This window comes from Sphingomonas echinoides ATCC 14820 (assembly GCF_000241465.1).
Classification (GTDB): domain Bacteria; phylum Pseudomonadota; class Alphaproteobacteria; order Sphingomonadales; family Sphingomonadaceae; genus Sphingomonas; species Sphingomonas echinoides.
In genome coordinates this window covers 2,732,649-2,778,033 of record NZ_JH584235.1, presented here as the reverse complement: position 1 = coordinate 2,778,033, position 45,385 = coordinate 2,732,649, and the positions used below count along the sequence as shown (strand labels likewise).

34 protein-coding genes are annotated in these 45,385 nt (G+C 64.9%); 16 read left to right on the top strand and 18 right to left on the bottom strand.

Annotation, left to right across the window (positions count from 1 at the left end):
- Window positions 1–717 precede the first annotated feature (717 nt).
- Both ON00_RS13070 and ON00_RS21055 read right to left on the bottom strand, forming a co-directional pair.
- A complete protein-coding gene (locus ON00_RS13070; RefSeq protein WP_010406426.1) occupies window positions 718–1,599 on the bottom strand; it encodes an AraC family transcriptional regulator in 882 nt (293 codons plus the stop codon).
- Between the two features lie 470 nt (window positions 1,600–2,069).
- Window positions 2,070–2,225 (bottom strand): hypothetical protein, encoded by a 156-nt coding sequence (locus ON00_RS21055; protein ID WP_010406425.1) that lies wholly within the window; start codon window positions 2,223–2,225, stop codon window positions 2,070–2,072.
- 624 nt (window positions 2,226–2,849) lie between these two features.
- Here ON00_RS21055 and rpsU point away from each other — a divergent pair.
- On the top strand, window positions 2,850–3,050 hold the full coding sequence (rpsU, locus tag ON00_RS13065; RefSeq protein ID WP_010406423.1) for a 30S ribosomal protein S21: 201 nt from the start codon (window positions 2,850–2,852) through the stop codon (window positions 3,048–3,050).
- A 415-nt stretch (window positions 3,051–3,465) separates the two neighbouring features.
- On the opposite strand, the gene ON00_RS13060 is transcribed toward rpsU, so the two are convergent.
- The 4 genes from ON00_RS13060 to ON00_RS13045 form a co-directional block, all read right to left on the bottom strand.
- Window positions 3,466–4,365, bottom strand: a complete 900-nt coding sequence (locus ON00_RS13060; RefSeq protein WP_010406420.1) for an ROK family protein — start codon at window positions 4,363–4,365, stop codon at window positions 3,466–3,468.
- 85 nt (window positions 4,366–4,450) lie between these two features.
- A complete protein-coding gene (locus ON00_RS13055; RefSeq protein WP_010406416.1) occupies window positions 4,451–5,728 on the bottom strand; it encodes an ROK family transcriptional regulator in 1,278 nt (425 codons plus the stop codon).
- A gap of 85 nt (window positions 5,729–5,813) precedes the next feature.
- Window positions 5,814–7,346 (bottom strand): tryptophan halogenase family protein, encoded by a 1,533-nt coding sequence (locus ON00_RS13050; protein WP_010406413.1) that lies wholly within the window; start codon window positions 7,344–7,346, stop codon window positions 5,814–5,816.
- Window positions 7,347–7,455: 109 nt separating this feature from the next.
- Window positions 7,456–10,629, bottom strand: coding sequence for a TonB-dependent receptor (locus ON00_RS13045; RefSeq protein WP_010406411.1), 3,174 nt, complete (start codon window positions 10,627–10,629; stop codon window positions 7,456–7,458).
- Between the two features lie 453 nt (window positions 10,630–11,082).
- Between ON00_RS13045 and ON00_RS13040 the strand changes: the two genes are divergently transcribed.
- From ON00_RS13040 to ON00_RS13025, 4 genes are read left to right on the top strand one after another with little or no spacing between them, the layout of a single operon-like run.
- On the top strand, window positions 11,083–14,493 hold the full coding sequence (locus ON00_RS13040) for a glycoside hydrolase family 2 (RefSeq protein WP_029622834.1): 3,411 nt from the start codon (window positions 11,083–11,085) through the stop codon (window positions 14,491–14,493).
- Window positions 14,490–15,812, top strand: coding sequence for a sugar porter family MFS transporter (locus tag ON00_RS13035; RefSeq protein ID WP_010406405.1), 1,323 nt, complete (start codon window positions 14,490–14,492; stop codon window positions 15,810–15,812). Before ON00_RS13040 ends, ON00_RS13035 begins: the two co-directional genes overlap by 4 nt.
- Window positions 15,812–16,564 (top strand): GDSL-type esterase/lipase family protein, encoded by a 753-nt coding sequence (locus ON00_RS13030; protein ID WP_010406404.1) that lies wholly within the window; start codon window positions 15,812–15,814, stop codon window positions 16,562–16,564. The genes ON00_RS13035 and ON00_RS13030 overlap by 1 nt, the downstream gene beginning before the upstream one ends.
- On the top strand, window positions 16,561–18,045 hold the full coding sequence (locus ON00_RS13025) for a carboxylesterase/lipase family protein (protein ID WP_029622832.1): 1,485 nt from the start codon (window positions 16,561–16,563) through the stop codon (window positions 18,043–18,045). The genes ON00_RS13030 and ON00_RS13025 overlap by 4 nt, the downstream gene beginning before the upstream one ends.
- Window positions 18,046–18,444: 399 nt before the next feature.
- Here the strand turns inward: ON00_RS13025 and ON00_RS13020 are convergent, their stop codons facing one another.
- Entirely contained in the window at window positions 18,445–19,008 is a 564-nt protein-coding gene (locus ON00_RS13020) for a rhodanese-like domain-containing protein (RefSeq protein WP_029622830.1), read from the bottom strand.
- Between the two features lie 78 nt (window positions 19,009–19,086).
- On the opposite strand from ON00_RS13020, the gene ON00_RS13015 reads away from it, so the two are divergent.
- Both ON00_RS13015 and ON00_RS13010 read left to right on the top strand, forming a co-directional pair.
- On the top strand, window positions 19,087–19,887 hold the full coding sequence (locus ON00_RS13015; RefSeq protein WP_010406398.1) for a quinoprotein dehydrogenase-associated SoxYZ-like carrier: 801 nt from the start codon (window positions 19,087–19,089) through the stop codon (window positions 19,885–19,887).
- Window positions 19,888–20,835 (top strand): quinoprotein relay system zinc metallohydrolase 1, encoded by a 948-nt coding sequence (locus ON00_RS13010; RefSeq protein ID WP_010406396.1) that lies wholly within the window; start codon window positions 19,888–19,890, stop codon window positions 20,833–20,835.
- Between the two features lie 102 nt (window positions 20,836–20,937).
- Here the strand turns inward: ON00_RS13010 and acs are convergent, their stop codons facing one another.
- The 4 genes from acs to ON00_RS12990 all read right to left on the bottom strand — a co-directional run bounded on the left by acs (window position 20,938) and on the right by ON00_RS12990 (window position 27,484).
- A complete protein-coding gene (acs, locus tag ON00_RS13005; RefSeq protein WP_425358374.1) occupies window positions 20,938–22,890 on the bottom strand; it encodes an acetate--CoA ligase in 1,953 nt (650 codons plus the stop codon).
- Window positions 22,887–24,899 carry a TonB-dependent receptor gene (locus ON00_RS13000; RefSeq protein ID WP_010406391.1) on the bottom strand — a complete coding sequence of 671 codons (2,013 nt, stop codon included), beginning with the start codon at window positions 24,897–24,899 and terminating at the stop codon, window positions 22,887–22,889. The genes acs and ON00_RS13000 overlap by 4 nt, the downstream gene beginning before the upstream one ends.
- An 81-nt stretch (window positions 24,900–24,980) precedes the next feature.
- Window positions 24,981–26,396, bottom strand: coding sequence for a porin (locus ON00_RS12995; RefSeq protein WP_010406389.1), 1,416 nt, complete (start codon window positions 26,394–26,396; stop codon window positions 24,981–24,983).
- Between the two features lie 122 nt (window positions 26,397–26,518).
- Window positions 26,519–27,484 carry a PQQ-dependent catabolism-associated beta-propeller protein gene (locus tag ON00_RS12990; RefSeq protein WP_029622827.1) on the bottom strand — a complete coding sequence of 322 codons (966 nt, stop codon included), beginning with the start codon at window positions 27,482–27,484 and terminating at the stop codon, window positions 26,519–26,521.
- Window positions 27,485–27,631: 147 nt separating this feature from the next.
- Here ON00_RS12990 and pedF point away from each other — a divergent pair, with 147 nt between their 5' ends.
- From pedF to ON00_RS12970, 4 genes are all read left to right on the top strand, one after another.
- Window positions 27,632–28,045 carry a cytochrome c-550 PedF gene (gene pedF, locus ON00_RS12985; RefSeq protein ID WP_050810993.1) on the top strand — a complete coding sequence of 138 codons (414 nt, stop codon included), beginning with the start codon at window positions 27,632–27,634 and terminating at the stop codon, window positions 28,043–28,045.
- Between the two features lie 66 nt (window positions 28,046–28,111).
- Entirely contained in the window at window positions 28,112–28,903 is a 792-nt protein-coding gene (locus tag ON00_RS12980) for a substrate-binding periplasmic protein (RefSeq protein ID WP_010406383.1), read from the top strand.
- A 168-nt stretch (window positions 28,904–29,071) separates the two neighbouring features.
- Entirely contained in the window at window positions 29,072–30,820 is a 1,749-nt protein-coding gene (locus tag ON00_RS12975; protein WP_040602088.1) for a methanol/ethanol family PQQ-dependent dehydrogenase, read from the top strand.
- Window positions 30,821–30,900: 80 nt separating this feature from the next.
- On the top strand, window positions 30,901–31,593 hold the full coding sequence (locus tag ON00_RS12970) for a response regulator (RefSeq protein ID WP_405053320.1): 693 nt from the start codon (window positions 30,901–30,903) through the stop codon (window positions 31,591–31,593).
- A 2-nt stretch (window positions 31,594–31,595) separates the two neighbouring features.
- On the opposite strand, the gene ON00_RS12965 is transcribed toward ON00_RS12970, so the two are convergent.
- The 4 genes from ON00_RS12965 to adh form a co-directional block, all read right to left on the bottom strand.
- Window positions 31,596–33,851 carry a hybrid sensor histidine kinase/response regulator gene (locus ON00_RS12965; RefSeq protein ID WP_010406376.1) on the bottom strand — a complete coding sequence of 752 codons (2,256 nt, stop codon included), beginning with the start codon at window positions 33,849–33,851 and terminating at the stop codon, window positions 31,596–31,598.
- Window positions 33,851–35,029 (bottom strand): FIST N-terminal domain-containing protein, encoded by a 1,179-nt coding sequence (locus tag ON00_RS12960; protein WP_010406373.1) that lies wholly within the window; start codon window positions 35,027–35,029, stop codon window positions 33,851–33,853. The genes ON00_RS12965 and ON00_RS12960 overlap by 1 nt, the downstream gene beginning before the upstream one ends.
- A 34-nt stretch (window positions 35,030–35,063) precedes the next feature.
- Window positions 35,064–35,411: a DUF779 domain-containing protein gene (locus ON00_RS12955; protein ID WP_050810992.1), complete on the bottom strand. Its 348-nt coding sequence runs from the start codon at window positions 35,409–35,411 to the stop codon at window positions 35,064–35,066.
- Window positions 35,412–35,547: 136 nt separating this feature from the next.
- On the bottom strand, window positions 35,548–37,068 hold the full coding sequence (gene adh, locus ON00_RS12950) for an aldehyde dehydrogenase (RefSeq protein WP_010406369.1): 1,521 nt from the start codon (window positions 37,066–37,068) through the stop codon (window positions 35,548–35,550).
- 196 nt (window positions 37,069–37,264) lie between these two features.
- Between adh and ON00_RS12945 the strand changes: the two genes are divergently transcribed.
- The 4 genes from ON00_RS12945 to ON00_RS12930 all read left to right on the top strand — a co-directional run bounded on the left by ON00_RS12945 (window position 37,265) and on the right by ON00_RS12930 (window position 41,314).
- A complete protein-coding gene (locus ON00_RS12945; protein ID WP_010406366.1) occupies window positions 37,265–37,744 on the top strand; it encodes a pseudoazurin in 480 nt (159 codons plus the stop codon).
- A 1-nt stretch (window position 37,745) separates the two neighbouring features.
- Window positions 37,746–38,045, top strand: a complete 300-nt coding sequence (locus ON00_RS12940) for an EthD family reductase (RefSeq protein WP_010406364.1) — start codon at window positions 37,746–37,748, stop codon at window positions 38,043–38,045.
- Between the two features lie 73 nt (window positions 38,046–38,118).
- Window positions 38,119–40,611, top strand: coding sequence for a TonB-dependent receptor (locus ON00_RS12935; protein ID WP_010406360.1), 2,493 nt, complete (start codon window positions 38,119–38,121; stop codon window positions 40,609–40,611).
- 85 nt (window positions 40,612–40,696) lie between these two features.
- Window positions 40,697–41,314, top strand: a complete 618-nt coding sequence (locus ON00_RS12930; RefSeq protein ID WP_010406357.1) for a cytochrome b — start codon at window positions 40,697–40,699, stop codon at window positions 41,312–41,314.
- Between the two features lie 347 nt (window positions 41,315–41,661).
- On the opposite strand, the gene ON00_RS12925 is transcribed toward ON00_RS12930, so the two are convergent.
- From ON00_RS12925 to ON00_RS12915, 3 genes are all read right to left on the bottom strand, one after another.
- Window positions 41,662–42,159, bottom strand: a complete 498-nt coding sequence (locus tag ON00_RS12925; protein ID WP_029622811.1) for a Ros/MucR family transcriptional regulator — start codon at window positions 42,157–42,159, stop codon at window positions 41,662–41,664.
- A 182-nt stretch (window positions 42,160–42,341) separates the two neighbouring features.
- Window positions 42,342–42,962, bottom strand: coding sequence for a type II toxin-antitoxin system HipA family toxin (locus ON00_RS12920; protein WP_010406353.1), 621 nt, complete (start codon window positions 42,960–42,962; stop codon window positions 42,342–42,344).
- Window positions 42,890–43,519 (bottom strand): helix-turn-helix transcriptional regulator, encoded by a 630-nt coding sequence (locus ON00_RS12915; RefSeq protein ID WP_029622810.1) that lies wholly within the window; start codon window positions 43,517–43,519, stop codon window positions 42,890–42,892. The genes ON00_RS12920 and ON00_RS12915 overlap by 73 nt, the downstream gene beginning before the upstream one ends.
- Before the next feature lie 462 nt (window positions 43,520–43,981).
- Between ON00_RS12915 and ON00_RS20910 the strand changes: the two genes are divergently transcribed.
- Window positions 43,982–45,385, top strand: a 1,404-nt coding sequence (locus ON00_RS20910) for a recombinase family protein (RefSeq protein WP_010406347.1), incomplete at its 3' end; no start/stop codon positions are given.

Sequence of the window (45,385 nt, the reverse complement as noted above, 5' to 3'; positions counted from 1 at the left end):
TCCGGGATCGCGACATTGACGTCTGTTTCGGCGCAGAGACAGAACAGCGTCGGCGTGGCAGCGAGGCTGCGGTCTCCGCGCAAGCCCAGATTCAGCGCGCGCTGCTCTGACGGCAGCCGTTCGCTCGGTGGCATGGTCATGCAGCCATTCCCAGCAGGCTTCGCGAAAATCTGACAAGGTCAACGGCTACGAGCTGACCTTGGGCTTCCGGTTCGACAGGTCGAATGCGATAACTCGATCACTTCTGACAACTCTGCCGACCCGCTAGCCGTGACCTCGCCATCGTGGTGCGCACCACGCAATACAGCGATGTTATCAAGGAAGTTGGTAAGCTCTACGCGCCTATTCGCCTCGCGCGCGAGTTCTGCATCGACGCCCAGCGTCCATTTGGCCGCCCTGTCATCAGGGTCGCCTTGTAGGGCGTCGACCACTAGATCGAACAGCGCTTTGGCACGCGTACGCCAGCGACACCCATGGCAGGTCCGGGCAAGAACGGCCATTCACGCTTGCAGGGGAACGGCTTGACTTGGTCGACACCCGTTGCGGCAGAGACGACCCAGTTGAGGCCATTCCGAGACCCTTCCAGCTCCGAGCTTACGACATCCATTCATTTTCCGCAGCGGCCGAGTTCGCGTTGAGATGACCGATTCGTCATCAACGCTTGTGAGACGAAACGCGAAAGCGGGTGGTGACGAAACTACCGAGATCGCACGTTCGTCACTTCAGCGGCAGATGAACCTCCGCCGCAGTGCCCTGCTCCGGCTCCGCCAGGAAAAAGCGCTGGCAGTAAATTGGAAAGTCCCTCATCTCTTCGCCGCTGGTGGGCAGCCAGTCGCGGTACAGGTACAGCGCGGCTGGCTCGAGATTGTGGGTGTCGCCGGTCACCCTCAGCACAGCGCAGCGTCCGCCTGGGATCTCGCCCGCCCTTACCGTCTCGTCGGCGGGATCGATACAGTGGTCCCCATCGACGCCAACGCACAGCTCCATACGATATTCGGCGGGGTTCGCCGGCCGCCGCTCGGTGTGCCAGATATTGAAGGTCGGATTGGTTTTGGGCGACATCCCGGCGGCTTTGCGCCAGGCGATAAATTTCTGAATGGTGACGTCGAGGATCTCGGGATCGCCCCGATGTTCGAAGATCGCGACGCGGGTCGGCCCCACTTCGCGGATGGTCACCTCATCGGGTGTGAAAGTCGTAGGCATGATTTTGCTCCTGGCTGAGTTGAGCGGCCCGAAGGCCCTAAGCCACGGCTCCCAGTCGGGACATTTTCGGAAACTCGACGGCGACTGCCGGAACCTCTGGCGAAACGCGCGGGCGAAGGCGTCGGGCGTCTCGTAGCCGGAGCCCAACGCGATATCGGTGACACTTTGACCCTCGCGATCCGCCAGCCGTTTTGAGGCGAGTCTGAGGCGGGCCAGCTGGACGTAACGATGCAGGGACACGCCGAAAGTCGCGTTGAACTGCCGGTGGAAATGGAATTTGGAAAAAGCCGCTACGCCGCTCACCGCGTCCAGGTCCAGATCGCCGTCCAGATGCCGGTCAATATGATCCAAAACTCTCTGCATCCGGGCATGGTATTGATTGCGCGCAGCCGTCATTTTCCTCATCCGCTGTGGTGACGCCGATATGGAGCATTCGTTTGTCGCGCGCTCGACCGATCTTGCGGTTTCACTCCTCCGGGCCCCTTAGGCTATAAAACGGCCAGTGTAGGGGTAGATACCTAAAAGTCTGAGCGTCGGGCCAGACCCCATACCCGGACGCTCGGAGTCGCGTTGGCGCTCCCTAACTTCTGCCATTTGTTCAGCTTCAGGTTTCGGCAAACGCGGCGTCATAGCTTCCGAAAAACGGGCTGCTTAGCTTCTCGGAAAGATCAAGAACGGGGAAGCACGGTGTTTACCGAATTCGTCACGAGTACGAGTAAAAATGGAAACCGATGACGCACGGCATCCGCCACGCTCGTCTCACAACTCGGTTTTAGCGTCGCCCTTCCGCAAAGTGATGCGTGTCAGTTCGGATGGGCGGCCAAGCCTGAGCGCATTGCCGTTGTTCACCTACAGCGTTACGCCATTCACGTGATAACGGCCGGAATGAAACCGGCGTTCGCGAGTGCGGCCAGTTGGTCCGGCCCCCGGATCATTCCACCATTCGTGTGGCCAGACGGCCGCTTAGCAACGCCGCGCGCGGCCGCATCGCGCGGGTTCTTCGGCTGATGGTCGAGCAGCATCACCGACGCTGACTATGTCTGAATGACTGAGGATAGGGATGCGCGATCCGACTGGCGGTGTTAGCCGCGGTCTGCCGAGCGAGCTCGTCCGCAGCGCGCGCCATGTCCTCCCACCGTTCCGCCGAACGTTCGAGCTGAAGGCGTCGCAGCGGAAGCGGTTCCTCCGCAGCTGCGGCTCGTTCCGTCGCCGCATTTCCGTGATAGGTCGACGCAACACTCACAATTCGTCTCTCCATCAAAACGTTCTTCGACGGCTATCGTGCCTATTGTGACTTCCCATATGCCAAACGTCTGGGACCGGGTCCATCCCGACCGGCTCCTGTCCGCCGACTCCCCAGCCCACTACCGCCAATGCGTAGGTTAGCTGGCGCCTTGAACCCCGCGAGCGAGCCTCTTCTCACATCATCGAGCCGCCCAAGAGCAGACGACGTATTTCCTCCCTGGTAGCCGTTCGCGGGCCCTGGCCGCCTCGATCGACGAAGGGTCGGAAACGGCTGCTCGGCACCCACTGAACGCTAGTCCGTTTTTTACCCATTCCAAAAAAGCCTGCGCCTTGGCTTATAGCTTCCTTCGACATACAGCGGTACACGTTCATGCCCGAACCGACATCTTGAAAAGGCTCGCATGCAGATCATCGTACGCGACAACAATGTCGATCAGGCCCTGCGCGTCTTGAAAAAGAAGCTTCAGCGCGAAGGAGTCTACCGCGAACTAAGGCTTCGCAAGCACTACGAGAAGCCGTCTGAGAAGCGCGCGCGCCAACACGCCGCTGCCATCCGCCGAGCTCGAAAGGCTGATCGCAAGCGCGCAGAGAAGGACGGCTGATCAGGACGCGGAGGCGCTCGCACGACGAGCGCCTCCCACAATGCATGACCCAGAACCGGTCACTGAGAAGGCCCTGTCCGCTCCCCAAAACTCGCCGTCTGTTCATGACCCTTTTTGGCGCAATTTCGGCTCTAGGCTGTCCGTTTGGTCCGCGGGAAACTATAGCCAAGTTTGCGTGGAACGCTCGAGCTGTCCCAACACGATAGTGGCGTCCGGATGTTCTGCCTTTCAGGCGCGCGCTCGTTCAATCACGCGTCTGCCACTGCTGCGTCTCCTGGGTGCCGGATCGATCAAGGAATGCTCAATCGGCTTTTGGAAACGCCGCTCTAAAGGGGGGGAGATGTGCCGGCGATTATGACGCTATCGGGACTGGCCCGTATCTATCAAGGTCCGGTTCGACGCGATGTCTCGGTCATCAGCGTCCCCACAGCCGCGCCGCACCGCGCACTCCCGACGCATCGCCCCATTGTGCCGGAACAATGCGCCCCTCCCACACCCCGCCAAATACATGCGCGCGGACGATATCGGGCAAAGCAGGATAGATTTCGGTGACGTTCGACATGCCGCCCGCAACCACGAACACATCAGGATCGACGATATTCACAATCATCGCCATCGCCCGTCCGAGCCGGCTGACATAGGCATCAAGGGCCGCCACCGCGAGCGGATCGGCCTCTCGCACCGCGGCCACAATGGCGGGGCAATCTAGCCCCTCGCCGCCGCGCGCGGCGTAATCCTTGCGAAGCCCCGTCCCGGAAATCAGCATGTCGAGGCACCCGGCTTGGCCGCACCAACAGGCCGGGCCTGGAAATTCCTCGGCGGTCATCCACGGCAACGGAACATGGCCCCATTCGCCGCCGATCCCATTTGCACCCTCGACGATCTGCCCGTCGACCACGAGACCGCCGCCCACGCCGGTACCGATGATGACGGCAAAGGCCGTGCGGGCGCCAACCGCCGCGCCGTCGACGGCTTCGGACAGCGCCATGCAATTGGCATCGTTGGCGATGCGCAGTTCGCGCCCGATCGCATGCTCGAGGTCGTAGCGAAAGGTGCGACCGTTAAGATAGGTCGAATTTGCGTTGCGCATCAGCCCCGACCGCGGGTCGACCGACCCCGGCGTGCCGATCCCGATCGTTCCCGTCGCACCGGCGTCGCGTTCGACCGCAGCGATCAGATCGCGCACGTCGCGGATCGCCGCATCGTAGCTGCCGGGATTGGGGATCCGGGTCCGCACGACATACTGCCCCGCCGCATCGAGCGCAGCCGCTTCGATCTTGGTCCCGCCGAAATCGACGCCGATCTGTATCACCACTTAAATGCCTTCCAAGGGTCCGCCGCGCTGTCCGGCGCGACATATCGCACCGGGCAACCCTGCCCCGCCAATAAACAAAGTCAATTTATATAATCGCCGCTTTGCTCTTGATCAGGATCGAATCCGAGGGAAGGATCCGATCGAGAAACGGCAAGATCGCCGCCCCAACGGCAGGGGCATCGCGCGACAGCGTAGCGCGCGCCATCGGCGCCAGCGCGGGGATGTTGGGCGCCATTGCGCGCAGCTTGCGATTGCTCGCCTCCGCGAGCCGGTCGAGGATCTCGTCAGGCAGGCGCCCGCCAATCAACACCACCGCCGGGTTGATCAGGCAATTGACCGCGGTCAGCGGGGGTATCAGCGCGTCAGTCGCATCGTCGATCCATCCGTCGATATACGGCTTGGCGGCGTCCGGAAACGCGATCGTCGGATCGACCCCGTCGAGCGATACGCCCGCGCGCTCGATCCTGGCGGACAGCGCCGACAGCGAGACGACATCCTGCAACACCTGCCCGCCGGGATCGTAGCGGTGCAGCGGAAGGAAGCCGATCTCTCCGCTGCGGGCGTTGGCGCCGCGGTAATATGCACCGTCGATCACGAGACCGCCGCCGAGGCCGGCGCTGACGAGGATGTAGAAAAAGCTTTCATGGTCGAGCCCGCCGCCGAACTGCGCCTCGCCGATCGCCGCGGCAGCGGCGTCGTTGTCGACATGGATCGACAAGGGCACGATCGCACCGAGCAGCGCGGGCAGATCGACCTCGCTCCAGCGCTCGTAATTCGCAGGGCGGTGCGGCAGGGCAACCCGGCCCAGATCGTCGGGCACGGCGACGCCCATGCCGAGGATGCGGTCCTCGCGGAGCGCGCCGCTGCGCTGGATCTCGCCGAGCCCCTCGCGGACGATCGCGACGACATCGTCGGGCATCGCGAACGCGATCTGCCGCGTCAGCCGTGACCGAACCGTTCCCGCAAGATCGAGCGATACGAGCGTGACGTGATCGCGGTCGACGTTGAGACCGATCGCGAAACAGCCGTCGGGGTTGATCCGCAAGCGCGTAGCGGGTTGGCCGCGCCCGCCCGTACGCCGGCCCGACTCGACGACCAGATCGCTCTCGAACAGGCGGGCGGTGATGTTGGCGATGGTCGGGGCGGTCAGCCCGGTCATCGCCGCAATCTCGGTACGCGTGATGTCGGGGTTCTTGCGGATCACCTGGAGGACAACGCGCTGATTATAGTCGCCGGCGCGCACGAGGTTGGTCCCCGACAGGCTGGTGCCGAGCCGCGCGGCGCGGTCGCTCGCGGTCACGCCTGGTCCCGTCGGGGTGAAGTCCGAAAGATCCAAAATTCCGTCCGCTCCCTGCACCATCATATCCTCGTTGCCCGAGCGCCGCACCCTGGCGGTCGCCAGCCCCCGCCCACCCCTGCGTGCGCCTCTAGGGGCGCTGCGCAGGCGATCATGCCGACGCTACAGCATAAGCCTTCAGGAAGGCATCATGTGGTTCCCCCAGCGCGACCGCCTTGCCGATCGACTCCCGCATCCGCGCGAGCGCTGATTGCAGATCGGGAATTGAGAAATAATCGGCCGCAGGATCGTACGTCCGCGCCGCGATGTCGAAACCGGCATACATCGAAAGCCAGCTCGGATCCTGGAACGATTCCCATTCGTACCGGACCAGATGCCCGCGCGCACGGAACAGCCGGAGCTTGTTGGCCAACGCCTCGGGCAAGGCGGTGTCGCGACATTGATCCCACATCGGCTCGCCACGCCGATCGTTCGCCCAATAGTGCAGCAGCAGGAAATCGCGAATCCGCTCGTATTCGAGCGTCGTTGAGCGATTGAATTCGCTCGCCAGCGCTGGGTCGAAGTCGCGATCCGGGAAAAGCGCGAGCAGCTTTTCGATGCCGGTCTGGATCAGCGTGATGCTGGTCGATTCGAGCGGCTCCATGAACCCCGCGGCCAGCCCGAGCCCGACGCAGTTCCCGCGCCAGAAGTCGCGCCGATGCCCGGTGCGGAAGCGGATCAGATTGGGCTCGGCTAGCGGTGCCCCCTCGATCCGCGAGCGCAGCGTGGCAACCGCCTCGTCGTCGGACAAATGCCGGCTGGCATAGACCAGCCCGTTGCCGACGCGGTGCTGGAGCGGAATGCGCCATTGCCAGCCCTGTGCGAAGGCCGTGCTGCGCGTAAACGGCGTCAGCGGCCCTGCGCGTTCGCACGGCATCGCCACCGCGCGATCGCACGGCAGTAGATTGCTCCAATCCTCATAGCCGCTGCCGAGCGCTGCCCCGAGCAGCAACGAGCGGAAGCCCGTGCAATCGATGAACAGGTCACCGTCGATCGCCTTGCCGCAATTGGTGTCAACGCCGTCGATCAGCCCGGTCTGCGCGTTGATCCGGACGGTGCTGATCGTCGCGTCGACCCGCGTGACGCCATCCGAAACGGCGCGAGTCGCCAGAAACTTGGCGAACAGCCCGGCATCGAAATGCACCGCCCAGTCGAAGAACAGCAGGTCGTGGACCGGCCGATCGGTCGGCAGCATGAAGACGTTCTGCTTCGCCATCGCGGTTGCCAGGCAATAGTCGGCGAGCTCGACCGGTTCGCCCGCCGCGCGCAGTTTCTGCCAATAGTGATGGAATGCGACGCCGCGCGAGCGCATCCCGTACAGCCCAAACGGATGGAAAAAGCTGTGCCCCGGCCGCTTCCAATCCGCGAACTCAATGCCGAGCTTAACCGTGCCGTGCGACGCCGCCATCACCTCGCGTTCGGTCACCCCAATCTCGCGGAAGAAATCGCGGATGCCGGGCACGGTCGCCTCGCCGACACCGACGGTGCCGATCGCGCTCGATTCGACGACGGTGATCTTGACCCGCTGCTTCTCGAGCCGGCGCGCGAGCATCGCCGCGGCCATCCACCCCGCGGTCCCGCCGCCAACGATGACGATCGAGCGTATCGCTCGCTCGCCGTGGATCCTCTCGCTCTGTCCGGTCATGCGATCTTCCCATAGCGCTGCCCGCGCCCAGGCGTTCCGCCCGCACCCGACACCCGTTCGCGCCTATCGGAGCGAACGGGTGTCGGGGCGGTCGGGTACGGTGCCAGCGTCAGAACTTGACGCGGACGCCGCCGGTGAAACGCCGTTCGTAGATGTTGTTGTACGCCTTCGCATCGGGGAAGGTCAGGTAATATTTCTCATACTCGCCCGTCAGGTTCGAGCCCTGCGCGTAGAAGGTGAAGTGCGAATTGATGTCGTAGCTGAGCGATGCATCGACGTAGTTGGTCGGCTGCTGGTATAGTTCGAGCCCGCTGATCCCGCTGAAATCCGACTGCACCGCCCGCTTTGAGCGATAGTTCCAGGCGACGCGCGCCTGCAGATGCCCGTCCTGATAGAAGCCGGCGAGGTTGGTCTGGATCTTCGAATTGTCCTGGAACGGGATCGACGCGCCCGCGAGATCGGTCTGCCCCGAATTCGATGGCGAATAGGTGATGTTCGCGTCGATGCCGAAGTTCGACAACACGTGCGGCATGAAGCCCAAGTCGCTGAACGACTGCTTCCAGCCCGCCTCGAGCCCCTTGAGCGTGCCGCCACGTCCTTGCACCGGCGTCGTGATGAACACGGTGCGACCGCGCACGACGCCGTCATTGTCGGGCAGGTCAGTGCGCGTCACCGTGCCCGACTGAATGAAGCTGGCGACATCGATGTAGAAGGCGCCGAGGCTCAGCAAGCTGCTCCGCCCGATATAATATTCGAGCGAACCCTCGACATTGGTGGCACGCCACGGATCGAGCTGCGGGTTGCCGTTCGAGCTGCCGCCGGTCACGCGGAACACCGGCGACCCGGCATTGGTGGTGTCGATCGCATAGGTCGGGTTGAGACCCCCGCCCCACTGGTTGAGATCGAGCAGCGTCATCGTCTGGCTGAACGCGACACGCAGCTTGAGATTGCGCGAGAAATCGAACGCCATGTTGAACGCCGGCAGCACATCGGTGAAGTTGCGCTTGGTCTCGACGATCCCGTTGCTGAGGTTCGCCAGACCATAAGGCTGCGGCGAACCGGTGACGAACTGGACGATGTCGAGCTTGGTGTTGATGATCTTTGCGCCGGCGTTGCCCGACACGGGGATCCCGAAGATCTCGCCCTTTACGTTCATCTGCAGATAGCCCGAGATCTGCTTCACGCCGACGTTGAACGACGCACCGGGGTTCTGCACCTCGACATTGCCCGGGTAGAAGCTGTTCTGGAACGCCAGAGCATTGTCCATCGCGCCAGGGTTGAGGACATAGATCCCCGGCAGGCCCGCGCCCGGCAGCGTGTATTGCTTCACTTGGCCGTTGAAGATTGCGTTGTTGGCATTGCGGACGACGCCGGCGGTGTAAGCGGCGCCGACCGGGCCCGCCGAGCAGCTCGGATCGTTCAGCGGAACGTCGAACGCCTTCCACTTGACGAGACACCCGCCCGCCTTGGAGGCCTGCCCCGCATAGAGCGGCGCGGCGCGATCGAATTCGAAATCGGTCACCGAGCGTTCGCTGTAGCGCGCGCCTGCGCTGAGGCTGACCGACTCGTTGGCTTCGTATGACACATCGCCGCGGATCAGCTTGAGATCCCCGTTGCGGCGGTAATTCCCTTCCGACGAGGTCGTCTTCATCGCATAATTGTTGATGTTGCCGAGCAGCGAGGTGAGCTGCGATGGCAGCGTGAAGACCGGCTGGCTGCCGGAAAAATTGACCGTCGCCGGTAGCGATGCGGCGCCCGCAATCGTGTTGACCGCATACCCGCCGGGGTTGAACGCGACGTTTCCGCTCGGATAGCGACCGATGCCGCCCGGCTGCCACTGCGCGCCGTTGCTGACGCTGAACTGCAGATAGCTCTGGTCGTAATCCTGCGAAGCCTTGCCGTAGATCCCGCGCAGGCTGGCCTTCAGACCGCTGCCGTTGTCGTACTTAAGCTCGGCATTGTAGTTCTGCGATTGCGACTTGTAGTGATCGTTCTGCGAATAGGAATCGAAATTGCCGAGGTCGTAATTGTAGACCTGGGTGGAATAGAGATTGTAGCTGTGCGGGATGCCGTTCGCGGTCTGCGTGATCGTCGCGCCGGTATTGCGCGAGGCGCCCGGGGTCGCTTCGCCCGCCTGCCAGTTGACGTTTTGCAGCTGGATGCCCGCGGTGCGGTCATGTTCGTTCTGGCGCGTGAAGAAGGCGTCGGCGACGAGCGTCAGCTGATCGCTGATTTCCCATTGCGCCGACGCGTTGACGCCGATCCGCTCGCGCTCGTTGATCTTGTTCCACGCGGTGAACGCCTGCGGCGTCATGAAGATGTCGTTCGACGTGCCGTTGCCGTTGACGTCGCGACCGGTGCCGACGATCGTCCCGTGCGGCCGGTTCGCGGGCGAGAAGCCGTTGGTCGTGTTGACGTCGCCGCTCGGATTGGCCGCGGTGTTGAACTGCTCGTTGTGCAGCCCGACGCCGTACCCTTCCTGGATGCCGTTGTGCGAATTCGACAGATGCAGGTTGGAATAGGTGCCCGACACGAGCACGCCGAAGCGCTCGCCGTGGTAACCGACCAGCCCGTTGAAGCTCTTGTCGAGCTCCTTCGACTTGTCGCCATACGACCCTTCCGCCGCTGCAGCGAGCGTGAGGCCGCGCTTGAGGTCCATCGGACGCCGCGTGCGCAGGTTTACCGTACCGGTGATGCCGGCGTTGAGCAGGTCCGCGGTGCTCGACTTGATGACGTCGGCGCCGGCGAACAGCTGCGAAGGGATATCGTTGAAGTTCGGCTGGATCGTCGTGATCGACTGTGCGCCGAGATAGGCCTCGCCGTTGAGCAGCGTCGTCACCTGCGGCAGGCCGCGAATGTTGATCGCAGCGCCCTCGCCCGCGTCGCGACGGATCTGGACACCCGGGATACGCTGGAGCGAATCCGAAATCGTCACGTCGGGCAGCTTGCCGATATCCTCGGCGGAAATCGAGTCGGTCACAGATCCGGCGGAGCGCTTCAGGTTCACCGCGCGCTGCTGCGCACCGCGAATGCCGGTCACGACGATGTCCGGAGTCGCGGCGCTGTCGTCGGCGGCGGATGCCGGTGCGGCGACGGGGTCGGACGCGGCGCTATTCTGGTCGGCGGTCGCAGCCGATGGCGATGCGGCTTGCGCGGCTGGCGCAGTCGCGAGCACACCTTGCGTCGTTCCGCTCTGCTGTGCCGACGCGGCGGTGCCGGTCAGCAAGGCCGAGCCGGATACGGCGATCAACAAGGTCGCCTTATGCCCAAATTTCAATTTCATTCCCCAATCCTCTCCAGCCCTGCGTCGGCGGCCCGCGGCCTTGTCACGTTGCACGGGATGAAGAGAATGTGCGGTCCAGGCAGTGCCTGTCCCCTCCCCCAAAACCGCGTTCGCGACTTGCCGTCGTCTCCGATGCGCGACAAATCCACCAAGTCCGCGCGCACGTCAACGATTAAATAATGCAATTTGGCATTTTATATTGTTCGACTTCGTAACGGTTCTGACGTCCCAAAGCCTTTCGTTGCGCCAGCTGCGGAACGATGATTTTCACGGCATTCCCTCCGGCAAAGGCCTCATTGGCCGACTGTGCGCGCCCATCGCTACGGGACCCTGACACTCGAAAAGCACTCGAGATGCCCGCTGCCGAAGTAAACAAATTTGATTTGGCAATCTACCGCCGCTGTGCTTTTGGTCGCGGCAAGCCGACGTGATCGGCATCCTGGGAGGCGATCGATGGGCATGGTACGGATAAGCGCGACAGTGATCGCTCTGCTGGCGACCGCCGCAACGGCGCGCGCGCAAACCTATGGACCGATCAACGCCAACCTGCCTGCGGGCGGCGATGCGATCGTGAGCCGGATAGGCGGTGCCGACGCCCTGGCGATCGCCACGCCGACCTGGACGCTGTCGGCGTGGATCGAGCCCAGCGCGCTTCCTACCGGGAGTGCGCTGATCGGCGGATTCGGCGATCCCGGCACTGGCCCGCGCCGCTTTCTCGCGCTCGACGGCGGGAAGCCGAGCCTCGTCACCGAGGCTGGCACGCTCGTCTCCCCCGCGCGGCTCGGGTCCGCTTCCTGGCATCATGTCGCGGCCAGCTTCGACGGGACGACCGCCCGGCTGTTCGTCGATGGCAAGCCAGTCGCGCAGCGCAAAATGGCGGCGGCGGCGGTGTCGCCGGTGCTGACGCTCGCCCCGCGGGCGAACGCGCCGGTCTTTGCCGGACGTGTCGCGAACTTCGCGCTCGTCGCAGGGGCAGCGGACGCAGCTACGATCGCAGCCGCCGCTACGCGCGCGCCCGACCCCGCGCTCATCGCCTTCCAGCAGGGCAGCCCGACCTGGCCGGTCCAGGTCCACCAGATGTATGGCCAGACCGCACCGCAGGACGCGGCGACGCTACCGACGTCGAAGGCTCCGTTCGATACGCCGGTCGCGAAGCCGGTATCGACCGCGGCGGCGATCGTCGCGACCGGTCCGGGGCAATGGGACGTCAACGGCTGGCAACTGGCCGAGGCGCCGAAAGTCGTCGCCCCCGGCACGACGCTCAGCCGCGCCGGGTTCGACACGAAGGGCTGGTACGCCGCGACCGTCCCCGGCACCGTGCTGACCACGCTGGTCGATCGTGGCGTCTATCCCGACCCGGCGCACGGGCTCAACAATGTGGCGATCCCCGAAACGCTGGCGCGGCAGGAATATTGGTATCGCACCGAATTCGACGTTCCGGCCGAGGCCGCGGGCAAGCACCAGCAGCTGACCTTCAAGGGCGTCAACTATGCCGCCGAAGTCTGGCTCAACGGCCAGGTGATCGGCACGATGAAGGGCGCCTTCATCCGCGGCCAGTTCGACGTGACCGGCAAGCTGCTCCCCGGCCGCAACGCGATCGCGGTCAAGGTCTCGCCCCCACCGCATCCCGGCATCGCGCAGGAGGAATCGCTGACTGCGGGCGTCGGCGAGAATGGCGGGATGATGATGCTCGACGGCCCGACCTTCGGCGCGGCCGAAGGGTGGGACTGGATCCCGAGCATCCGCGACCGCAACACCGGCCTGTGGCAGGGCGTCACACTCGCGGCGACCGGCCCGGCGACGCTCGGCGATGCGCAGGTCGTCACCACGCTGCCGCGCGCCGATACCAGCCTCGCCGATGTCGAGATCACCGTGCCCGTCGCCAACGCGTCGGCGCAGCCGGTCACGACCGTCGTGCGCGCCGCGTTCGACGACGTCGCGGTCGAGAAGACGGTGACGCTCGCCCCCGGAGAGACCAGCCATGTCGTGCTGCGTCCGTCCGAGTTCCCGCAATTATCCGTCCGCAACCCCAAGCTGTGGTGGCCGAACGGTTATGGCGCGCCCGCGCTCCACATGCTGACGCTGACCAGCAGCGTCGCCGGCCAGCCGAGCGACACCCGCACGCTGCGCTTCGGCATGCGCCAGGTCACATACGACATCTCGCTGATGGACCAGAAGGGCGAGCTCGAACGCGTCGGGATTGATCTGTCGAAGGCGCGCGCGCTCGGCCAGCAGATCGTCGACGGCAGCCATGACGGGATCCGCAAGGTCAAGGACGGCTGGGCGGCGTCGTTGGTGCCGGGCGCGGAAAGCTCGCCCGCGGTGCGCCGGATCAAGGATGAGGACGGCCTGACGCCGTACCTGGTGATCCGCGTCAACGGCGTGCGGATCGCGGCGCGCGGTGGCAATATCGGCATGGACGACTTCATGAAGCGCGTCGATCGTGCGCGGCTGGAGCCGTTCTTCCGGCTCCACCAGGATGCGCACATGAACATCATCCGCAACTGGGTTGGGCAGAACACCGAGGACGCTTTCTACGATCTCGCCGACGAATACGGCCTGATGATCCTCAACGATTTCTGGGAATCGACGCAGGACTATAACATCGAGGCGCAGGACCCCGCGCTGTTCCTCAAGAACGCGACCGACGTGGTTAAGCGCTATCGCAACCACCCCTCGATCGTAGTGTGGTTCGGCCGCAACGAAGGCGTGCCGCAGCCGATCCTAAACGAAGGCCTGCAGGCGCTGATCCACAAGGAGGATGGGACGCGGATCTACATGGGCTCGTCAAATCGCGTCAATCTGCAGAACAGCGGGCCGTACAATTGGCGTCCCCCGGTCGAATATTTCACCGAGCACGCCAAGGGTTTCTCGGTCGAGAGCGGCACGCCGTCGCTGCCGACGCTCGAGGCGTGGAAGCGTGCGATCCCCGAGCCCGATCGCTGGCCGATCAGCGACAGCTGGGCATATCATGACTGGCACCAGACGGGAAATGGCGCGGTGACGAGCTATATGAACGCGCTCGCGACGCGTTTCGGCCCGGGCACGAGCCTCGAGGATTTCGAGCGCAAGGCGCAGATGATGCAGTATGAATCGTACCGCGCGATCTTCGAGGGCATGAACGCCGGGCTGTGGACGCAGAATAGCGGCCGGATGCTGTGGATGACGCAGCCGGCGTGGCCGTCGTCGGCATGGCAGATGTTCTCCTCCGATTACGATACGCAGGCGTCGTTCTACGGCGTCAAGAAGGCGTCCGAACCGGTCCACGTCCAGATGAACCTGCCCGATTACAAGGTGATGCTCGTCAACAACCGCGTCGGCGATCTGCGCGGGGTGACGGTTTCGGCCAAGGTCGTCAGCCTCGACAACCGCGTGCTCGCCGAAAAGCGCACCACGCTGACGGCGACCGGTGAGACCGCCAACACGGCGTTCACGCTCGACCTCGCGCCGGTCCTCGCCAAGGGCGTTGCCTTGGTGCGGCTTGAGGCACGCGATGCGGCGGGCAAGGTCCTGTCGACCAACCTCTACTGGCAGGCAGCCACCGACGCGCAGTTCCAGGCGCTCAACGCGCTCGCCCCGGTTACGCTGCAGACCAGTGCGAGCAGCCGGGTCGATGGCGCGGAGACGGTCGCGACGGTCACCCTGACCAATTCGAGCCAGACTCCGGCGATCGAAACCAAGCTGACGGTGCTGAACACGGACGGCAGCCAGGTCCTGCCCGCCTATTTCACCGACAATTACGTCTCGCTGCTGCCCGGGGAAAGCCGCACGGTCGAGATCCGCTACCCGACCGCGAAGGCTGCCAGCCCGAGCGTCACGCTGCGCGGCTGGAACGTCGCCGCGTCGAGCACGGCACTGCGGTGAGCGGCCGCGGAGTCCTGGCGGCGAGCATTGGCACCGCCGCGCTCGCCGGGCTGTTGTTCGGGTTCGACACCGCGGTGATCGCCGGCGTCACCGGCGACCTCACGCGGATCTACCGCCTGACCCCGGAAACGCTCGGGGTCACGGTGTCCGCGGCGCTGTGGGGAACGCTGATCGGTGCGCTGTTCACCGGCAAGCCGGGAGATCGCTATGGCAGCCGCCGTGTGCTCGGCCTGCTCGGCATATTGTATGTTCTCGCCGGGCTCGGCTGCGCCCTGGTCACCGATTGGACCGCGTTCCTCGCCTTCCGCTTCGCCTGCGGGCTGGCGATCGGCGGGTCCTCGGTGCTCGCACCGGTCTACATCGCCGAGATCGCCCCGCCTGCCCGGCGTGGGATGCTAGTCGGGCTGTTCCAGCTCGCGATCGTCACCGGGATCCTAGTCGCCTATCTCAGCAATGCGGTTGTCGGATCGCTCGTCAGCGAGGCGGCATGGCGCTGGAAGCTTGGCGTCACCGCCGCGCCCGCGATCCTGTTCCTGGTCCTGCTCGCGCGCATTCCAGACAGCCCGCGCTGGCTGATCCTGTCGGGCCGACTGGACGATGCGCGCACCGCGATGGCGCGGATCGGCCTGAGCGCGGACGAGGCGTCCGCCGAGCTTGCGTCGGTCGAGACCGCGCTGCGGCAGGATGCGCCGGGCGAGACGCTGTCGTGGCGCAAGCATCGCAAGCCGATCCTGCTGGCGGTCGCGACCGCGATGTTCAACCAGCTCGCCGGGATCAACGCGGTCCTTTATTATCTCAACGACATCTTCGCCAAGGCCGGCAGCTTTTCACCCGATCGGCAGGCGATCCTGATCGGCGCGGCCAATCTGCTGTTCACGCTGGTGGGCATGGCGCTGATCGATCGCGTCGGACGGCGGACGCTGCTCGCCGCAGGCGCGGCGGGGATGACGGTCTGCCTGTCGGTCGCCGCGCTGGTGCTGTTCGGACGGATCGGCAACGCCGCGCTGCTGCCCGCCTTGGTCGGCTTCATCGCCTTCTTCGCGACCAGCCAAGGCGCGGTCATCTGGGTCTATCTGTCGGAGATCTTCCCGAGCGCGGTGCGCGCGCGCGGCAGCGGTCTGGGGGCGAGTACGCACTGGCTGATGAACGCCGCCATCGCCGGCGTGTTTCCGGTGCTCGTCGCGTGGTCGGCGGGCGCGCCGTTCGTGATCTTCGCGGTTGCGATGGCGGTACAGTGCGTCGTCGTGCTGCTGTTCTTCCCCGAAACCAAGGGCGTCGCGCTCGATGCGATGCACGCCCGGATGATGGAGTCCCGCTGATGCGCCACGCCATGATGCTGCTGTCCGTGCTACTGCCTTTGGCCCCGGCCGCACACGCGCAAACGCCTGCAGATGCCAAGGCCCGCCAGGCGCAGGAAGCCGAACAGCGATTGCATGAGGATTGGGCGTGGCTCGGCCGCTACCAGCCCGCCAATGCGGCGCTCGCCCCCTCTGCAACAGGCCAGCGCGTCGTCTTCATCGGCGATTCGATCACCCAGGGGTGGTTCGACAAGGTCCCGAGCTTCTTCGGCCCCGACCGTGTCGATCGCGGCATCGGCGGCCAGACCACGCCGCAGATGGTGCTGCGCTTCCACCAGGACGTGATCGACCTGCATCCGGCTGCGGTCCAGATCATGGGCGGCACCAACGACATCGCCAGCAACACCGGCCCGATGACGCTCGAGCAGACGCAGGCCAACATCATCATGATGTGCGACCTCGCGCGCGCGAACGGGACTCGCGTGATCCTCGCGTCGATCCCACCCGCGGCCAATTTCCCGTGGCGCCCGGGGCTCGAGGTTTCGTCGAAGATCGAGCGGATGAATGCCTGGCTCAAGCGCTACGCCGCCCAGATCGGCGCGACCTATGCCGATTACTGGAGCGCGCTCCACGATGGCGAGGCGCAGCGCGCCGCCTTCACCGTCGACGGGGTTCACCCCAACGAAGCCGGCTATGCCGCGATGGCGCCGGTGGCCGAGGCCGCGATCCGCGATGCGCTCGCCCGCCCTGCCCCGGTCGGCCTGCCGCGGTGAGTCTGTTGCTGGCGCTGGCGCTGGCAGCCGCCGGTCCAATCGTGACAACCGACGACGGCCCGGTCCGCGGCGAAGCGATCGCGGGCGGCGGCGCGGTGTTCCGCGGAATCCGCTATGGCGCACCGCCGACCGGCGCTTTGCGCTGGCGGGCGCCGGTCCGCCCCCGCCCTTGGACGCAGCCCGTCGCGGCGGTCGCCGACCATGCCGCCTGCCCGCAATCCGACTATGGCACGTGGAACCGGGCGGCGGCGCGCAGCGGCGCGGAGGACTGCCTGTTCGTCGACGTCCGCACCCCGTTCCTGTCGCGCGTTGCCAGGCTTCCAGTGATGGTATGGATCCACGGCGGCGGCAATCGCGGCGGGGCCGCCGGCGGCACCGTCGAGAGCCGCATCACCGAACACCGGATCGTACTCGTCAGCATTCAGTATCGCCTGGGCGCACTCGGTTTCCTCAGTCACCCGGCGCTTAGCGCCGAGGCTGGTGGGCATTCGGGCAACTACGCGCTGCTCGATCAACAGCTCGCGCTCCGGTGGGTCCAGCGGAACATCGCGCGGTTCGGCGGCGATCCGCGACGAGTGACGATCGCTGGAGAATCGGTCGGCGCGCAAGACGTCGCGTTGCAACAACTATCCCCGCTCGCGCACGGGCTGTTCCATGCTGCGATCCAGGAAAGCGGGACTGCGGGGTTCGGCGTGCCGCCGCGCAGTCTCGCGCAGAACGAAGCGGTCGGCGCGTCGTTCGCCCAGGCGGCGGGCCTCGCCCGTGACCCTACAGCGGCTCAGCTGCGCGCGCTTCCGGTCGAACGCATTCTTGTAGCGCAAGAAGCGGTCGTCGTGCCGGGCCTCGACGATAATAGCTTCATCTGGCTGCAGGCGGTGGTCGATGGTCGCGTGTTGACCGATACGCCGGCGCGCCTGCTCGCGCGCGGGCGATCCAATCCCGTGCCGCTGATCATCGGCACCAATGCCCGCGAGCTGCCGCTGCACGGTGACCTCTCCGCAGCGCGCGCGATCGCCACAGGCGCGTTCGGGGATACCGCCGGCGTCGCACTCGCCTATTATGGGCTCGGTCCGGGGCAGGTTCCGCGGTCCGACCCGCGGCTGGGTGACGCGACCCTGCAGCTCGCCACCGACTTGACCTTCCGTTGCCCGACGAACGTAGCCGCCAAGGCCGTGGCCACGCGCGGCGGTTCGGTTTGGCGGTACACGTATGATTATACGCCACCAGACGGTGCGGCAGTGACCCACGGAAGCGAATTGCGCAGCGTGTTCGCATCGCCAAATACGGGCCTGGAGGCTGCAGCGCCCCTGCTGCAGACCTATTGGATTAATTTTGTCCGAACGCGAAATCCCAACAGCGCGGGTGTTGCCTACTGGCCGCGATCCAGACCGACCCGGTCGATCGAAATCGCCTTCACCTCTGCGGGAACGCTCACCCGCGCTGCATTTCGATTGCCGTGTTCCTGGCGCTATGCACCATAGGCGCATCGAAAGGCTGCCCCAATCTTATGGCGTCCAACCTCGCTCCCATTACGCCAGTCAGCTAGAGTGATCCGAAATCCCACGGACACCGCTGTCCTGCTCATGGCGATCGCCCAAGCTGTCGATCTCAATCCGCGCTTGACGAACTCCGGTGCTTTCGGGCCGTCAACACTGGCGAACACGTGCGACAGGGGATCGAGCTCGCACACCCGGCGCGCGCTCGGAGTTGCCGCTCTGCCACATGAAGGAACGGCCGTTTACACAGGTCGCGTTCCGATATCGGACAGACCGCTATCCACCCAAATCCGACACCGAGATGTGACGCGTAAAGATACCCTCCTCTCAACTCTTTTTGCGAACCTCGTCGTCGTTTCGAAGGCCTACAAAAGGAAGAACAGCTCATCGTTCCGGCACCACCGGCTTAACGCCCCACCCCGCATCTTTCCAACCGTCTAGTCCGTCAGCGAACCACCGGATGTCGGGCAGGCCCGCGCGGTGGAGCCGAAGCGCTGCGTTCCAGCTCATCCAGCAATCCGCTTGGCAGAACACGATGATCGGGCGGTTGGGGTGCCGCGCCGCCAATCGCCGCACGCCGACCACAAACGCGCGCTCGACGTCACGCTGGATGGCCCCCCGCCCGCTCTCGGCAAACCAATGCGCGCGGGGAATCGAAGAATGTAGTTCGGCGAGGGCCCATCGCCCATTCTTGGCGTCGCGCTGCGCACCGGGTGCCGGATTAACGTCGATGAAGATCGCACCCGCACGCCACAGCGCGCGGGCCTGTGCGACATCGACGCGTGCGACGCCTTCGGGGACCGACCCTACCACGCCGCGATAGTGGCTAACCCTATAGCCCGTGACGGGGTCAACCACCGGCGCCTCATCAACATGTCGGGTATCGGACTGCGCCGTGGCGGAGACGGGTACCATCATCGCCAGCGCGAACATCATCGTCATTCGCATCCGACCGACTCCGCTTGATCCAAAGTCGCATGGTAGCAGACGCCGAGGCGCTGCTAAGATGTGCTTTGGGAGAAGATCATGTTCGTATCGTCGACACCCTGGTTGGGGGTCATAGTCTTGGCGCTAGCACCGGTGTCGGCGCACGCCGCCTTGCCCGCCGATCCGCTCGGCTCGCCCATGTGGCAGCGTCTGGGCACCACCCTGTTCGGCAGCGATCCCGTCCGCTTCGACGACCGCGTACGGGTGGACTTCCCGGAAATCGCCGAAGACCAGAGCAGCTTTCCCGTTACCGTCGACGCGCGCGGCATTAAGGGCGTGAAGCGCATCCTGCTGTTCGCCGATCTTAACCCGATCCCGCTGGCGATTGACTATGCGCCGCAAGGCGCGCGCGCGTTTCTCGGCACGCGGATCAAACTCGACCAGCGCACCCCGGTCCGCGGCGCGGTGCAATTGGAGGATGGTAGCTGGCTGGTGAGTGGCGGCTGGGTCGATGCCGCGGGCGGTGGCTGCTCGGCGCCACCGGCGAGCCGCGTCAAGGGCGACTGGGCCGAACATCTCGGCCAAGTCCGCGGCATCGCGGTGCGCGAGCGCGACGGTACGCACATCCGGCTTGCCTTCCGACATCCGATGGATACCGGCTTCGTCACGAATATCCCGACTTATAATCTCGATACGGTCGCGCTGAGCGGGGCGGGCAGCAAATCGTATGGGACGATGCGAATCGAGGCATCGGTTGCGGAAGACCCGACGATCTCGGTGATCGCCGATACGGCGGCGGGCGAGGCGATCGTCCTGCGCGGCAGCGATACCAACGGCATCCGCTACGATGGGTCGCTTGCGGTGCACGACGCCGCGCCCGCGCTGGCCGCCGTCGGCTAGATGATCAATCGCCGGATCGCACTGGCGGGACTGCTCGGCGCCATCGCGCTGCCCGTCCGGGCGCAACCGCTCGCCTATAGGATCACGCCCGAGAAGATCGCCGAGGGGTTGTGGGTCGTGCGCGGCGTCGATGCACCGATCGCAATGGCCAATGGCGGCGCGATCGCCAACATAACGATCCTCGCGACCGAGGCTGGGACTGTGCTGGTCGATTGCGGCCCGTCGCTTCGTTACGGCAACGCGCTCAGGCACGCGGCCGAGGCGCTGACCGGCAAGCCCGTGGTTCGCCTCTATCTGACGCACCTGCACCCCGACCACATCTATGCTGCCGCCGCCTTCGCCCCTGGGATCGTCGCGGCGACGCCCCAGCTGGCGACGCTGCTCAAAAGCGAGGGTGCGGGCTTTTCGGACGGGATGTACCGGCTGCTCGGCGATTGGATGCGCGGGACCGAATTCACCTTACCCGGCACGATCCTGGCTGCCGATCACGAGACGTTCGGGACGCGGCGGCTGCGACTGCTGCCGCTGGCGGGGCACAGCCCGGCCGACCTCGCGATCCTCGACGAAGCGAGCGGCACGCTCATCGCGGGCGACCTCGTCTTCCATGATCGCGCGCCGTCCACCCCGCATGCCGATCTGGCGAAATGGCATACCGCGCTGAAAACGCTTGCAGCGCTAGGTCACAAGTGCGTCGTGCCAGGGCATGGCCCGATCGATCCCACCCCCACCGCTGCGATCGATCAAACGCGCGACTGGCTCGACTGGGTGACCGCGACGCTGCGCGCGGCAGTTGCCGCCGGCGAGGACAATGTCGCGGCGGGCAATGTCGCGATCCCGGCGCGTTTCGCGACGCTGCAGTCCGCGCGCTACGAGCTGCAGCGCTCGGTCTCGCATTTCTATCCGGGCCTCGAGGCGGAACTTATGCCGCGGATCGACGCCAAGCGCTGACGCTTTGCGCGGTGCTGTTGCGGACGCCGCAACCCTGGCTTGCAAGCGCAGCGTGAGGGGCTTTGGATCCCCGATTTCGCGAGGAAACAGGAGCGATGCCAATTATCCGACGCGGTTGGCGATCAGATCGTCGACCACTGCCGGGTCCGCCAGCGTGCTCGTGTCGCCGAGCGCGGCAAAGTCACCCTCGGCGATCTTGCGCAGGATCCGGCGCATGATCTTGCCCGACCGCGTCTTGGGCAGGCCGGGAGTGAATTGGATCGCATCGGGCGTCGCGATCGGGCCGATCTCGGCGCGTACCCAGGCGACCAAATCCTTGCGCAACGCAGCAGTCGGCACTTCGCCAGCGTTGAGCGTGACATAGGCGTAGATCCCCTGCCCCTTGATGTCGTGCGCGAAGCCGACCACCGCCGCTTCGACGACTGACCGGTGCAACACGAGCGCCGACTCGACTTCGGCAGTCCCCATGCGATGGCCCGAGACATTGATGACATCGTCGACGCGTCCGGTGATCCACCAATAGCCGTCAGTGTCGCGCCGCGCGCCGTCGCCGGTGAAATAGACGCCGGGGTAGGCCGAGAAATAGGTCTGGAAGAAGCGCGCATGGTCGCCCCAGACGGTCCGCATCTGCCCCGGCCAGCTGCGCGCGATAACGAGATTGCCCTCGGTCGCGCCCTCGAGCACTACCCCCGCCGCATCGACCAGCGCCGGCTCGACCCCGAAGAAGGGAAAGCTCGCGGCGCCCGGCTTGAGCGGGGTTGCGCCGGGGAGCGGCGTGATCATGTGGCCGCCGGTCTCGGTCTGCCACCATGTATCGACGATCGGGCAGCGCCCATCGCCCACCACATCATGATACCAACGCCACGCCTCGGGATTAATGGGCTCGCCAACCGACCCGAGCAGGCGGAGCGAGGCGCGGCTGGTCTGCATGACGAAACCGTCGCCCTCGCGCATCAGCGCGCGCAACGCGGTCGGAGCGGTGTAGAGCTGCGTCACTTGGTGGCGATCGACCACCTGCCACATCCGCGCCGGGGTCGGCCAGTTAGGAACGCCCTCATACATCAGCGTGGTGACGCCATTCGCGAGCGGGCCGTAAACGATATAGCTGTGCCCAGTGACCCAGCCGACGTCGGCGGCGCACCAATAGGTATCGCCGTCGCGGCAATCGAACACGCAGGCATGCGTGTAGGCCGCCCAGAGCAAGTAACCGCCGGTGGTATGAAGCACGCCCTTGGGCGCGCCGGTGGATCCCGACGTGTAGAGCAAGAACAGCGGATCCTCGGCATTCATCGGTTCGGGCGGGCAGTCGCCCCCGACCAGCGCCGCGGCATCGTGATACCAGATGTCGCGCCCGTCCTGCATCGCGACCGGTCCGCCGGTCGCGCGCACCACGATTACCGTGTCGAGGCAAGTGATCAGCCTGGCGGCGGCATCGACATTGGCCTTGAGCGAGACGCATTTACCGCCGCGACACCCCTCGTCGGCGGTGATAACGAGACGACTGTCGCAATCGGTGATCCGCCCGGCCAGCGCCTCGGGCGAAAAGCCGCCGAACACGATCGAATGAATCGCGCCGATGCGTGTGCACGCCAGCATCGCGAACGCGGCCTCGGGGATCATCGGAAGATACAACGTGACTCGGTCGCCCCTGCGCACACCCTGCGCCTTGAGCACGTTGGCGAAACGGCACACTTCAGCATGGAGCTCGGTGAAGGTGATGCGGCGTGCCGGCCGGTCGGGGGCGTCAGGCTCCCACAAAATCGCGACCTGATCACCGCGCGTCGCGAGATGCCGGTCGATGCAATTAGCCGAGACGTTGAGCACGCCATCGGCAAACCAGCGCACGCCGAAATCGGCCTCGTGAAAACTGCTCTGATCGGCGACGCTCGGCGGAGTGAACCATTCGAGCCTTTCCGCCTGTTCGAGCCAGAAGCGATCCGCGTCGTCGAGCGAGCGGACATAGTCGGCCGCATAGCGCTCCGCGCTGATCGTCGCGCTGTCCGCCCAGCTCGCCGGTACGGGATAGATATCTGACGTCACGTCGGTCGTCCTCATCGCAGGCGCACGCCGATCCACAGCGTCCGCGGGGTGCCAAAATCGATCGATCCGGCCGAATTGCGGGTGATCACCGTCTCGTCGAAAAGATTTTCGCCGCGCAGGACGACCCCCACGCGCTGGCCGACGGGCAGCGTGAGCACCCCGTCGAGCGTCGTTGCAGGCGGGAGCACGTCGGTCTGCAAGTCATCCTCATACTGCTTCCCGACATGGCGCGCTGTGAGCGCCGCGGCGAAGCCGTGCGGCGATGCCCAGGCAAGCGTCGCGCTGCCGCTGTGTCGCGGGCTCTGCGCCGGGACGAAGCCATCGAGCTGTCGCGACGCGCCCGAGGCGTGGACCCGGCTGTCGCTGAAGGCATAGGAGCCGTCGAAGGAGAAGCGGCCGCGCGCGGCATGCGCGGTAAGCTCAATCCCCTTGGCGACGATCGTATCGACGTTGCGGCGCTGACGCAGATTGGGTGCGATCGTAACGTTGGCGATCGCGCCGTCCAGCCGGTTGTAGAAGGCGGTGACCCCGAACGTGACGCCGGCGACCGGCTTGAGATCGAGCCCGCCCTCGGCCCCGCGCAACCGCTCGAGCCCGAGCGCGGCATTGGCCTGCGTCGTGATCGGAAAGACGACGAACGGCCGATAGAGTTCGTTGAGCGTCGGCAAGCGAAAGCCGGTATAGCCCGCCGCGCGCAGCGCCACGGCGTCGCTCGCGTGGAACAGCGCGCCCGCACGCCCGGTGCCCTCGAACCCATCACGGTCGGGATAGCGCGTGTCGGTGGTTGTCGCGCCCGCCGCGGTGGTTTCGCGGAAAAACCCCCTGGTAATCGTCCAGCGATCGCCCCGCACGCCCGCGGTCAGCACGAGCCGCCCGAGCGTCCAGTCATCCTCGACGAACAGCCCGGTCGTGCTGGTGTGCCCCCCGGCATTGCGCCGGGTGGTGACCGCCCCGCTCGCGGCATAGGCATTCTCGTAGAGCTGGCCGTCGCCGAGCCGGGCGTCGGCGCCGATGCGCAGCACATGGTCCGGCCCGACCGGCGGCCGGAGCTCGATCTTGCCGCCGACTCCGGTCGCCGGGGTGTTACGCTGGTCGAGCGTGAGCCTGAAGCTCGTCGCGCTGATCACGCGGTTGGAGAAATTGCGCGCCTGGACATAAGCGAGCGCGTCGATCGCCCAGGCACCGCGGTGGATCAGTCGCACGCTGGCATCCTCGCCTGCGCTGCTGCTGTCCGCGCCGGCGAAGCGGAGCGAGCGAGCGTCGCGATACAGCAGGCCGCGCGCCTGGATCTCGGTTTGCGCATCGATCGGCACGACCGCACGAAGGCTCGCCGATCCATCGCGGTAGCGCGCGCGGACGGTCGCGGGAGTGAACTGACCTGGGGGCGTGGTGTAGAAGCCGTCGCCGCGTTCGAACTTGCCCGATAGACTTACGAACCCGCCGCCGGCGTCGGGGCTGACGCTGCCCGACGCCACGACCGCGGCATTGCTGCCATAGAATAGCTCGCCCGCCACCGGCGGCAGGTCGGCGCGCGTCGCGCTGGCCAGCTCGATCGTTCCCGCCACCGCGCCCGCGCCGAACGCACCTGCCCCCCCGCCGCGGGTGACGCGCACCCCTGCGAGCCGATCGACCGCCAGCGCGTTGAACGGGATATAGCCGAAGAACGGATCCGCCAGCGGAACGCCGTCGAGCAGCACCAGCGCGCGGCTCGACGCGTTGCCGCCAAGTGCGCGCAACGTAACGCCCTGCGCCGAAGGGTTGGCTGATCGACTGTCCGATCGGCGGAACTGCTGGAACCCCGCCACGTCGAGCAGGACGTCCTCGACCCGCCCCGTCGCGTCCCCCGTCAAACGCGCACGACCGATCGTCACCGAGCCATAGGCCGGCACCCCGGGCGGCAGCGGCAGCGGCTGGCCGAGCACCACGATATCGGCCTGGCCTGCCGGGGGCACGGGGCCTTGCTGCGCGAGCGCCGAAAAGGGCACGGCCAGCGTCAACAGCGGCAGGAGTGATGGGCAACGCATAGCCAAGCCGGAGCTTTCACAAAAGAGCGCGGTGGCACGGGCAGCCCGGTTGGACCACCCCGCCACCGCGTGGTTGCAAGATCAGAAGAACAGGATCGACCCGACCGACACGGTGTTCGATCTGGCCGCGTTCGGGCCCTGCGCCTCGGCCTTGGTGTGGGTATATTCGGCGAGCAGCGTCACCCAGCTCGTCAGGCCGTAGCGCACCTGTCCGACCCAGCTGCTGTTCTTGTCGAGCAGCGTCGGGTTGATTTCACCGCGCGCCAGATCGAGCTTGCTCTGGCCATAACTCGCGGCGACCGTGACCTTGTCGAAGGTCAGGCTCGCTTGCCCGTAGAAGCCGCTGCTGTCGCGCTTGCGCCCCAGCGCATCGGTTGAAAAGACGAACAGACCGGTCGTTCCGAGCCCGGAGCCGCCATAATAGTATCCGAGCACGTTAAGCGGCCCATAGCCGAGCTTCCCCCCGACATCGAAGCCGCTGCCGGTATAGCTTGGCGTACCGGCAAAGCCGTCATGCCGTTGGGAAATGCCCGATGCCCACAGGTGCCCGGTGAAGGCGTCGGCCTTGAAGTCGTAGGTCAGCTTACCCTGGAAGCCGGGCGTCCCATTGATTTCGAGTCCGCCGGTCAGCGTGGATAGCGGCTGGAACACACCGATCGAGGCCTGGAAGCCGCCGAACTTGGGCGTCGTATAGGTGATCTGCGGCTGGAAGTCGGTGTAGATATAGCCGATCCCGATCCGCCCGAGCGAGGTGTTCGACGGCCCCGCATTGCTCCCCGGCGTGCCGACCGACAGCAAGGTGATGTCGTTGAGGATCGCATCCGACCCGAACAGCCCGATGTCGCGCCCGAGCTTGAGCGTGCCGAGGTGCGGCTTGCCGATCGTCATGTAGGTCTGCCGGGCATCGATCCCCGATGTTGCCAGCGCAACCGGCGCGCCAGCCGCATTCGCGCCATTGCCGCCGTAGGAATTGCTGTTGATGCCAGGATAGAAACCGAAGTGCGCGGCAATGTCCCAGCCGCCCTGGTTGGTCGAAACGTCGAGGCCGAAGATGCCCGGCAACAGGCCGTTGCGGATTGCCGAGCTGTTCTGCGTGCCGGTACTGGCGAGGCCACCCACGACGGTGGTGCCAGCGAGGCGCTTATCGGGCGAATCATGCGTGTAGAAGGCGTTGACCGATCCCGAGAACTTTACTGTCACCCCGCCGACGTCCATGCCGATCCCGCTGCTCGTCATCCGCACCAGGCGCTTGTCGTCGAGCTGCGCCGCCGCTGCGGTCTGCGGCTCGGCGCTCGGGTTGGTCGCGACCGCGGCGGGTTGCGCAACGGGCGCCTTGCGCGCGACGAGGTCGTCATATTCGGCCTGCGTCAGAATGCCCTTTTCCTTCAGCCGCAGCAGCAGTGCGCTGGTCGTGTCGTCCTGCGCGAAAGCGGGCGTGGCGCCCGCCAGCAGTGCGACCGCGCAGACCGCCTGTAGCAATTTCGTGGTGCCCCTCATGGATATCCTCCCCGTTGGCGGCCCGCCTTTCGCGGTACCTTGCGTGCCGAGGCTGGGCCCAGCACCGCCTTCGGGGAATTGGACTTTGGTTGGTAGTGGCGGAGCTTGCCGGGGGCGTCGGATCAGGGCGCGACGACGACGCCCCACGGTGCGCGCCCTGCGGCAAGGGTCGCGATCACGGTCCCGGTCGCGAGATCGACCACCGAGACATTGTCCGAAAGTCCATTGGCCGAAAAGACGCGGCGCCCCGCGGCATCGATCGCAGTGTGCCACACCCGCCGCCCGACCGGGACATAGCCGGTCACCGTCGCGCTCGCGACGTCGACGATCGCGAGCGTGTCGGCGCGCCCCAGCGCGACCACCGCTTGCTTCGCGTCGGGGGTGAAGCGGATCCCGACCGGCATGATCTTGTCCTTGAACACGCCCGGCGGCGCAAAGGCGATCGTCTTGCTCACCGCATGGCTGGTCGTGTCGAGGATCTGCACTCCGCCGCCGATTTCCGAACTGACCCACAGCGCCTTGCCGTCAGCGGTGAATTCGGCGTGGCGCGGCCGCATGCCGACCGCGGTCTGCGCAATGTCCCTGTGGCTGGCGAGATCGATCCAATGCACCGAATCATCGGTTTCCGAGGTCGAAACGACCGTCTTGCCGTCGGGGCTGACCGCCATTCCCTCGGGCTCGACGCCGACATCGACTTGCCAGGCGACGACATGCTTGGCGACATCGATCGCGGTGACCGCGGCGTCGCGTTCGTTCGCCGCGAACAGCGTCGTGCCGTCGGGCGACAGTGCGAACTGCTCAGGGTCCTCGCCCGAGGGGAGATCGGCGACGACCTTGCCAGTCGCGCGGTCGATGACCTGGACGGCATTGTCGTCGCTCGCGCAGACATAGAGGAACTTGCCGTCGCGCGAGAGCACGATACCGCGCGGGCGTTTGCCGATCGGCCAGGTCGCTGTGACCTTGAGGCTCGCCGCGTCGATCACAGTGATGCTGTTCCCTTTCTCGTTGGAAACGTAGACCGTCTCGGCGTGGGCGGCCCCTGCAAAGGCGAGGGCGCAAAGGAATGACGAGAGAAGATGAGCACGCATGCATAGTGTCTAATCCAACCGCGCGCGGCCGCATGCTGTACCTAAGTGCAATAGGGTGCGGCGCTCGCCCCCGCCTACATCTCCGACTCAATCGCGAAGACCGCGAGTGTCGTGGAGAGTAAGCCGATGAAAACCCCAAACCTGTCGATGCTCGCCTTGTTCGCGGCGACCGGACTCGCCGCCGCTTCGATCGGCAATGCGGTCTTCGCGCATGGCAATGTCCTGCCGCAACCGGTCGACACCACCGCCTTGCCTGACATTGGCGAGGCATGGCTCGTCAAGAACCCCTATCGCGGCAATGCGACGGCGATCAAGATCGGGGAATCCGCCTACGGCCAGAACTGCGCGCGCTGCCACGGTCTGGAAGCGATGTCGGGCGGGATCGCGCCCGACCTGCGGTATCTCGACGTCGCCGAGGTGGGCGACGAGTGGTTCATCGATCGCTACCAGCATGGCTCGGCGCGCGACGGCAAAGTCTACATGCCGCCGCTCGGCGACGTGCTCGGGCAGAAAGCCGGCTGGGCGATCCGCTCGTGGCTAGACACCAAGCATCAGGATTGAGCGATGCCCGCAGGGTTCACGCGACGCGCTATCCTTGGTGGCATCGGAGCAGCGGCCACTCTGCCGATGGTAGCGCTGCGCGCCGCCTCGCTCGAGAAGATCCGGAGCGCCGGCGTACTGCGCATCGCGGTGTATCGCGATTTTGCGCCATGGGCGTGGGATGACGGCGGGACGCTGCGCGGGATCGACGTCGAGCTCGGCACCGCGATCGCGCAGAAGCTGGGCGTGAAGGCCGAATTCCGCGATTTCCTGGCGGGCGACGATGTCGACGACGACCTGCGCAACATGGTGTGGAAGGGACCTGCCACCGGCGGAATGCTGTCCGACATCATGATGCACGCGCCGTTCGACCGCACCTTTGCACTGCGCAACGATCGCGTCGTGATCGTCGCGCCTTACTATCGCGAGAGCTTCGCGATCGGCTGCAGCCGCGACCTCGACTGCGAGGACCCGCCGGTCCAGTTCAAGGGGCACAAGATCGCTGTCGAGCTCAACAGCATCCCCGATTTCTATATGAGCGGCCAATTCGGTGGCGCGCTGCGCAGCGACGTCGTCCATATGACGAGTGGCATGGTCGCGCTCGACTCGGTTCGCGACGGCAAGAGCGACTTGGCGATGGCGACGCGCGCGCAGGTCGAGCATGCGCTGTCGAAGGGCGGCGATGTGCTCGTCGCGCGCAAGGGCCCGATCCCCGCGCTGACCAGCCCCGGCTGGGACATCGGCCTGGCAGTGAAGGACGACAGCCGCGATCTCGGCGATCGGCTCGAGACCCTGCTGCCCGAAATGATCACCGACAAGACCGTTCCGGCGATCTTCGCGCGCTACGGCGTGACGCTGCGTGCGCCGCTCGCATCGTGATGCCGCAGCCGGCTAGGTCCAAGGTCCAATTGGCGTGCGCAAACGCCGTGATAGCGTGAAGCGATCGAACTGCACCAGCAGCCGAGCGCGCCGCAGACGGCGACCGCAAAAGAACAACCAGGGGAGAAGATGATGAAGCGCATTTTGCGACAGACGTCGATTTTCGCGATGGGGAGCGCGCTGCTCGCGGCGCCGCTCGTTGCTGCACCCGACGCCGTACCGGCAGCGCCTGCTGCGACCGGCACGGCGGCCGGGCCAACCGACGCAGACCTAATGAACGATGCCAATACTCCGGGTGACGTCCTCACTTATGGCATGGGGCCGCGGGCGCAGCGCTTCAGCACGATTACCACGATCAATGCCGGCAACGTCGCAAAGCTCGTACCCGCTTTCTCCGCCTCGCTCGGAGGCGAGAAACAGCGCGGCCAGGAATCGCAGCCGCTGGTCTATGACGGGACGATCTACGTCACTGGCTCCTATTCGCGCGTTTTCGCCTACGATGCCAAGACCGGCGAGGAAAAGTGGGAATATGACGCGCGGCTGCCCGACGCGATCGTGCCGTGCTGCGACGTCGTCAATCGCGGCGCGGCGATCTATGGCGACAAAATCATCTTCGGTACACTCGACGCGCGGCTCGTCGCGCTCAACCGCAACACCGGCAAGGTGATCTGGAATAAGCAGATCGCAGACTACAAGGCAGGCTACAGCTTCACCGCCGCGCCGATGATCGTCCACGGCAAGATCATCGTCGGCAATTCGGGTGGCGAATTCGGCGTGATCGGCGAGATCCAGGCACGCGACGTCAACACCGGCGAGCTGGTCTGGACGCGCCCGACGATCGAGGGGAACATGGGTACCCTCAACGGCAAGGACAGCGGGATGACCGGCAAGCTCAATGCGAGTTGGCAGGGCGACCAGTACAAGCAGGGCGGCGGCGCGACCTGGCTTGGCGGGACCTACGATCCCGACACCAACCTGATCTACATGGGCACCGGCAACCCCGCGCCGTGGAACAGCCATTTGCGCCCCGGCGACAATCTCTACACCGCCTCGACGCTCGGCATCGATCCCGACACCGGTCAGATCAAATGGCACTATCAGACGACGCCGCACGACGGCTGGGATTTTGACGGCGTCAACGAGCTGATCCCGTTCGACGCGATGCGCGGCGGCAAGATGATGAAGCTGGGCGCCAAGGCAGACCGCAACGGCTATTTCTTCATTCTTGACCGCACCAATGGCAAAATGCTGCAGGCGACGCCGTTTGTCTCGAAGACCACGTGGGCGACCGGGTACAATCTGAAGACCGGTCGGCCCAATTTCGTCGACGCCAACCGTCCCGGCGCGCCGAGTGCGGAAAAGGGCACGACGGTTTTCTCGGCCCCGGCCTTCCTCGGAGCCAAGAACTGGATGCCGATGTCGTACAGCCAGCAGACAGGCATGTTCTACGTGCCGAGCAACGAATGGGGCATGGACATCTGGAATGAGCCGATCGCCTATAAGAAGGGTGCAGCGTTCCTCGGCGCCGGCTTCACGATCAAGCCGCTCTACGAGGATCATATCGGCGTGCTCCGCGCGATCGACCCGGCGACCGGCAAGATCGCCTGGGAATATAATAACAAGGCGCCCTTGTGGGGCGGCGTGCTGAGCACCGCGGGCAACCTCGTCTTCACTGGCACACCCGAGGGGTATCTCAAGGCGTTCGACGCCAAGACTGGCAAGGAGCTGTGGAAGTTCAACACCGGCTCCGGCGTTGTCGGCACGCCGATCACCTGGGAGACCGATGGCGAGCAATATGTCGCGGTGATGTCAGGCTGGGGCGGCGCGGTGCCGCTGTGGGGCGGCGAAGTCGCCAAGGCCGTGCAGCACATCAATCAGGGTGGTGCGCTCTGGGTATTCAAGCTGCCCAAATCGTGAGCGGGCCGGCTCTATCGACGATCGACGGGAGCCGTGCGGCGGGGGTGGCGATTGCCGCCCCCGTTTCGCTTTCGCGGGCTTTGGGGCTACGCTCCGCGAGCGGAACGGCGCAACAGGGGGATCTGGATTACGTGGAACGCGTGCTCATCGCCGACGACCATCCGATGGTGCGCGATGGCCTGCGTACCGTCATCGCGGTGGCGTTCGATCAATGCGAACTGTTCGAGGCCTCGTCGCTCGACGAAGCTAGCGCGGTGATCGCGCGCGAAGGCGATTTCGATCTGGTGCTGCTCGATCTCAACATGCCCGGCGCAGTCGGCTTTTCCGGGCTGATCGCGTTGCGCGAACGCTTTCCCTCGGTGCCCGTGGTGATCGTCTCGGCGGCGCAGGAGCGCGGGCTCGCGCGCAGCGCGCTGGCGGCCGGCGCTGCCGGATTCATTCCCAAGTCACTGCGGCGCAGCGCGATCGTCGATGCGCTCAAGACCGTACTCGCGGGCAATTTCTACGCGCCCGAGATGGACGAGGTCGAGTCGGCCGAGACGCTCGAGGATGCCGACATCCAGCACCGCATCGACAGCCTGACGCCGCAGCAGAAGGTCGTGCTGCGACTCGTCGTCGCCGGCAAGCTCAACAAGCAGATCGCCTATGAGCTCGATGTCTCGATGACGACGGTCAAGGCGCACGTCTCCGCGGTCCTCGGCAAGCTCAAGGTGTTCAGCCGTACGCAGGCGGTGATCCTCGTCAACAAGGTGAAATTCGGCACCGACGCCTGACGCTACTGCGTGAGCCGCGTGATCAGCGCGCGCAGCTGCGCGGGCTTCACCGGTTTCTGCAGCACGTGGAAGTCGGCCGCCGCGAGAAGATCACGCAGCTCGGGGGTGCGGTCGGCGGTAATGACAATCGCGGGGATCGACGCGCCGGTCGCGGCACGCACTCCGGCGATCGCGTCGATGCCGGTCTGCCCGTCGTCAAGATGATAATCCGCGATGATGAGGTTCGGCCGCAGTGTGTTCGCCTGCGCCTGGCCCGCACCGAGATCGCGCGCGCTGAGCACGGTGCAGCCCCAGCCTTCGAGCAAAACGGCCATACCCTCGAGGATCAGCGTCTCATTGTCGATCACCAGTACGACCTGATCGGTGAGCGGCCCACTACGCGACGGCGCAGCGGCGTGCGACACGCGCGGCGTTGACGTGCCGACCGGCACACACACGCCGAAGCGCGACCCTTCGCCGAGCGCCGAGCGGACGCTAAGCGCATGTCCGAGCATGCGCGCCGCGCGCTGGACGATCGCGAGCCCCAGACCCATCCCGCGATCGCGCCCGTGGTCACCAATCCGCCGGAACTCCTCGAAGATTTCGACATGATGCTCGGGCGCGATGCCGGGTCCGGTGTCGATCACTTCGACGTGCAGCATCTCCCCCTCGGCACGCACCGCTACGTCGACCGAACCAGCGTGGGTGTAGCGCAGTGCGTTGCCGATCAAATTCTGCAGGATCCGCCGCAGGAGGCGCGGGTCGGAGCGCACCCAGAATGCGCCGTCGTCGATTCGCAGCACGAGCCGCCGTTCACGCGCAACGGGTGCGAATTCGGCCTTCATGCTTCGCAGCATCTCGTCGAGCGCAAAATCGACCGGTTCGGCAACGATCGCGCCGGCATCGAGGCGGGAGATTTCGAGCAGCGATTCGAGCAGATCCTCGACCGAGTCGAGCGCCGACCCGGCCTGCCGGACGAGCGCGCGGGTCGGCAGCGCGAGCCGCCGGTCGCCGAGCGCTGCGACAAATAGCCGCGCCGCGTTGAGCGGCTGCAGAAGATCGTGGCTCGCCGCCGCGAGGAAGCGGGTCTTGGAAATATTGGCCTGCTCGGCCGCGGTCTTGGCGTCGCGCAACGCCGCCTCGACCGCGAGGCGCTCGGCATTCTCGCGGCTGAGCTCACGATTTACCGCGTTGATGTCGGCGGTGCGTTCCTCGACACGGCGTTCGAGCGTCTCATTGGTCTCGCGCAGCCGGTCGGCGGCGCGCAGGCTTTCGGTGATGTCGCCAAAGCTCATCACCATCCCGCCATCGGGCATGCGCGCGCGGTGGACCTCGACGACCTTGCCGCTGCGGTGGTGGCGGCGCGACACTGCATCGCGAATACCGCTCTCGAGCCAGGCGAGCGGCTCGTCCGGCTCCATCGGCCCGTTGAGCTCGGCGCAACCGGCGACCAGACCATCATGCGTGGCGACAATCGCGATCCCGTCGGCGGGCAGGCCGATCACCGCGAGCAGGGGATTGTTCCATGCGACCAGCCGGCGATCGGCATCATAGACGCACACGCCCTGCGGGATCGTATCGAGCGTCGCCTGGAGGATCGCGCTCTTCTGCGCGAGTTCGCGCGCGCGAAGCCGTGCATCCTCGGCTTTCACCTCGGTGATGTCGGTATAGACGCCGACTATGCCGCCCTCGCTGGTGCGCAGTTCGTTGATCTGGATCCAGCGTCCGTCGGCAAGCGCGTGGACGTGCCCGCCGCTGGCCACCATGCGCTGCGCCATCCGCTCAGACACCCATCGGTCGCGCGCGACCATCGCGCCGAGCGTCGTGCCGTCCTTGCCGATCATGTCGGTGATCGCGGAGAAGCTGATGCCGGGCACGATCCGGTCGGCGATCTTGGGCCACAGTCCGAGATAGGTCTGGTTGCACAGCACCAGCCGGTCATCGGCGTCGAAGATCGCGAAGCCTTCGTTGATGCTCTCGATCGCGTCGCGCAGGCGGCGTTGCGCATCGTCTGCCGTTTCCTTGGCAATGCCGAGTGCGGCGTTGCTGCGCGCAAGCGCACCCAGCGCCTGTTCGAGGTCGGCGGTGCGCTCGCGCACCTTGCCTTCGAGCGAGATCGCGGTCTCGAACAGCGAGAAGGCGTTGCCCTGGAGATCGGTCGAGCGCTCGACACGGTCGATCAGCGCGGTGTTGATGCGCTTGAGTTTGACGATCTCGGCTTCGAGCGCGGCGATCTGTCCGGCATCGTGGCTGTCGGGCAAGGCGATGCGCGTCGCCATCACCGGCCCCAGCCAATCGCCAGACCGCTGAAGGTCTGGTTGACGTGAAGCGCATGGAACTGCTCGCCATAGGTGTTGAAGCCGGTCACGCGATGTTCGACGAACATGCGCGAGACCTCGCGCGTCAACTGCCGCTGCTCGGCCTCGATCTTGTTGAGCACGCAATCGAACCCGACGATCCGGTCGATCCCGCCGACGGCGCTTTCGAGCCCATCGAACAGGCTGTCGAGGCCGTCCAGGATATTGCGGGCCTCGCCCAGCGTCAGCACGACGCCCTCGTCGATCGCGCAATAGAAGGTCAGGCTTCCGTCCGGGTTGGCCGACTGGATCGAGCGGACGTAGTATTCGCCGCCCGCGCGCACCATTAGCGGGTGCGAGGCAAAGACAGAGGGGCCGAGCTGGTCCACGGTCGTCCCGGTCAGCCGCGCATACTCCTCCGCCGCCGGCTCGGCGTTGATCTCGGTGACGACGCGCCCGACCGGATCGGCGCCGGTGATCACCATCTTGACCTGTCCGGGGGCGTAATGTTGCGATCGGAACACCTGCATCGGCCGGGCCGACGACAGGATCGCGACAAGCGCAGCATCGCGGCGGAACGCGCCGTCCTGGAAAATGAACGTCTCCTTGAAGTCGAGCCCGTCGCCCGACGAGCCGCCTATCAGCGGAATGTCGCCGAGCGCGTCCTGCACGGTGACGGTGAGCATCTCCTCGCGATGCGACAACCCGTCGACGAGAAAGATCGCGGCGCGCGACACGATCGAGCCGAACGTGTCCGAAGCCGCGACTGACGCGGCGACGAGCTCGCGCACCACGCTCTGCGCGCTCCTCGCATCGAAGGTATCAAGATGGTCGAAGCGGACCGCGGTAAGCGTGAAATCGCTCGCCGGGAAGCCGATCGCGGTGATCGTCCCCTCCGCGCTACCCTCGGGCGTGATTTCGCCCGACGAGGTGCATCCCACCACGCACAGGCCTTCGCTGCGCCGATTGATCGCCTCGGCCAGCGCGTCGAGTGCATAGCAGCTCGAACTGAAGATCAGCACGCCGGCCAGCGTGGTCGGATCGAGGTCGGCGAACAACGCCTGCGCGGCCGCGTCGGGATCGGCCAGCCGCGTCGCGGCGGTACGGACCGGGGAACGAGACCGTACAGGCAAAGGGGCATCGAGCATAAGCGGCATCATGCCATGCCTGCACCGACGCGTCGATTGTCACGGATCATCCGACGCCCCGCACCGGCTCGCCCGCCGCGTCGAGCGCATCGACCTCGGCGTCGCTGAACACCCGGCTGCGGATGATGAAGCGCACGCCCTCGGGGCCTTCGAGCGAAAAGCCGGCGCCACGACCGAGCACGACGTCGATCGTCACCTGCGTATGCCGCCAATAGGCGAACTGCGCGGCACCGATCCACACCGGCACGTTGTCCGCGATCCGCCCGAGCAGGATGTCCTGCGTGCCGACGTGAAACTCGTCCGCGGGGTAGCACATGGGCGCCGAGCCATCGCAGCATCCGCCTGATTGGTGGAACATCAACGGCCCGTGGATCGCGCTCAGCCGATCGATCATGGCGATCGCGGCGTCGGTCGCGAGGATGCGGGCGGGTGGGGGCACGACGGGCTCCTGAAACGCAAAAGCCGGCGGGTCCGAAGACCCGCCGCGACCGACGGCAAAGGGGGCCAACCGCCGAGATTTGTATGAGATATTAGAAAAATCCCATCGGCTTCGCGCTATAGCTCACAAGCAAATTCTTGGTCTGCTGGTAATGATCGAGCATCATGCGGTGGTTTTCGCGCCCTATGCCCGACTGCTTGTACCCGCCGAACGCCGCATGCGCCGGATAGAGGTGATAGCAATTGGTCCACACCCGTCCCGCCTGAATCCCGCGGCCCATGCGATAGGCCCGCGTCCCATCGCGCGTCCACACGCCGGCGCCGAGGCCGTAGAGCGTATCGTTGGCAATCGCGAGCGCATCGGCATCGTCCTTGAACGGCGTCACCGCGACGACCGGGCCGAAAATCTCCTCCTGGAATACGCGCATCTTATTGTTGCCCGAAATGATCGTCGGCTTGACGTAATAGCCGCCACCCAGTTCGTCGCCATGCTGCGCTCGTTCGCCGCCGGTCAGGATCTTGGCACCTTCGCCGCGCGCGATGTCGAAATAGGACAGGATCTTCTCAAGCTGGTCGTTCGATGCCTGCGCACCGATCATCGTCGAGGGATCGAGCGGGTTGCCCATGACGATCTTCTCGACGCGCGCGACCGCCTTCTCCATGAAGCGGTCATAGATGCTCTCGTGCACCAGCGCCCGGCTCGGGCAGGTGCACACCTCACCCTGGTTGAGCGCGAACATCGCAAAGCCCTCGAGCGCCTTGTCGAGGAAATCGTCGTCCTGATCCATCACGTCGGCAAAGAAGATGTTGGGCGATTTGCCGCCAAGTTCGAGCGTGACGGGGATGAGGTTCTCGGTCGCATATTGCATGATCAGCCGACCGGTCGTGGTTTCGCCGGTAAAGGCAATCTTGGCGATGCGGGGGGATTGCGCGAGCGGCTTGCCCGCCTCGACGCCGAAACCGTTGACGACATTGAGCACGCCCGGCGGCAGCAGGTCGCCAATCACGTCCATTAGCACCATAATTGACATCGGCGTTTGCTCGGCGGGCTTGAGCACGATGCAATTGCCCGCGGCGAGCGCGGGGGCGAGCTTCCACACCGCCATCAGGATCGGGAAGTTCCACGGAATGATCTGTCCCACCACGCCCAGCGGCTCGTGATAATGGTAGGCAACCGTATCGTGATCGATCTCGGAAATGCCGCCTTCCTGGGCACGAATACAGCCGGCGAAATAGCGGAAATGGTCGATCGCCAGCGGAATGTCGGCGGCGGTCGTCTCGCGGATCGGCTTGCCGTTGTCGATCGTCTCGACCATCGCGATCAGCGGGAGATTTGCCTCGATCCGGTCGGCGATCTTGTTGAGGATCACCGCGCGCTCGGCATAGGAGGTTTGGCCCCAGGCGTCCTTCGCCTTGTGCGCGGCGTCTAGCGCGAGATCGATATCTTCTTTGGTCCCGCGCGCGACCTGGCACACCGTCTGGCCGGTCACCGGCGAGGGATTATCGAAATAGCGGCCCTGCACCGGCGCGACCCACTGGCCCCCGATGTAATTTTCGTAGGTCGCGCGAATCGCGACCTTGCCTGTCAAACCTTCGAGCGCCTGGTGCAGCATTGTCTCTCTCCTGGATGTGAGCCCGGTGGCCGGCGCCTGCGCGGGCTTGTCAGCGCTGACTGTGCCCAAAATCCGAGGACGCGCCATTGCACCAAAGGGCTATTTGCGGTCGATCGGTCTGCTTCCATGCTCGCCTCCGATACCAAAGTGTCCGCTGCCGAGGCCGAGCGCCCGCGCGGGACGATGCGAGGAGAAGATGATGTCGAGAGTGATCGCCGCCGCTTTGTGTCTGACAGCAGTCCTCGGGGGAACCGGCGCGATCGCCGGCGCGCCCAAGACTAATCCCGCCAAGACGCCCGCCAAGACGATTGTCGTCGAAATGAAGGATAGCGGCACGGAGGGCGCGATGGTGTTTGTCCCCGCCTTTATTAAGGCTAATCTAGGCGACACGGTCCGCTTCGTGCCGACCAGCTTGGCGCACAATGCCGAGCTGATCCCGGCAATGCTGCCGACCGGTGTCTCGCCGAGTAAGGGGGCGATGGGCAAGCAGTTCGACCTCATGGTCACCACGCCCGGCATCTACGGGATCAAATGCGCCCCACACTATTCAATGGGAATGGTCGCCGTAGTGCAGGCCGGCGATGGTCCGTCCGTCAATCTGGCCGCCGCACGCGCGGCCAAACTGCCGCCCTTCGCAATGAAGCGGATGGCGGGCTATCTCGCGAAGGCGCGCTGACATGACCACCTTGCTCGTCACCTATCCCCGCGCCGAAGGCGCGACCTTCGACGTCGACTATTATCTCGGCGCGCACCTGCCGCTCGTGCGCGAAAGCTGGGTGCGCTACGGATTGACCAGCGCGACCGCCCTCATCCCGGAAGAACCGGCCCCGGCCTATGCAGCGGTCGCAATGCTTGAATTCAGCGACGGCGCGGCGCTCGACGCCGCGCTGGCCTCGCCCGAGGCGGGCGCGGTGTTCGGCGACGTCGCCAAATTCACCGACATCGCCCCCGTGCCGCTCCGCTGCACCGCCCGGTGATCGACCGGCCAGTCACTAGATCAAGCGGCGCCGATCGCCCTCGGTCGCGCCGCGCAGCATAGCGGCGGGAGACATGCAAGTGGCGCAGCTCTTCTGGCGGGCGGGTGTGGCGAGTGCTGCGCTCGTCCTGCCGCTCGCCGCCTCGGCGCAGGAGCAGAGCGGCCCCGACATTGTCGTCACCGCCACCCCGCTGCTTGATGTCGGCGAGGGCGCGCTGCGCTATCCGGCGCAGACCGTCAGCGACGAACAACTCCAGCACGCGCACGCCACTGACCTCACAGAATATCTCAAAAGAGTCAGCGGCGGGGTGTTCGTCAACGAGACGCAGGGCAACCCACTCCAACCCGACATCAATTATCGCGGCTTCACCGCCTCTCCGCTGCTTGGCACACCGCAGGGGCTGTCGGTCTTCATGGACGGCGTTCGGCTCAACCAGCCGTTCGGCGATATCGTCAGCTGGGACCTCATCCCGAAATCGGCGATCCGCTCGGTCAGCCTCGTGCCGGGGTCGAACCCGTTGTTCGGACGCAACGCGCTCGGCGGCGCGCTGTCGATCCGCACCAAGGACGGCACCTCCGACCCAGGCTATCTGCTCGAGATCGGCACCGGGTCATTCGCCCGGCGCACGCTCGAGGCACAGGCCGGCGGCGCGATCCGCGGCGGGTTTGATTGGTTCGTCAGCGGCGACGCCTTTCGCGAGCGCGGGTGGCGGGCCTTTTCGGCGTCGCGCGCCTATCAGGGTTTCGGCAAGCTGGGCTGGTCGAATGCGACCACGCAGGCACACCTTTCGGCCAGCTATGCCGACACCGATCTCAACGGCAACGGCTTGCAGGAGCAGCGGCTTCTCGCCGCCGATCGGCGCAGCGTCTACACCCAGCCCGACACGACGCGGAATCGCTCGGCACTGGTCAATCTCACTGCAAAGCACAGCCTATCGTCTGCACTATCGCTGTCGGGCAACGCCTATTGGCGGCGGATCAAGACCAGAACCTATAATGGCGACGTCAACGACACTGCGCTCGGCGAGAACCTCTACCAACCCAGTACCGCGGAACGCGCCGCCCTGACCGCGGCAGGCGTTACCGGCTTTCCTCTTAGCGGCGAGACGCAGGCCAACACCCCCTTCCCGCGCTATCGATGCATTGCCGAGGCACTTCTCGACACCGAGCCCAACGAGAAATGCAACGCGCTGATCAACCGCTCGACGACCGACCAGCGCGAGTGGGGCGCGAGCGCTGAGGCGACACTCATCGCGCCCTTGCTGGGGCTTCACCAGACGCTCACGCTCGGCGCGAGCTATTCAGACAGCCAGGCCAATTTCGCGCAATCCGCGCAATTCGCGTATCTCACCGCCGACCGTGGCGTGGTCGGCGCCACTGGGCCGGGAGCCTATGCCGACGGAAGCCAGCAATCCGAAAATGCGTTCGACGCGCGGGTTGATCTCCACGGCCGAACCACCAATCTCGGGCTTTATGGTACCGACTCGCTGATGCTGGCGCGCACGCTGAGGGTCGATCTGTCGGCGCGCTACGATCGCACCCGTGTCGGCAACCGCGATCGGATTACGCCACTTGCGGGTACCGGCTCGCTGACAGGCAACCACCGTTTCGCTGCTTTCAATCCTGCGGTCGCAATCGCATGGATGCCGTCGACACGGCTCGGCTTCGACGCCGCTATCGCGCAGAGCAGCCGCGCGCCCTCGGCGATCGAGCTCGGCTGCTCCGATCCCGCGAGCCCGTGCCGCTTGCCCAATGCGCTGGCGGGCGACCCGCCGCTTGACCAGGTTAGTGCGACCACCTTCGAGGCAGGCGTTCATGGTAGCATACAGGGCGGCGCGCGCCGATCCGTCACCTGGCGGATCGGCACCTTTCGTACCGACAGCCGCAAGGATATCCTGTTCGTCGCGAACGATGCTTCCGGCTTCGGCTATTTCCGCAATTTTGGACGCACGCGACGGCAAGGCTTGGATCTGGACGCGACCGCTACGCTCGGCACGGTCCGGCTATCGGGTCACTACACTTGGCTTGACGCGACCTACCGCAGCAGCGAGCGTGTCGGCGGATCGGGCAACAGCAGCAACAATGGCGCCGCCGCGGGCTTCGATGGGACGATCGCGATCGCCAAAGGTGACCGCATCCCGTTGATCCCGCGTTCAATCGCCAAGGCGGCGGTTGGCTGGGATCCGATCAGACGCGTGACGCTCGACATCGACATGATCGCGGTGTCGGGCGTTATAGCGCGCGGCAACGAGAACGGTGCGCATGCGCCTGACGGCGTCTATTATTTGGGTGCCGGCCGCACGCGGCCTTATGGGGTGTTCAATCTAGGCGCCGAATGGCGCGTGACGAAAGTTGCTACGCTCACCGTCCAGCTCAATAATCTGTTCGACAAGGCCTACGCCACCGCAGCTCAGCTCGCCGCGACAGCGTTCGACGGCAGCGGTCGGTTCGTCGCCCGTCCGTTCGCTGCACCGATGATTGACGACGAGCGGCCATTGGTATCCTCGACTTTCTATGCGCCGGGCGCGCCGCGCTCGGTCTCATTGAGCATGCGGCTTCGATTGTGAACAGATGGGCAGCCGGCCCCAGAACTGGCGGCAGTGTGAAAGGCGGACAGAGATGGCACCATCGGATCCGAGCGCATGTGTGCGGATGCGCTATTCGACCGTAGCAATTGTGCTGCATTGGGCGATCGCGCTCCTTATCGCCTATAATCTGACCTCAGGACTTCTGCACGACGTGCTGCCCGGCGCCGTTTTCCGGTTCCATGTCTCGGCCGGCATAACGATCCTGGTCTTGAGCGTCGCCCGCCTCCTCTGGCGGCTGACCCATCGCCCGCCGCCCTTGCTGGCGGTCCAAGCGTGGGAACGACGCACGGCTCACGGGGTCCATGCCCTGCTCTACGCCGCGATCTTGATCCTCCCCTTTTCAGGATGGGCACTCGTCTCGGCTAAGCCCCCCATGGGTTCAGCGGGAGCGGCATGGAATGCAGAGCATCCTGTCGGCGAAGCATCGAGCGCTCAACGTCCTCGCGGTCCGACGATGGTGTGGGGGGTGGCTCCGCTTCCCTTGCTGTCGCAGATCAGTGCGATCGGGCGGACCTCGCAAGGCGTACCTGCGCAGCGCGAATTGCGCGCGCGGATCGCGACGTTCCACCGATTCGGTGGCTGGGTCATGCTAGCACTGCTCCTTCTACACGTGGCGGGAGCATTGAAGCATCAATGGGTCGATCGCCAGCGGGCGCTTGCGCGCATGGGGATTGGGCGTTGACGCACTTATGATCGTTGAAATTTGGAACACTCGTAAAAATCCGGCACGCAAGCGCCACTGTGCAATTTGTATCTCCAATCGCCACGTGCGATCGGACTCTTCGGATAACGTTACTGGGGTAGCGCTTAATGAACGTGCGCTGGCAACAAGCGTTTGAGACCTCGCAACCTAGATGACTGAACGTCCGGCTATGCCGCTCTTCGCCAAAAAGCGGCCAAGCCGCTTCCCACCCAGAATTTGCCATCTTTCACGATCTTTAGTGCGCGGCGGATTCCCCGGGCGATGAACGGTTCGGAAGATAGCTTGGACGATGGCGAACATGACCGGCACGCTCGCCGCCTGCCGCTTCAATCCGGCTCGACGACTTTCGCGGGCCGACCACGCTTCGGTACTGGTGCGAGGTCAGCGGCCTTGGCGGGAGCTTTCTGACCCGGCTTTCGGCCAAGACCGATCTTCTTCGCCATGTCACGGCGCATTGCCGAGTAGGACGGTGCAGTCATGGGATAATCGGTCTTTAAGCCATACCGCGTTCGATATTCGGCGGGCGTGAGACCGTTGGTGGAGAGATGCCGCGTCAGCGTCTTATAGGGCTTGCCGTCGATCATTGAAATAATGACATCAGGATTTGCCAGCGACTTTCGTGAAGTGACTGCGCCGGTAAATTCCGGAGCGGCTTCCTCGGCAGAAGCTTCCGCCGGTGCGGATGAGAGGCCGATCAATGCGTCATGCATCGACTTCAAGAATGCTGGGACATCATCCGCCGACGTGCGGGTATTCGGGTTGGACAGCCATGCCATCGTTAATTCGGTAGCGAGTTTAACGGTGTTTGCAGTTTCATCAGTCAATGCGGATTTCCTTCCAAGCGGGCTTTTAGCGCGTACTTCGTAAATTCACCCTGAGCATCATTGGTGCCAAGTGCGTGAAAAATATAAATCTGCGACAATCGATTTAAGCTAAAAAAAGGCTGCTCAGCTATCTCCATCGATCTCACACAATACAAACCTTTTACACCTCAACCAACGCTAAGTCATGCCAGTACCGCTCGCGCGGCCGCCCGCTCCCCGTGCTCGAAGGCCTCCGCAAAACTTTCTAGGTCGGCACCGGTCATGCCAAGCGCACGCCCCTCATCCTTCCAGCCCGCGACAGCCTGCTCAATCGGCGCCAGCATTTCCATGGCGGGCGGAAGCGTAATGCGAAAGTACGGCAACACCGACATTAAAGCGTCGATAGTCGCCTCGGGGCCAACCTCTTCCGAAACCCAGGTTTTTAATTCGCGCAGTCGCTCTGGAAACGGGGTGATATCGAACGCCGGCGCCAGCCGCCACAGGCCACGATCAACGTGGAGGAAGCCGTGGTTCATCAGATGATCGTCGACGTTGGTGATCAGGATCGAGAAAGCGATCCTCCGCCATAGCTCTTCGATATCGGCCGTAGGAGCACTCCCGTGCACACGTAGCGCATCAACGATCTCGGTATAGGCGTGCTCCTGTGCGTCGCCGGGCTCCGCACCGATCATCGTCGCCGCCGAAACGTACATCAACCGCCCGCCCCCTGCGGGTCGATCAAACCGCCGGATTAGCGCGATCGCGTCGCCGTCGCTCTCGACCAGGCGGGCGTCAGCCGCGTCGATCCCGGCGCGGCGGGCCATATCGCCTGCAGGTACGAGTTGCGGACTACCAGCACTGGCACTTGCTCCCCATCCACCGTTCGCTGCTCGAAGCGGAACAGGCGGGATCGTGGCGCCTGCGCGCGCTCGAGCCTGGACAGCAACGCGATCGAGACGCCGGCGGCCCTTGCGACCTCTTTTAAGGTAAGTCCCGATGCCAAGCGGATAGCTCTCATCCGCTCTCCAAACGCAATGATCAAACTCCCTTCGACACCCTCGACGAATTCCCGAATTCTGTCAGGCACCTGCTCCGGAGTGACCGGCAGCAGTCGTTCGACCCCCGGCATCTCGTCGATGAAGAACCGCCCTTCCCATTGAGGCCCAGCCGGATGCGCGACGTGCTCCCAACCGAGCTCGAGGGCGTCAAGCAACAGGTCTAGTGTCGTGGGCCCTGGCCACGCCGCACCACGCTCAATGTCGGAGAGTGTCTGCCGGCTGACACCGACCTTGGCCGCGATCTGAACTTGGGTACCGTACTGATCGTCGCCAAGCCTCCCTTGGCGTCGATCCTTAAGAAATTTGCCCAGATCGTCACGCAACCGTCCAGCACCCCTTGGTAGCAGCATCCGGGCTAACGGGGCGCGGCGGCGCGACATGTCAGCATTTTGACATTTCTCATGGTCGGACACAAATACTTTGTCGGCTTTTTGCGTAAGGCGACCGCGAGTTCCTAAAACCGGTGAATGCTCCAGCGTCAAGCCGCAACAACCGTACCCGATCCTGCACGGGTGTCCCAGGAAGCCACATCAATTCGGCTCGCCGACATCGACAATCTGTTACTGACATTGCTTGCGAAACGCTTGGCGCGCGCACTCATGCTCGATCAGGATCGCGGTGACGAACCGTTCAATGTAGAAAATTCAGACTAGTGCATCGACGATTAGCGATTTTAGCAGCCGACTGACATCAGGGGAACCGAGCGGCCAGCGGTTGATTCCCCGAAGAGCCGACAGGATCATTCCGTCGGTACCCAGCGGCGCAGTACCTACGAGGAGACTATCGTGAGCGAACCAGCCATCGCCTATGGCCGCAAGAGCTTCGATGACCCGGACGAGCGCACGTCTTCGGTCGACGACCAGCAGCTTTTCGCCGAAGCATATGCGCGCTCGCATGGCTTCGATCTGCTCGGCTTCTACGGCGATGACGGGATCACCGGCGCGACGATGGAACGGCCAGGCCTGCAGGCGGCGCTCAAGGTGCTCGCTTCGGGGAAGATCAGGATCCTCATCATCGAAGACGTCGACCGGCTCGGACGCGACGCGGAGCATATCCACCACATGGTGAAACTGTTCCGGCTATATCAAGTGACCGTCCATACGGTTTCAACCGGTCGCATCGACGACCTCGTGTTCGCCTTCAAAGCTATTATCGGCGAACAGCAGCGAATGCGCATCGCCTATACGACACGCCGCGGCCTAAAGGGCAAGGCGCGCCGCGGCGGCGTGACCGGTGGGAAAGTTCTGGGTTACCGACGCGAGATCACCGGACAGGACGCAGGCGGGCGCGACGTTGACCGGCTGGTGATCGACGATCCGCAGTCCGAGCTGGTGCAGCGCATCTTCAACCTTTATTCCGAGGGACAGAGCCTGAAGCAGATTTGCGCGATCTTGAACCGGGATGGCATCCCCTCCCCTCGCGCCCGAGAGCGTGGAAAATACAACGCCGGCGTCTGGAACCCGACGACTCTTTCGGGAGACCGGAGCCTCGGCGAGGGCATCCTTAACAACGAGATTTATATCGGGCGCCGCATCTTTAACCGTCGGATCTGGGTCGAGGTCCCCAATGACAATCGCGGCTTTTCGCGCCGCCCGCGCCTCAACCCCGAAACGGAGTGGATCATCAATGATCAGCCCGAGTTGCGGATCATCGACCAGGCACTGTGGGATGCGGTGAAGGTCCGTCAGAAAGAAGCGCGCGCCGCGCGCGACGCGAAGTACAAGCTGACGGGCAATCCGCTGGCGGGCGCAAAGCGCCCTGCCCACCTACTGTCCGGGCTCGTCACATGCGGAGCTTGCGAGGCGCCATTCCTCGCGACCGGTGCTGGCCGCTGGCGCTGCAAGAGTCATCGTACCGGGACCTGCACCAACGGGTCTATCACGACACGGGAACTCGAGGAGCGCGCATTGGCCGGCATCCGCGACCGGCTTCTGACCCCGGAAATCATTGGTCGCTTCGCTGCGAAGCTCCAGACGGAGCTCGAGGCGATGCATCTCGCCAACCATGCAGATCGCAATCACGTAGAAGGCGAGCTTGTCGCGACGCGCCGGCGCATCGCCAAGCTCGTGTCGCGGATCGAGGAAGACGACGATGCGCCGCGCGCATTGACCGTCCGTTTGAAGGAACTTGAGACGATCGAGGCAGGTCTGGAGATTGCTCTGGCCGAAGCACCTGAGCCGACGGTCGTG

What these genes read in the sequence shown, in the direction of transcription:
- ON00_RS13070 (WP_010406426.1), bottom strand. Translation starts at nt 1,599, where the DNA reads ATGACGGCTGCGCGCAATCAATACCATGCCCGGATGCAGAGAGTTTTG.
- ON00_RS21055 (WP_010406425.1), bottom strand. Translation starts at nt 2,225, where the DNA reads ATGCTGCTCGACCATCAGCCGAAGAACCCGCGCGATGCGGCCGCGCGC.
- rpsU (WP_010406423.1), top strand. Translation starts at nt 2,850, where the DNA reads ATGCAGATCATCGTACGCGACAACAATGTCGATCAGGCCCTGCGCGTC.
- ON00_RS13055 (WP_010406416.1), bottom strand. Translation starts at nt 5,728, where the DNA reads ATGATGGTGCAGGGAGCGGACGGAATTTTGGATCTTTCGGACTTCACC.
- ON00_RS13050 (WP_010406413.1), bottom strand. Translation starts at nt 7,346, where the DNA reads ATGACCGGACAGAGCGAGAGGATCCACGGCGAGCGAGCGATACGCTCG.
- ON00_RS13045 (WP_010406411.1), bottom strand. Translation starts at nt 10,629, where the DNA reads ATGAAATTGAAATTTGGGCATAAGGCGACCTTGTTGATCGCCGTATCC.
- ON00_RS13040 (WP_029622834.1), top strand. Translation starts at nt 11,083, where the DNA reads ATGGGCATGGTACGGATAAGCGCGACAGTGATCGCTCTGCTGGCGACC.
- ON00_RS13030 (WP_010406404.1), top strand. Translation starts at nt 15,812, where the DNA reads ATGCGCCACGCCATGATGCTGCTGTCCGTGCTACTGCCTTTGGCCCCG.
- ON00_RS13020 (WP_029622830.1), bottom strand. Translation starts at nt 19,008, where the DNA reads ATGCGAATGACGATGATGTTCGCGCTGGCGATGATGGTACCCGTCTCC.
- ON00_RS13015 (WP_010406398.1), top strand. Translation starts at nt 19,087, where the DNA reads ATGTTCGTATCGTCGACACCCTGGTTGGGGGTCATAGTCTTGGCGCTA.
- ON00_RS13010 (WP_010406396.1), top strand. Translation starts at nt 19,888, where the DNA reads ATGATCAATCGCCGGATCGCACTGGCGGGACTGCTCGGCGCCATCGCG.
- acs (WP_425358374.1), bottom strand. Translation starts at nt 22,890, where the DNA reads ATGAGGACGACCGACGTGACGTCAGATATCTATCCCGTACCGGCGAGC.
- ON00_RS13000 (WP_010406391.1), bottom strand. Translation starts at nt 24,899, where the DNA reads ATGCGTTGCCCATCACTCCTGCCGCTGTTGACGCTGGCCGTGCCCTTT.
- ON00_RS12995 (WP_010406389.1), bottom strand. Translation starts at nt 26,396, where the DNA reads ATGAGGGGCACCACGAAATTGCTACAGGCGGTCTGCGCGGTCGCACTG.
- ON00_RS12990 (WP_029622827.1), bottom strand. Translation starts at nt 27,484, where the DNA reads ATGCGTGCTCATCTTCTCTCGTCATTCCTTTGCGCCCTCGCCTTTGCA.
- pedF (WP_050810993.1), top strand. Translation starts at nt 27,632, where the DNA reads ATGCTCGCCTTGTTCGCGGCGACCGGACTCGCCGCCGCTTCGATCGGC.
- ON00_RS12980 (WP_010406383.1), top strand. Translation starts at nt 28,112, where the DNA reads ATGGTAGCGCTGCGCGCCGCCTCGCTCGAGAAGATCCGGAGCGCCGGC.
- ON00_RS12975 (WP_040602088.1), top strand. Translation starts at nt 29,072, where the DNA reads ATGGGGAGCGCGCTGCTCGCGGCGCCGCTCGTTGCTGCACCCGACGCC.
- ON00_RS12965 (WP_010406376.1), bottom strand. Translation starts at nt 33,851, where the DNA reads ATGGCGACGCGCATCGCCTTGCCCGACAGCCACGATGCCGGACAGATC.
- ON00_RS12960 (WP_010406373.1), bottom strand. Translation starts at nt 35,029, where the DNA reads ATGATGCCGCTTATGCTCGATGCCCCTTTGCCTGTACGGTCTCGTTCC.
- ON00_RS12955 (WP_050810992.1), bottom strand. Translation starts at nt 35,411, where the DNA reads ATGATCGATCGGCTGAGCGCGATCCACGGGCCGTTGATGTTCCACCAA.
- adh (WP_010406369.1), bottom strand. Translation starts at nt 37,068, where the DNA reads ATGCTGCACCAGGCGCTCGAAGGTTTGACAGGCAAGGTCGCGATTCGC.
- ON00_RS12945 (WP_010406366.1), top strand. Translation starts at nt 37,265, where the DNA reads ATGATGTCGAGAGTGATCGCCGCCGCTTTGTGTCTGACAGCAGTCCTC.
- ON00_RS12940 (WP_010406364.1), top strand. Translation starts at nt 37,746, where the DNA reads ATGACCACCTTGCTCGTCACCTATCCCCGCGCCGAAGGCGCGACCTTC.
- ON00_RS12935 (WP_010406360.1), top strand. Translation starts at nt 38,119, where the DNA reads ATGCAAGTGGCGCAGCTCTTCTGGCGGGCGGGTGTGGCGAGTGCTGCG.
- ON00_RS12930 (WP_010406357.1), top strand. Translation starts at nt 40,697, where the DNA reads ATGCGCTATTCGACCGTAGCAATTGTGCTGCATTGGGCGATCGCGCTC.
- ON00_RS12920 (WP_010406353.1), bottom strand. Translation starts at nt 42,962, where the DNA reads ATGGCCCGCCGCGCCGGGATCGACGCGGCTGACGCCCGCCTGGTCGAG.